A 57,671-nucleotide genomic window follows, 5' to 3' on the forward strand; every position below is an offset into this window, starting at 1 on the left:
ACGTCCTGGAAAGAACTCGATAATATCGTTGACCCGATCAATATCATCGCTCGTAAAATTGGCGATCTGCCGAAAGGTATAGATACCTATTGCGTGTAGTTTTTTCTCCAGAAACGGACCAACGCCTACAATAACTTTAAGGTCATCGGCTTCGGCCAACGTGGCAAGTCCAATACGGGAAAAATTAAGTTCCTGCGCCCGATTTCGAATCCGATTCAGCACAATCGTTTCTTCATCGTCGGTGCTGGTTACGGGTGCAGGAGCCCGATAACAGTCATCAACTTCGCGGGTTGTGCTGGCCAGATCGCCTTCGAGTTGCCGAATTGTACTTTGCCGGGAAACGTAACCAATAATAAAACCCAGCACACCAGCCACCAGTAGCATAATCCACTGCTGCATCTGTGCTTCAGGTAAGTTGAGGGGATTAAGTTCAAACATTTTCTGGAGTATTTATAAGTTGAATGGCTCCGATTCGCTGGTTAATTGGCTTTCGTTAACCAGCGAACCGAAGACAAAATCAATGAAGTACAACTACCGTAACCCGTCGGTTTGCCTTACGGCCCGACATTGTGCTATTGTCGGCTTTAGGCTCTGTTTCACCTTTAGCTTTTACCTCAATTTGCGATGACGGAATACCAGCCTTACGTAGTCTTGCTTTTACGTCGTTCGCCCGATCACGAGAGAGCCGCATATTCACATCGTCAGGACCTGAATTGTCTGTATGGCCTGTAAGCTGCAATTTTTTGTCTTTATGCTCCGAAAGATACTTGATCGCTTCCTCGAAAAACTTAACCGTTTCGCTAGTCTTAATGTAATTGGCCTCGCTAAGTGGGAAATACAAATCGATAGGCTCAAAAACCGATTTAAATTTCTGTCCTTCAGCTAACTCTTTCTCGGTGGTTGCCCCCGTTAACGTAACAACTGCGGGCTGAGTTGTTGATGCGGCAGTTGTTTCAGCAACCGGAGCCGTTGGTGCAGCTTCAACTACGCCAGCAAACGCAAAATCAAGACCTCCATACAGTGAATCCCCTTTGGCCGTAAACGGCAGGTTGCGCTCTACTCCTTTTGTGGTAATCGACGCAGCCGAAATTCCCTGTTGAATCAGATACTGTTTCATTCCTTCGGCACGCGCAAGGCCCAGATTGGCAAATGAAGTCGTATTCTTTTCTTCTGCTGAATAATAGCCGATTACCTCAACCGTACGGCCGGGATTGGCTTTCAGGTATTCTGTTAGTTTGTTAAGCGAACCACCCAACGTATTCATATTGGCATTGGCTCCCGACTTTGCAAAACTAAATTGACCCGGAAAATCGAGTCGGAACAGGTTACCATCGGCAATTGTATAACCATCGGCACCGGGGGGCGTAGTTTCTACTGGTTCCGACGTAACAGCCGACGTAGTTACAGATGGCTGAGCATCATTGATACACAACTGTTTAATTTTGCAGACGTGCCACCAGGTCGAGCCGAGCATCCAGAGGATGAGCAGGATAATCCAGGGAGTTTTGTTGGTCATAACTAGTAGGCTGATGTGTAGTATTACCTATCCGTATAAGACGGATAAATGAGAAAAGGTTGCTCAAAAATAATCGTAACAATTCTAAATGCAAGATTGTCAGGCTTGTTGCTCCAAACAATCTATTTTATCGTTAAAAACGCCGTAAAAAGTACTTCCCGATCAATTTCAAGGACAACCTGATGTAAATTGCCGATTCGTACAAACTGTATTCTGAAAAACGAGCGAAGGCTCTACATTACTCTGCATCGGCAGACGTAGCAACTTATTTAGGCTCATTCCTTATGATCATTGACCTCCGTAGCGATACGGTTACGCAACCAACTCCTGCCATGCGCGAAGCCATGTTTTCGGCCCAGCTTGGCGACGATGTTTTTGGGGACGACCCGACTGTTAATAAACTCGAAAGCAAAGCGGCCACTCTCTTTGGTATGGAAGCCGCCCTGTTCTGCGCATCGGGCACCATGACCAACCAATTGGCTATTCGTACCCATACCCGCCCCGGCGACGATGTTATCTGCGATCAGCTATCACATGTTTATTTGTATGAAGGTGGTGGCATTTCGGCGAATGCGCTGGCCTCTGTAAGTCTGGTTCAGGGCGAACGGGGCAAGCTCACTCCCGAACTCATTCGCGACTACATTTATAGCCCTGCTGATCCGCACAAACCGTTATCAAGGCTGGTTGTTCTCGAAAATACGATGAACAAAGGCGGTGGTTGCTACTATACCGTACCTGAAATTGCGGCAATCCGACGGGTATGTACCGAACATGGTCTATTATTGCATCTGGATGGTGCCCGCCTGTTCAACGCACTGATCGAAACGGGTGAACCCACCGAAGCATACGGACAGTTGTTCGACTCTATCAGCATCTGCCTGTCTAAAGGATTGGGTTGTCCCGTTGGTTCATTGCTGATCGGCAACACCAGTTTTATCAAGCAGGCACGTAGATTCCGCAAACTTATGGGTGGTGGTTGGCGACAGGCGGGTTTTCTGGCAGCAGCTGGCATTTATGCCCTTGATCACCACGTAGATCGGCTAAAACAGGATCATGCCCGTGCTCGTAGAATAGGCGCTTTTCTCGAACGGATTCCAGAGGTGCAGGAAATTTACCCGATCGATACTAATATCGTCATTTTCAGACTTCCTGAAACCATCTTAGCGACCGACTATGTTGATAAATTAGCCGCAAAGGGTATCTTAAGCGTTACGTTCGGCAAGCATTTAGTTCGTTTTGTGACTCATCACGATTTCACAGATGCGCATCTTATAGAAATGGAAACTCTTCTGAACCGGTAGGATTAAACAGATTGACAGTTTAACCAGATTTTACTTCTCGCTTCTTTGAAGCGTTTTGTCAATCTGTTTAATCCCGCCGGTTCAGACAATGACATTATGCATATACAAACCAGAACATTACAGAAATCCGATTATCATGATTTGAAAGAAACCATGATAGAGGTGTATAGCGGCATCGGGGGCGATTACTGGTCCAAGAGCTCGATCAACAAACTCCTAACGATCTTTCCAGACGGGCAGTTGTGTGTTGAGGTCGACGGGAAAGTAGTGGCTATTGCACTGGCAATTCGGGTCAAGTACGACAAGTTTGGCGATAACCACACGTACTTCGAGATTACTGGAGGTTACACCTTTAAAACCCATAGCGACGAAGGCGACTATCTATACGGTATTGAAGTTTTTGTTCATCCTGACTACCGAGATTTACGGCTAGGCCGTCGGCTTTACGATGCCCGCAAGGAGCTTTGCGAACAGTTGAATCTAAAGGGTATGCTGGCTGGCGGGCGTATCCCGAATTACAACAAATTTGCTGATGAACTAAGCCCCCGCGAATACATCGCCAAGGTGAAGCAAAAGGAAATTTATGACCCCACACTCACGTTTCAGCTATCGAATGATTTTCACGTTCGGAAGGTACTACGTGGTTATTTACCCGGCGATTCGGAATCAAAAGAATATGCTACGTTGCTGGAGTGGATCAATATTTACTACGCCGACGAGAAAGACAAAAAGCCGCACACGGACTCTATTATCCGGCTTGGCGTGATTCAATGGCAGATGCGGTTATTTAAAAATCTGGCCGCATTTCTTGATCAGGTTGAGTTTTTTGTAAACGCCGTTAGCGATTACCGGTCCGATTTTATGGTATTGCCCGAGTTTTTCAATACGCCCCTGATGGCCGATTTCAACGATCTGCCGGAACCCGTAGCGATCCGTAAACTCGCTGATTTCACGGTACCTGTCCGCGAAAAACTCTGCGAACTTGCTATTTCTTACAATGTAAATATTGTGGGAGGCAGCATGCCGCTTGTTGATGAAGATGGCAAATTATATAACGTAGCGTATCTCTGCCGACGCGATGGCTCTTGGGAAGAATACCGGAAGATTCATATTACCCCCAACGAAGTAAAACACTACGGTATGGTGGGCGGAAACGAAATCAGAGCGTTCGATACCGATTGCGGAAAAATTGGCATGGTAATTTGTTACGACGTTGAATTTCCCGAACTGACCCGAATTCTGTCGCAGCAAGGGATTCAGATTCTGTTCGTACCGTTCCTGACCGATACGCAGAATGGCTACTCACGCGTACGCCATTGTGCACAGGCGCGGGCCATCGAGAACGAATGCTACGTAGCGATTTCGGGTTGTGTGGGAAATCTGCCAAAGGTGCATAATATGGATATAAACTATGCCCAATCGGCCGTATTTACACCATCCGATTTTCAGTTTCCAACAAACGCGGTTAAGGCCGAAGCAACGCCAAATACCGAAATGGTACTCATTGCCGACGTTGATTTAAGCCTACTTAAAGAATTACATGAACATGGCTCGGTGCAGGTACTGAAAGATCGTCGGACCGATCTGTACGACGTATCTTTAAAAAAAGCAGCTCGTAAAGCCCTCAAGCAACGCAAAGCTGCCGCTGAAAACGATCCGGAAGAAGTGGCGCCAATCATTGTTATATCAGCTTAGACCGCTTTGTTAAACACCTGACGCCCTGTTACGTAATAATTTTTGCAACGTAGCAGGGCGTCAGGTGTTTAACGTTAATAAGACAGTTTACCGCTACTGGTAAAGATCAATTTACCAAACAGTTTTATCGTCTTTACGTATTCTGTCTGACCAACGGAAATAACATGACCTGCTGAAATCGTTACGCTATCCTCTATACCCGGAATACACTGGCAATTCCAGATAGTAGGGTTATTCCAGCTTCCGCTCTGCACGCTGACAACAGGTTCTGAACTGATATGATAAAGAATACCATCGGGAAGCGATAAAACGTAAAGTTCTCCATCAGGTCCTTCGCCAAACGAAACAGGTTTTGTTTGTGTAGATATCGATTGCTCAATTTGCTGAAAATTGTCCGTGCTATCCCGTTTAAGTGTCCAGTATGTACCCCGTTCATAATCGCCATACACGTACCACCCCTTTAACGTTGGATAGGCGTTTCCCCGATACACAAACCCTCCTGTTATGGAGGCCGATTGCCCATAATTGTACCCCGAATATTCTAGCAACGGCATATGAAACGTAGTGTTCGCTAAACAGGTGGAGTCGTAAGGATGTAAGCCTTCAAAACAGGGCCAGCCATAATTCTGCGGTGTCGACGTAGTAGCCGCCGTAAAATTTAGCTCTTCCCAACCATCCTGCCCTATGTCGCCCATCCAGAAATCGCCCGTTTGTCGGTCGAAACTCCAGCGCCAGGGATTACGTAAACCTAATCCATACAATTCATCAGGTACACCATCAGTTGGGTCGGCATACGGATTTGTTGGCGGAATCGCATAGGGAGAACCAGTATTGACGTCAATTCGTAGAATCTTGCCATACAATGTTTGCAGATTCTGCGCTAGTTTATTCGGATCGCCGATGGAACCGCGTGCCCCCGGACTGGAATCGCCCGTAGTTATATAGAGGTAACCATCGGGTCCGAAGCCTATGCGTCCGGAACGGTGACCACCCAACGGATTCGTGTATGGAATCGTAAAATAAATTAACTCCGAGGCTGGATCGGCCTGATCAGGATTAGTACTCAGGCGCGTAAATCGGGCAAATACCGACGAACGGTCACTCAGACGCGAATAATGGACATAGATATAACCATTGCTAGTGTAATCAGGATGTACTGTAATACCGAAAATACCTTCCCAAGTAGTATTGTATATCTTACCTGTAATATCCAGAAATGGCACTGGCTGAATGACACCGTTACGAATAAGGCGAATCTTGCCGTCGGTTTGCGAAACCAGAAATTCGGTTGAACTCAAAACTGCTACGTCGTTAGGCCGATTAAGCCCTGTAGCTACTACGTTCAGTTGTAGTCGGGGTATCTGCGCGGCAACTGGAACACTCCACCAAATCAGCAACCAACTAAACAGCAGCGTGTTCCTTTGTTGCATCATTAGCCATGCTGCCCCCTTCCAAAGAAAGTAATACGTTAAAAATGTCTGAAATTGCCAACGCGCCAGTAAAGCTGCCAGCATTTTACGCATAGAAAGCCGCTCTGTAAAGTTCCTTCTCATAAGTGTAGTATCAGCCCAAAAATCATTTCAAATTAGTTATGATAAATAGGTTATACAATGAAAAGGTAAGTTCTTTCCTTGACGCGAGTTAGTCAATCAAATCAGACGAAGAAGTTCAAGACTACCAATCATTTATACAACACGCGAGCCATTTCGAGCGGTCGGTCGGTGCTCATGATGTCGGCACCATTGTCAGCAAATGTTTTGTAGAGCTGATCGCCTTTAGCGGCAGCCTGTTTATCGAGGTTACCTAACGTACCGAGAATGCAGGTGATTCCTTTCTGATGCAGAAACTGGTATAGTTCTGCCGCTGGTTCTTTCACGCCTACAAACGCCATTATTCGATTGTCGGGCACGCCAAGCTCACGTAGTCGATCATATTCTGCCTGATTTCGAATTGTTACCGATATCATCAGATTCGGATCGAGTTTATGTACTTTGGCAGCATCCTGCGCATTATACGTAATGATTGCTACGTATCGGTCGGTGCCGGTTTTATGGACCATATCCACCACTTTGGCAAACGATACGTTCCGTTTAACATCGAGCGTAAACGTAACTGGTGCTTTTCCGGACTGCTTTTTACCCCATTGAAGCGTCTGTTCCAGCGTCGGAATTTTATAAGGTGTTACGTTCCCCATGTTATCTTCCAGCCGATACTCCGCCAGCTCTGCGTAATCCTTTTCAATCAGTTTACCGGTTCCGTTTGTGGTCCGGTCGAGTGTAGCGTCGTGCATCATAACCAGCACACTATCCTTTGTGAGGTCGATGTCACATTCAATAATGGCTGGATGGGTTGGGCTACCAATCTGGCTGGCTACGTAGGCAAACGATTCGAGACAGTTTTCCGGATAGTTTTTCAAATCGCCCCCGCCCCGGTGCACCGAAATTTTGGGGGGCTGTCCGGCCTTATAACGAAAGAATTCGGTTTGTTCCCCTTTCGAAAGATTAGTAGTGGTTTTGGGCGAGCAGGCAGTAAAACAAATAAGTACGGCAGCAACCAGTGTTTTTGTGGTCATGTGTAATAAAACGTATGGAACCGTTCGAACGGAATGTCGTGTTGATGAATACACAAATGTACGTCGATGTTGCACTGAATCGACGTAGCACGCTTGTCGTTCACTCCTCATTAACCCATAAAACGACGTAGTATGACTCCTTTTTCGATTCTGGATTTATCACCAATTGTGGCTGGAAATACAGCCACCCAAGCACTTCATAACACACTCGATCTGGCGCAACATGCCGAACAGTTGGGTTACAACCGATATTGGCTGGCCGAACACCACAACATGCCAGGCATTGCCAGCGCAGCTACGTCGGTTGTGATTGGATACGTTGCGGGAGGTACAAAAACCATTCGGGTTGGCTCGGGCGGTATTATGCTACCCAACCATTCACCATTGGTTATTGCCGAGCAGTTCGGTACGCTTGAATCGCTTTATCCCGGACGTATTGATCTTGGACTGGGGCGCGCACCCGGCTCCGACCAACCAACAGCACGGGCATTACGGCGGAATGCGACTGGCCCCGATACGTTTCCGCAGGATGTCGTTGAATTACAGCGTTATTTTCAGCCCGATGAAACGAATCAGTTTGTGCAGGCTGTACCAGGCAATGGGCTTAACGTACCCATCTGGATTTTAGGCTCCAGCCTATTTGGTGCGCAATTGGCGGCCATGCTTGGGTTACCGTATGCTTTTGCCTCGCATTTTGCACCCAAAGCCTTACTGGAAGCTATCGATACGTATCGAACGCAATTTGTACCGTCGGCTACGCTGGATAAACCGTATGTAATGGTAGCCTCCAACGTAATTGTGGCCGATACAGATCGCGAAGCCGAACGTTTGTTCACATCTTTGCAACAACAGTTTCTATACCTCCATCACGGCAAAGCGCGGCAGATGCAACCGCCAGTCGATGATTTGCGGACAATCTGGGGCGAAAATGAACTGGCGGCTGTTCAGTCTGTTTTCCGTTATTCTGCGGTTGGCTCACGCGAAACGGTTCAACGTCAGCTCAGTCGTTTTCTGGAACAGACTCAGGCCGATGAACTGATCGTATCGACGCCTATTTTCGACCACGACGCCCGTAAGTATTCGCTTACCCTTACCGCCCAAATCCGTGATGCGTTGGCAAGTCAGAAAGCCGAAACGGCAGTTTTATAATGAATAATTGATAATGGAAAATGTATAATGTCGAATGAATTCTAATCTCTGTAATTGTCATTCATCAGTATACATTTTCCACTTTTTAAAAATCTACGCGATCGCTAACACGGATACTGTATTCATCTTTTGGGAATAGATCAGTATTGATTTCGCCCGTTATGGCTGTGTTTCTGGGCAGTAAGCGGGTATCATGTCGGTAATGATCAAGCAACGACCAGATATCGATACCAGAGCGGTTATAATGGCCACGACTAAAATCACTTTTGGCTCGTTGTTCAATGGCATTCCAATCCAGCTTAATTGGCTGATTACTACCAATCAACACCAATTTATCGCAATACGCTACGTAGGGAAATACAGACCGGAACGTATTCAGGACGCGACCAGTAGGGCACCACGTAACAGCTAATCCATTTGGTTTGAGTCGATCACGAACCAGCTCGAAATACTCTTTCGAATACACATTACCCGAATAGGCCGAAATAGGACGTAGCGCATCGGCCTCAATAACATCATAACGCGTAGTGCCGTTACGTATAGCGTAGCGTCCATCCCGAAAAATCATCTTCAACCGGGTATCATGTAACACCGCATTTACGGCCGTATCACCTACCCGACCGGCGTAATCAGCCAGCACTTTCTCCTGATTGGATGCAATTTCAAAACAATCGATCTGGTCGGTTTCGGGTCGCCCGGCAATTCCATTAACGGTTCCGGCGGAACCTAAACCAATCACGGCAACCTGCTTTGGGTTCGGGTGCATCATCACCGGTAATGCGCCCAATAACGTATGAACAGCATCGAAATGATACGGCAATCCACTTTGCCCCAACCCATTCACGAACACGATACCCATTTTTCGGTCAGGCGTCATTTTGATAACCGACACCGCCGATTCGTTTTCGTCGAATACAAATGCTTCTGGTTTATCTAATCCGTTCAGGCGTTGCCAGAACTGGTTGTTTTGAGGAATTACAAGAATAGATAAACTTAGCCCTATTAGTAGAAAACCCGTTTTTAGGGCGGAAATATGGCGACGTAGTAACATCGCAATAACGTAGCAAAAGCCTAATCCGACAATGCATTTCAAGAGTAAAGCCGTACCCAGATACGCAAAACCGATCCACGTAACAGCCCATGCACCCAGCGCAGAACCCACAATATTAATGAATTGCAGCCAGCCTATTTTTCGGCCTATTTCCGCATAATTATCCTGAATCAGCGATTGCGATAACGAGAAACTCAACCCCATCATAAACGTTGGAACACCCAACAGAAATAATGGCACGGCTCCGTATGTAAACAAGCTGAATCGCGGACTCAAAACTGGTTCACCACTGGCAAAGTAATTCCAGAGAAAATCTAATGCAGGAACTCGTCCAATGGCATTTACAAATACCCCTATCGACAGGGCAGTGTAACCATACAAAACGAGTTGAGCCAACAGAAACGCCCGTTCGCGACGCGCCACTGACTGATAAGCTGACCGACCAGTGAGCCACGTACCAACCACTGTTCCGATAGCCATTGAGCCGAGATAAATAGCCAGCAGAATCGCAAACGTCAGCGATACCGATTTAATCAGCGTTTCTAAAATCCGAAACCAGATAAGCTCCAGCGATAAAGCCGCAAATCCCGAAATCGCATATTGTACCGACCACGTAGTTAAGGGTAGCGGGCGTGGGGCAGGGGGCGTAGGGTGTGAGTTCTCAATCGATGTATTAGATTCTTTACCCTTAGCCCACTCCCCTTTGCCCTTAGCGGTAATCCATATACCCCACCCGCCCAACGCACAGATGCCATTGAGCGCAGCACCAACAAAAATAGCATTGTCGAAGCCAAGCCGACGTACCAGCAAGAAGCCTGTTACAAAAGCTCCAACTGCTGCCCCAAGCGTATTGATAAAATACAACAGACTGATATACCGAGACTGACGATTCATATCGCCAAAACGAAACACCCGCGACAACACAGGTAACGATACGCCCATCAGGAAAGTCGGCACCAGAACAATAGCAAATACGATGATATAGACCAATATTGGCTGGTCGCTCGGCAATTGATTCGATTGGTAGAGAAAATCGTAGAGAATGGCTTTACTGAACAGAGCGAACAGCATAATTCCCAGTTCGGCCCCAACAAAATACCGAAGATTCTGGGCAGACGTAGAGCGGTCGGCAAGTCGTCCGCCAACTAAATACCCGATGCCTAAACCAGTCATAAACGCCGATACAATCAGACTGATGCTTACCGTATCGGAGCCGGTATAGAATACCAGTAATCGCTGCCAGATTACCTGATAAAGCAGAGCGGCAAAACCGGACAAAAAGAACAGCAATAAAACAACCAGCGGTTGTCTGGACGTAGAGTTGGGCATAGGCAGGTTAAGTAAGAGGAGCACGAAAATAAGAAAGCCGACGTATTGTCGGCTTTCTGAGTATCAAATTACTACGTTTACAATTCGCTTCGGGACGACGACCACCTTTTTGGGTGTTTTTCCGTCGAGCCATTTCTGAACGACTTCATCTGCCAGCACTTCCTGTTCTATTTCAACAGCGGCCTGGTCAATAGCAAAACTGATTGTGGTACGTACTTTTCCGTTTATCTGAATCGGGTATTCAAATGTATCTTCAACCAGATAAGCCGGATTAAAAACCGGGAAGCTTGCCTTCGAAATAGTGCCCGGTTCATTACCCAAAGCTGCCCACAACTCTTCGGTTACGTGTGGCGCATACGGCGACAGAATCAGCGTCAACTCCTGAAGAATCGCCTTTTTGTGACAATTCAAAGTCGACAATTCATTGACACACACCATAAACGCACTCACCGACGTATTGAACGAAAACGCTTCGATATCGCTCTGCGCCTTCTGTATGGTTTTGTGCAGAACTTTCAACTCGGCCGCCGTTGGCTGTTCTTCCTTCACAATCCAGTTGCTGGTTCCGTCGGCATTGTCTTTATAGAACAACCGCCAGAATTTACGGATAAAGCGATAAACTCCGTCGATGCCGTTCGTGTTCCAGGGTTTCGCCTGTTCCAGCGGCCCCAAAAACATTTCGTACATACGTAGCACGTCGGCACCGTATTTCGCTACAATGTCATCAGGATTTACTACGTTGAACTTCGACTTCGACATTTTCTCGACTTCGGCTCCTACTACGTAGCGTCCGTCGGACTCCAGAATAAATTCGGCATTCTCCGTCAGATCAGGGCGGGCCTTTTTGAACGCTTCTACGTCCAGTACGTCGTTATCGACACTATTTACATCAACGTGCAGGGGTGTTACGTCCCGTCCCTGAATCTGATTCAACGATAGGAAAACCGGTGCAACGCCTTCCTGCCCCGTACCTTTCAGACGATACACAAAATTGCTACGTCCCTGAATCATGCCCTGATTAATGAGCTTCTTAAACGGCTCTTCCTGCGGTACGTAACCCCGATCTTTCAGGAATTTATTCCAGAAACGGCTATACAATAAGTGCCCCGTAGCGTGTTCGGTACCACCAATGTACAAGTCCACATTCTGCCAGTAGTTGATAGCTTCTTTGCTGGCGAAGGCATTGTCATTTTGCGGGTCCATATAACGATACCAGTACCACGACGAACCCGCCCAACCGGGCATGGTGCTCAGTTCATACTCATACTCGCCTTTGTATTTCCAGTCTTCGGCACGACCCAGTGGCGGCTCGCCGGTTTCGGTCGGCAGGTATTTGTCGATGGCGGGTAACTCAAGCGGAAGGTCGCTTTCATCAATCAAATATGGTAATCCATTGTTGAAATAAACCGGAACTGGCTCACCCCAATAACGTTGACGACTGAACACGGCATCACGCATCCGGTAATTCACTTTCCCACGACCCAATCCACGCGCTTCCAGCCATTCGATCAATACAGTTGTGGCTTCTTTATAACCAAGGCCGTTGATCATATCAGAGTTGATGTAACGACCTTCTTTAGTATTATCAGCCTGTGTCTCAATATCTTTCTGCGCATCCAGAATCGGAATGATGGGCAGATTGAAATGTGTCGCAAAATTCCAGTCGCGCTGATCGCCCGATGGAACAGCCATTACAGCACCCGTACCATAACCTGCCAATACGTAGTCAGCCAGGAAGATGGGGACTTTCTCGTTGCTGAACGGATTAATGCAATAACTTCCGGTAAATACGCCCGAAACAGCTTTCGTATCAGCCATCCGATCACGCTCAGACCGCAACTTGGCCGCATTTATATACGTATCAACGGCTTCGCGCTGGTCGGGGGTTGTCAGTTGAGAAACCAGCTCATGTTCAGGAGCCAGTACCATGAACGTAACGCCATAAATCGTATCGACGCGAGTAGTGAAAACCTCTATGTAGTGATGAGTGTTGAGTGATGAGTGATGAGCATTTTCTTCATTACTCATCACTGCGAAACGAACGCTCGCGCCAACTGATTTTCCGATCCAGTTCCGTTGCTGTTCTTTCAGCGATTCGGTCCAGTCGATGGTATCAAGTCCAGTCAGCAACCGGTCGGCATAAGCCGTAATCCGCATCATCCACTGACGCATCAATTTTTGCTCAACCGGGTAACCGCCCCGCTCCGATACGCCATCTTTCACTTCGTCATTTGCCAGTACCGTACCCAAAGCCGGACACCAGTTCACAACGGCATCAGCCAGATACGTCAGTCGGTATTTCAACGTAATTTCATACGACTCCTGCTTCGACATGGCATTCCACTCAGCGGCTGTAAATGTCGGCGCGTCTTCGTCGCAAACGGCGTTCACATCGGTGGTGCCGTTGGTCGCAAATTTCTCCGTCAGCGTTTCAATCGGTTCAGCGCGGTCAGTATCACGGTTATACCACGACCGAAACAATTCCATGAAAATCCACTGCGTCCACTTATAAAACGATGGATCGGACGTGCGTACTTCACGGGTCCAGTCGTAACTGAATCCGATATTTTTCAACTGCTCAATATAGCGTTGCCGATTCTGTTCGGTGGTAATGGCCGGGTGCTGCCCCGTCTGGATAGCATACTGCTCGGCCGGAAGCCCGAACGAGTCAAATCCCATCGGGTGCAGTACGTTAAACCCTTTCAGCCGCTTATACCGCGATACGATATCCGACGCAATGTACCCCAGCGGGTGCCCCACGTGTAGCCCCGCTCCCGACGGATACGGAAACATATCGAGAACGTAGTACTTGGGCTTATCAGATTGTTCGTCAGGTTTGTAGGTATGCTGTTCGTCCCAAAACCGTTGCCATTTTTGTTCGGTTTCGCGGTGATTATAGTCGGCCATGAGTAAAGTTTAATGAACAATGTAAAATGGACAATGAACAATGCGTATGATAATGCCCGGCTGCAACGCCTTTCCTTATCCATTTTGCATTATCCATTATTCATTACTAGGACATTCTCCTGTTTTCTTGCAAAAATAGCCGTTTAGCAGGACTTTTGCCCACCGTTACGCAAGCGATACGGTACAAATTCCCCAAATGAATCAGCCGAATCCTCCTCACCGTCTTTCTCAAAGCGGTTTATTGCTATTTACGCCTAAAAACGTCGTCTGGTTCTGGTCCATTTTACTGGGTCTTTTAACGGCTTTACTGACCTCTCTGGCCGTGGGTGATTTCCAGCATCCCCTATCCGATGGTTTTGATACCGACCAATATGAATATGTCGGGTATTATTTCGGTAAGAACCTCAGTTTATGGCCGTTTCCGCAGCTCAATCTGATTAATTCGCAAACGTTCTACCCATACGGCACCAATCAGGTTTTTCTGGACTGGGGTTTCGAGCGGGATTATTGGTACGCCTTCTGTTATAAGCTATTCGACGGCCCCGGTCCGTATCTGCAATTCTACTACGTATATAGTCTGGTCATTACGTCGGTTGGTTCGTTCTTGCTGCTACGTTCCCGGTTTGGTTTACCAAAGTCGGCGCTGGCCGGATTAATTCTTTCTGTTTTCAATTTTTACGCGCTCTGGAAATTTCCGATTCACATGAACGTATGCGTAGCCCACTGGACGGTTCTTTGCATGGTTGCTACGTATCGGCTCCTGCTCGACGTAGTGAATCGCGTATACGTACCACTTTCTTACTGGCTCCTTTGCGGCTGGCTTCACATCCAGATTCTTGGACAGGAGCTTGCCTACGTAGCAGGTTACGCCTTGATGTTTACCGCACTGGTCTGGCCTGTTCTGGCGATAAGTCTGTTCCGCCAGTTCCCAACGGTGAAACACTGGCCAGTATTGCTTTTTCACTACGTAGTCGACGGGGTTCAAAAACAAAAGGCTTGCGTTTTGTTTTTGCTGGCTTTGATTGGCGTAAGTCTTTGGCTTTACCTGCCGCTTACGTTTCAAATCGCTTTTACGGCCTGGAAATTTAACTTCGACGTAGTGCAGGTGATTCCCTCGTGGTCGCATCCGCTACGTCTGTTTTTACCGCATCTTCCCGGTCTCGACAGTTACGCTATTCCCTATCAACGCTGGCTGCGCGATACGTTCGAAAGTTACGGACAGGGCTCGCCGGGACTTTATCTAACACTGTTAAGTATCATTGGATGGTGGCAAATTCGCCGAAAAGCGGGCTTATGGCTCCCTGTCGTATTGATGCTAATCCTGTGCCTGATCTATCATCCGGTGCTGGTTCCATCGCTGAAAATTTTCCCCTGGTTCAGCTTTAATCGGCACGGTGGACGAGCCTCACTAATTTATCCCGTTCTGCTTTGTTTGCTGGCGTTGCCCGTCCGGTGGCCCACCAACCGATTGGCTAAAATTGCGGCTATGTTGCTCCTGCTACTGATGGGCACCGAATGGTATACGAGCTATTCACTACGTTTACAGGTGCCGGTCAACGTAGCGTCGGCAGATGTGATACGTTACTGCGCACTGATACGTCGGCAGCCGGGTGAAGCCGTGTTCGACTGGCCGTTCTGTACCGTTGGTGCTGATGGAACCGGCAGTAAGGAAGGACTTTGCCCGAATTACGACCAATTGAATGCGGTTTTTACGTTCCGGCGGTTTTACGACAAAAGTGGAGTTGGTCAGTATTTTGGTCGTCTTCACAACGATCAGATTCAACCTTTTCTGCGTGATGGCTGGCCTCGTTTGCTCGCTCCCGGACGCAACTTCACCGAAGCCGACTGGCAATTTCTCGACCAGTTTCTGCATAAAAACAAGTTCGCGGGTATCAATCTCTATCCCGATTTAGTACCTGCTCAGCAAGTTGCCGGTTTTTACCAACGCTATGGCAAGCCCATTGCTGAAACTAAATTTCCGTCGGCCGGGCGGGTCGTTTTCATTCCTATTCGTCGAGAAAAAAGGGGGTTATAAGGCACAAATGCAACGGTTTTTCCGTTTACTACGTATAGCTAATCAGGAGATTGAAACCCGAAAATCAATCGTATAAAGTGCCCAATTTTCTGGACGGATTTTTCTTTTCAGTTTCTCCATTTCCCCCTTTTAATACAAACTAATTCGACTGATACGCATGAGGTAACTGTGTACGATTCTTACTTATTTCTCGTCTATTTCGTACTAAACACATGCGTCGTTTCACACCTCTTGCCACGCTTGGTAACGTTGCTCTAGTCGGGCTTTTTATGCTCGGTTGCCAGTCCGATCAGGAAATCACCCCTACTACGTTATCGTCCGATTGTCTGGTTAAAGCCTCCACCAATAATGGTGTTGCCATAGCCGGTTCTTATATCGTTACATATCAGCCAAGTCAAACGCTGCCTTCGGCTTCGGGCGCACGATTGGCAGCCGCCGAAGTTGCCGCCGAGCAACTTCTGACCACGTACCAAATGGCCGATCCGTCAGTTGAGGTGCTGGCATCTGGCCAGCAAACTACGTTTCTAGCCCACTTGTCCGAAAGGGAAGCGCTTAAACTCAAACAAGATCCAGCAGTTGAATTGGTTGAGCCAGACCGAATTATGTCGATGTGTAACTGCGTTGAGGTAGCAACAACTTCCACGCTAACCTGGAACGTAAAACAAACCGGCTACGGGCGGGGCGATTTGCAAACTGGCAAAACTGTCTGGATCATCGATACGGGCATTGATCTTGATCACCCTGATTTGAATGTCGATACCGGACGTAGCAAGTCGTTTATAACTGGCAATACATCGGCCGACGATGAGAACGGTCACGGCACACACGTAGCGGGCATTATTGGTGCCAAGAATAACAGCATCGGCACTACAGGCATTGCTTCTGGTGCTACGTTGGTTTCGCTACGTGTGCTCGATGATGACGGCGACGGACGTTTATCAGGCATTATTCAGGCGGTGAATTATGTGTTCCAGAACGGAAAAGCGGGCGACGTAGTGAACATGAGTTTAGGTGGAGAAGGCGTATCAACATCGCTCGAACGGGCTATTACACAAGCGGCTAATACTGGAATTCTATTTTCCTTGGCGGCTGGCAACGAAGGAAAAGACGTAGCGAATTACTCACCTGCCCGGTTGAATCACAGCAACGTGTTTACAGTTTCGGCCATGAATAACCTAAACCAGTTTGCCTCATTCTCCAATTTCGGCAGTAGCGTTGACGTATGTGCTTACGGCGTGCGGATTACGTCGACTTATAAAGATGGTCGCTACGCTACGTTAAGTGGCACATCAATGGCCGCTCCGCACGTAGCTGGCTTATTGTTCATTCGAGGGAATGATTTTCCGACCCACGGCACCGTTACGGGCGATACTGATGGTACTCCCGACCCGATGGCTGGCGAATAGGTTGAGTTCTTGTTTTGATAGAAAGGTTTTTGGGGTACCCGTTTTTTCGTTTACAACGCATGAACCACCTCGACCGACTTCGCCAGAAATTCGATACGCTATACAGATAGGTCAGTTCCATTATTATTCTAATGCTTGACAGGAGGAGTCATAAATCGTTCTTATTTTTACAAGTGTTTACCTGCTTCTTTATTTTTATTTTGTCGTCGATCTCGGCAAAACGTTCTTTGATGTATTGTAATTGACAACTGAATCATTGAGTAAACGGTCTAAGTTACTACCAGTCAATACGTCGTCGATCGGCGGGTGTTTTCGTATCATTTGAGATAGACGACATATTGACTATTTTTTCATATAAAAAAAGTGTCATCAGGGCTTGCAAAGCCCCTTTTTCAGCCTCAAATTCACGGCTTCTAATCGTACCGTAGTGGAATTGAAATGGAGGAGCTGAACGAAGCCAAACTCAACAAATACGACTTCTAATCGTACCGTAGTGGAATTGAAATGTTTTCAGCTAAAAGATCAGGTTGTCTGGGATAAGGTCTTCTAATCGTACCGTAGTGGAATTGAAATCGATTCGGACGTAATACAGATGATTAACGGCCGATCTTCTAATCGTACCGTAGTGGAATTGAAATCAGATGACACTGATCGACGATAAGTTGATGTTTGCCCTTCTAATCGTACCGTAGTGGAATTGAAATTATCGACTCGTGCAGGATCTGCGCCAGAAAGTGGGCCTTCTAATCGTACCGTAGTGGAATTGAAATGGCTATACGCACCAAATGTTATTATTTGGAGAGCTTACTTCTAATCGTACCGTAGTGGAATTGAAATAAGGATTTGCTAGTGGCAATTTTGGACTATTTTAAACTTCTAATCGTACCGTAGTGGAATTGAAATTTCTGAACGCGTCCGGTTTCCTCCATACGTTCGGCACTTCTAATCGTACCGTAGTGGAATTGAAATATTTATGGCAATGCGTATAGTGTGCAGGGTAACGCTTCTAATCGTACCGTAGTGGAATTGAAATGAAGCCCGGTTCCCTGGTACAACCCAGACAACTCATCTTCTAATCGTACCGTAGTGGAATTGAAATAAACGGACGGCATTATCAACGAAGACGAACTTCCTACTTCTAATCGTACCGTAGTGGAATTGAAATTGGAATCAGGCCGCAATTGAAGCCGCCAACAAGGTCTTCTAATCGTACCGTAGTGGAATTGAAATGAGTACGTCGAGGCAATCCGTGTGCACTACGCCAACCTTCTAATCGTACCGTAGTGGAATTGAAATGTCCTTGGGGAGTTGAGGGATGTTAAGTACTGGCACTTCTAATCGTACCGTAGTGGAATTGAAATACGAGAGTGAACGGTTGCAGGTTACGACGTATTACCTTCTAATCGTACCGTAGTGGAATTGAAATCGAAGCAGTGTATCTGGATGGGTTCAGTCAGGTTACGCTTCTAATCGTACCGTAGTGGAATTGAAATTGCGCCGAATCCAGTACTGCTTTATAGGCTGGTGTCTTCTAATCGTACCGTAGTGGAATTGAAATACCAGTGCATTACTCGAATTGTACCACTCCAGCGTGCTTCTAATCGTACCGTAGTGGAATTGAAATTTTGGCATGGCTTAGTTGATGATTTTTTCGAGTTTGCTTCTAATCGTACCGTAGTGGAATTGAAATGGGATGGCGAAATGGTGAGCCGTCACCTGTAAGGCGCTTCTAATCGTACCGTAGTGGAATTGAAATACTTTTTACCCCGAAACGTAACTTCAACTTTCTTTCTTCTAATCGTACCGTAGTGGAATTGAAATCTAGACGACAATGCAAGAAGTATCAACTAAGTACACTTCTAATCGTACCGTAGTGGAATTGAAATCAAAGGCCATAAACTGCGAAGGGTCGCCAATCTGGCTTCTAATCGTACCGTAGTGGAATTGAAATAGCAAAGCAGGATGAAGAGCGTTACAACGCCCTGCCCTTCTAATCGTACCGTAGTGGAATTGAAATTACATTCTGTATTGGTAAATACGTTAAGCTGAATCCTTCTAATCGTACCGTAGTGGAATTGAAATTCCTGTTATCTGCGTTTCCGCCTGCCTGAGCTGCGCTTCTAATCGTACCGTAGTGGAATTGAAATAAAGAGCCTAACAAAAAGCAGAAACAACTTATCGACTTCTAATCGTACCGTAGTGGAATTGAAATCATCACTGTAAGCAGTGATTTGTATAGCAGGTGGCGCCTTCTAATCGTACCGTAGTGGAATTGAAATTACTGTACCGCTCGTCAGGTTTGGCGGCACTGGGTCTTCTAATCGTACCGTAGTGGAATTGAAATGATGGTCAACGTGCTGGATTTTGGCGCGCTGGGCACTTCTAATCGTACCGTAGTGGAATTGAAATGCGCAAGCCGCACCCCTCACATGCCGACTCGGATCCTTCTAATCGTACCGTAGTGGAATTGAAATTTGAAGAGGTTGGTCCACTGGCTGAAATGCCAATATCTTCTAATCGTACCGTAGTGGAATTGAAATTAGGTATCGCTGCCGTCGGACTTAAACTCACACGTATCTTCTAATCGTACCGTAGTGGAATTGAAATAGGCTGATTACAAACAGCACCCCCGATCCGATCTGACTTCTAATCGTACCGTAGTGGAATTGAAATGGGAAATATTTAGACGGTTCGGGTTTTTGGCTTACCTTCTAATCGTACCGTAGTGGAATTGAAATTTTACCTTTCTTAGCTGTGCGACCAGCGTGTTAAACTTCTAATCGTACCGTAGTGGAATTGAAATTACTCTGCGCCCCCTACCGCAATCCGGTACTGATGCTTCTAATCGTACCGTAGTGGAATTGAAATTAAATCCTCGACGTGCTTTGATTCATAATTGAAAACTTCTAATCGTACCGTAGTGGAATTGAAATTTTGCCTTATCATCCAATTGCGTAACCGCACTTTCCTTCTAATCGTACCGTAGTGGAATTGAAATGGCGAAATACTGCTTGATGAGATCAAGTACAGAAACTTCTAATCGTACCGTAGTGGAATTGAAATAGCATACGACTTACCTCGCCAATGTAAAAGCCATTCTTCTAATCGTACCGTAGTGGAATTGAAATATAATCGAGACGATGAGTCTGTTAGTACGTGAATCCTTCTAATCGTACCGTAGTGGAATTGAAATTTCATCCCTTTGTTTTTGGGTCTGACACCTACTTTCTTCTAATCGTACCGTAGTGGAATTGAAATTACCCAAAGTCGTTAAACTTCGTATTGTCAGCCCCTCTTCTAATCGTACCGTAGTGGAATTGAAATTTGCTGAGGTAGTGCTGACATTTGCGATTTGATACGCCTTCTAATCGTACCGTAGTGGAATTGAAATTCGGTAGCGACGGAAACACCGCGTGGTACCGTTGGTCTTCTAATCGTACCGTAGTGGAATTGAAATACGAGCAACGGGTGAAGTTTTTAATGTCAAGGTAACTTCTAATCGTACCGTAGTGGAATTGAAATTCGATTACCTGCGTAGCACCTACAAAAAAGCGGGTGCTTCTAATCGTACCGTAGTGGAATTGAAATTGATGTGATAGAGTGGCCCATCGGTCACGGTACTATCTTCTAATCGTACCGTAGTGGAATTGAAATTAGCATGTGGCGTTGATTGGCCCGGCACATGCGCTCTTCTAATCGTACCGTAGTGGAATTGAAATGATTCAGGCTCTACGGCTATTGTTACCAAGTATCTTCTAATCGTACCGTAGTGGAATTGAAATATATAGCCTGCGATTTTACCATCCTGAAGGCGGAGCTTCTAATCGTACCGTAGTGGAATTGAAATGCTGGTAACGGTTCCTCAGCCTACGTCGATACGCTCTTCTAATCGTACCGTAGTAGAATTGAAATGTATCAAAAGGCTCCGTGCTTTCGTAGACTTGGTGTCTTATAATCGTACCGTAGTGGAATTGAAATCTATAATACCCAGCATCAAACGGCCTATCTCTGGCATCCTTCTAATCGTACCGTAGTGGAATTGAACTTAGGGGTACACATTGACCCAATAGTTGAGAAGTTACCGCCACGTATTGCATATATTGAGTACCTTTCTGTACCTTTGTGAAAATAATTCTGATCAAGCGGCACTTCGTTGTGCCGTTTTTCATAAGAAAAATAATCTATAAATTCTATAGGCTTTATACCTTATGCAGGAACAGGTAGAATCTCCTGCCGATTCAGTTCGGACAACGTTAACTGCTTCAGCACCAGAACTTGATCTTAACGGTTTGGTAATTAGCCTTCAGGGCGATAATGCTGCCAGACAGGCCGATGCCTTACGAGCTGCATTCCCATCCGCTCAGATTCAGACGGTTCGGCCAATTCTGCGCCGTCGAACCCGAACAGAAATCGCCATTTATGTCTTTGCAGCCCTTGCTCTGATGATTGTCGGGCATTTGCTTCTCAGCTACTTCACGCTTGACCGCTTAACACTACTGGCCAATACGGTTGAAATTACCCCCGAAATTTTCTATTTCATCGGGGCTGGTTTCGTAGCACAGATGATTGATGGTGCACTCGGCATGGCATATGGTGTTACAGCCACTACTTTCCTGACGAGTGTCGGTATAAGCCCTGTTTTTGCAACCGCCAGCGTTCACAGTTCCGAGATTTTTACCTCGGGCGTATCAGGCTATATGCACCTGAAGTTTGGAAACGTAAACAGCCGCTTATTTAAAGTTGTCTTAATTCCGGGTGTTATCGGGGCAGCTCTCGGCGCTTTTGTAATTACCAAATTATCTGATTTAGAAGTCGTATCCGATTATTTAAATCCAATTATTTCTGTCTACACAGCCATTCTGGGCGTATTGATACTACGTAAGGCACTGACAAAAGGAGGTAAGAAAAAGCCCGTCCGGAAGATTGGCTTACTGGCCTGGTTCGGCGGATTTGTTGATGCCATCGGCGGGGGAGGCTGGGGGCCGATTGTTAACTCAACACTTATTGCATCGGGGCGGCATCCGCGCTATACCATCGGTTCGGTAAATCTGGCCGAGTTCTTTGTCTCATTTGCTTCCTCAGTTGTGTTCGCGCTATACGCTGGTCTCGACAATTATGGGCTGGTAATTCTGGGGTTAATTCTTGGCGGAATGATTGCCGCCCCCATTGCTGCCCGATTAGCGCAGAAACTCCCCGTTAAAACCATGATGATTCTGGTCGGAATTGTCATTATCCTCGTAAGTTTGCGGAAGATTATCAAGTTTTTCTGACCGGATTTACAGGATGAACAGGATTAGTGTATCTTAAAAAAGAATCCTGTCCATCCTGTAAATCCGGTCAAAATAAGTCTATGAAAAAACAAACCAAAGCTATTCGCATTCAGACGGCTAAATCACTGAATCGCGAACATTCTGTTCCTCTTTATCTTACGTCGAGTTTTGCTTTTGAAAGTGCTGAACAGGGGAAAGCCCTGTTCGACGAAACGGAAGCCGGAAATATTTACTCACGTTTCTCGAATCCTAACGTATCAGAATTCGTAGAGAAAGTGTGTATGCTTGAAAATGCCGAAGATGGCATTGCAACGGGAACAGGAATGGCTGCGGTTTTTGCCAGTATGGCAGGTTTGTTGAAATCGGGCGACCACATAGTGGCTTGTCGGGCTTTGTTTGGATCAGCCCATCAGATTATTACCCAGATTTTGAGTAAATGGGGAATTACCCACACCTACGTTGATGCTACGGCAACCGAAGCCGAGTGGGAAGCAGCTATACAACCCAACGCCGGAACGCCGGCCGCCCGCATGGTGTATCTGGAAACACCATCGAACCCCGGCCTTGAACTGGTCGATCTCGAAATGCTTGGTCGGTTAAAAGCCAAATACGGATTTATCCTCAACGTCGACAACTGCTTTGCTACGCCGATCCTACAAACTCCGATTGATTACGGTGCTGACTTATCGGTTCATTCAGCTACAAAATACATGGACGGCCAGGGGCGCGTACTGGGTGGCATTGTTGTTGGTCGTGCCGATTTAATTCAGCCGATACGTTTCTTCGCCCGGCATACGGGTCCGTCATTGTCGCCGTTCAATGCATGGGTGCTCTCGAAAAGTTTGGAAACGCTGGATTTGCGCATGGAACGCCATTGCCGCAACGCGCTGCAACTGGCCGAAGCTCTGGATGGTCATGCCGACGTAGCACGGGTACTATATCCATTTCTGCCCTCGCATCCGCAATATGAGTTGGCCACAAAACAAATGGCTGCCGGCGGTGCTATCGTCACGATTGAGCTGGAAGGCGGTTTCGAGCGGGTAAAAGCTTTTTACGATGCCCTGACTATACCAACCCTCTCATCAAACCTTGGCGATTCTCGCACCATAGTAACCAATCCAGATACAACTACACACGCCAAACTGAAACCAGAGGAGAAAGCATCATTGGGCATCACACCCGGACTGATTCGAATTTCGGTAGGATTGGAAGCTGTTGAGGATTTAATCGAAGATTTCACACAAGCAGTAGAAAAGTCGGCCGAAGTGATTAAGGAGAAAGTAGCCTGATCAATAACGCGCTTTGCCAATTGGGTTGCGCATGCAAGACAGCTTATCGAAGCTGACGAACGTAGCAACTATACGGTTAAAGTAGCTCAATCTGGCTATCGATGAGCAAGCTAACGTAGCACTTAGCGAACCACAGTATTCGTTTACCGATTTATCGGAAAGATCGTTTTTATCAATCGAGTTGATGGAGCAACGATGGAAAAACGAACTGATCTACAGCAAAAAATTCTACTGTAGCAAGCTCATCCAAACGGATTCGTTCAATTCTCCTTACCCTTAACAAACGATGATACGTAGCACATTTACACTCATAGTCTGTCTTCTGATTGCCTGTGTGGCAAATGGCCAGACAGCGCAGAAACCCCTTCGCGTGGGCGTAGTAGGACTGGTGCATGATCATGTTGGGGGTATTCTGAACAAAGGGTTCAAACAGGCAAATCAGACAGATATCGAAATTGTAGGCATTGTCGAAGCCAATCGTGACGTAGCCGAACGTCTTTCCAAGCGGTTTGGCTTCCCGATGAGTCTGGTGTATCCGACGCTTACCGAAATGCTCGACAAAGTCAAACCAGAAGCCGTTACAGATTTCGGGCCAATTGCCGATCATAAAAAAACGGTAGAAGGTTGCGCTCCACGTGGTATTCACGTAATGGTCGAAAAACCGCTGGCCACTACGTTTACCGACGTCAAACAAATGGAATCACTGGCGAAAAAGCATAAGATTCAATTGCTGACGAATTACGAAACAACCTGGTACGGTAGTACCCATAAGGCCTACGCGCTTGCCCATTCAGACAAAGCCATCGGCGATTTGCGGAAAATTGTCGTACACGATGGTCATGAAGGACCAAAGGAAATCAACGTAAGTCCGCAGTTTTTCGAATGGCTGACCGACCCGGTTAAAAATGGAGCGGGTGCGTTGTTTGATTTCGGTTGTTATGGCGCCAATCTGTCGACCTGGCTCATGCACAACCAGCGACCTACTTCTGTTTTGGCTGTTACGCAGCAAATAAAGCCCGATATTTACCCGAAAGTTGACGACGAAGCGACCATTATTCTGACCTATCCCAAAGCACAAGCCATCATTCAGGGGTCGTGGAATTGGCCATTTGGCCGGAAAGATATGGAAGTCTACGGGCAAACAGGTTATGTAAAAACCATCGATAGCTCCAAGATGCGTGTTCGACTGACCAAAGAAAAGGAAGAACACGCCCTCGAAGCAACACAGACCGAAGCCCCTGCTTCTGACCCGTTTGCGTATTATGCAAAACTGCTACGTGGCGAAACTAAACCCGACGATTTAACGTCATTAGAAAATAACGTAATCGTCGTAGAAATTCTGGATGCGGCCCGCCAGTCGGCAAAGACGGGTAAGGCTGTATTACTAAAATAAATAGTATGATTGCCGAACCTACCACATACACGCTCGAAAGCCTGACCAATCAGTTAAGTGGCTTAAGTAATGTAGAAGCCTTACGTAAACTGGCCGATCTGTTTCCCGGCGAAATCGTTTTCTCGACCAGCCTGGGCTATGAAGATCAGGTAATTACCGACCTGATTCTGTCGAACAACATTCCTATCAAAATCTTTACGCTTGATACAGGCCGGATGTTTTCCGAGACGTATTCGGTCTGGAAAAAAACCAACGACCGCTACGGGGTAAAAATCGAAACATACTTTCCGAAAGCAGATGCTGTTGAGAAACTATTGACCGACAAAGGCCCATACAGCATGTATGAGTCGATTGAGAATCGGAAAGAATGCTGTTTTATCCGAAAAATCGAACCATTAAATCGGGCACTCGCTGGAAACAAAGTCTGGATAACGGGAATTCGTGCCGAACAATCGGCCAATCGGCAGACGATGACACAGCTTGAGTGGGACGATGCCCACAATCTCTTCAAATTCCACCCGATCATGGACTGGTCTTTTGAACAGGTAAAACAGTACGTTAAAGACAATCACGTACCGTATAACCCGCTTCACGACCGGGGCTTTGTGAGCATCGGCTGTCAGCCTTGCACCCGCGCCATTCAGGAAGGCGAAGATTTTCGCGCTGGCCGGTGGTGGTGGGAAGACAACTCCAAAAAAGAATGTGGATTACATGTAAAATGAGTGAAAGAGCGAAAGACTGAAAGAGCGTTATTTCTACGCTTATCATTCTTTCGCTCATTCGCTCTTTCGCTCCTTAAGATGAAACTCGATTATCTAGATCAGCTCGAATCCGAAGCCATCCATATTATGCGGGAGGTTGCCGGACAATTTGAGCGCCCTGCCCTGTTGTTTTCGGGCGGCAAAGATTCCATTACACTGGTCCACCTGGCACTGAAAGCATTTCGGCCCGGAAAATTTCCGTTTCCACTGGTTCATATCGATACGGGCCATAACTTTCAGGAAGCACTTGATTACCGCGATGATCTGGCCGAACGTATCGGAGAAAAACTCATTGTTCGCTACGTAGAAGATACCATTCGGACTAAGAATCTAAAAGAACCAACGGGACGTAACGCAACCCGTAACGGCCTGCAAACCTTTACGTTACTCGACACGATTGAGGAGTTTGAATTCGACGCCTGTATTGGTGGTGCCCGTCGGGACGAAGAAAAAGCACGGGCAAAAGAGCGTGTTTTTTCAGTACGTGACGAATTCGGTTCCTGGGACCCAAAACGCCAGCGTCCTGAACTCTGGAACCTCTACAACGGTCGGATTCACAAAGGCGAAAACGTACGGATATTCCCCATTTCGAACTGGACTGAACTTGATGTATGGAATTACATACGTCGTGAAAAAATCGAACTGCCCAGCATTTACTTCGCTCATGAGCGTGAATTGTTGGTTCGTGATGGTAAACTAATGGCTACAGCCGGTGGTGTTATTAAACCAGAAGCAGACGATCAGCTCGTTACGCGCCGGGTTCGTTTCCGTACCGTGGGCGATATTTCCTGCACGGCAGCATCTGAATCACAAGCGGATACACTCGATGCCGTTATCGATGAGATTCAGGCAACTCGTATTTCCGAACGTGGCGAAACCCGTATGGACGATCAGCTCTCCGAAGCCGCTATGGAAGACCGCAAAAAAGGCGGCTATTTTTAATGAGTGAAAGAGCGAAAGAGTGAATGAGCGCAGGTAGCTAATCACTCTTTCGCTCTTTCACTCTTTCACTCATTAGAATGGACTTACTACGTTTTATAACCGCCGGTTCGGTCGACGACGGCAAAAGCACGCTCATCGGGCGGCTTCTTTACGATTCCAAATCTATTCTGGCCGATCAGCTCGAAGCCATTGAGCGGGCCAGCAAAAGCCGTGACGACGGCGAAATTGATCTGGCTCTGCTTACCGACGGACTACGTTCCGAACGCGAACAGGGTATTACCATCGACGTAGCATATCGCTATTTTCAGACCCCAAAACGTAAATTCATTATTGTCGATGCGCCGGGGCATATTCAGTATACCCGTAACATGGTCACGGGCGCGTCGAACTGCCAACTGGCTGTGGTTCTGGTCGATGCACGGCACGGCGTAGCGGAGCAGACCCGTCGGCATTCGTTGATTGCATCGTTGCTGGGTATTCCACACATTGTGGTGGCCGTCAATAAAATGGACTTAGTGAATAATTCGCAGGATGTATTTTCAGATATCTGCATTCACTACGCCGAACTGGCGAAGAAACTCAATGTACACCAGGTTACGTACATTCCACTAAGCGCGCTCAACGGTGATAACGTAGTAGATAAATCTACTGCTATGCCTTGGTACGATGGCCCTACGCTGCTGGAGCATCTCGAACAGGTTGCTCTTGACGATGATATAAACGGCCAGACCGAAGCGCATCATCCAGCCCGTTTTCCAGTGCAATACGTTATTCGTCCGCAAACCGCTGAGCTTCACGATTATCGGGGCTATGCAGGCAAAATTACTAGCGGTCAGTTCCGCAAGGGTGATGCGATTACGGTTTTTCCTTCTGGGGAAACGTCAACAATCGACGCTATAGAAATTGCCGAAAAACAGTTAGACGAAGCCATTTCGCCAATGTCAGTAGTACTTCACTTATCAAGTGATGTCGATATCAGCCGGGGAGATTTGATAGTACGTTCCGATAACCAGCCCGTTAGTAGCCAAACCGTAGAGGCTATGCTGTGCTGGATGGATTCGAAAGAATTCAAGGTTGGTAATAAATACATATTGCAGGTTGGTACGTTCCGTACACGTTGTTCGGTACGTGAAATTGCTTACCAACTAAATGTCAATACGTATGAAGAAACCCAAGATGTTGATGGGCTGAAACTGAACGATCTGGCCAAAGTGGTACTACGTACTGCACAGCCCATCAGCTTCGATCCATATCAGAAAAATCGCGCTACGGGCGGAGCTATCCTGATCGATGAAACGTCGAACGTAACAGTTGGTGCGCTGATGCTTGTCGGCGAAGCAGCTTAAAATTGTCGATACTCAGGCAAGATAAATAAATAGCAAAAGTCAAAGGTTGTAGCGCTCTTGTAAGAAGGAAAGCACTGCAACCTTTGACTTTTTTAGCTACTTGCTACGCAGCACGGATTTATTCACTACCTTCTTTCTTACTGGCCCGATTTGCCTGTTTGATAGTCCGTTCAATAATATCCCATTGTTCAGACTTAACGTTTTCCAGATGATTAAACTCGCCAGCCATCAGCACTTCTCCCCCATCAATGGTAATAGTTTCGCCGGTGATAAAACCCGAATAATCAGACAGTAGAAAGGCTGCCAGATTCGCCAGTTCGCCATGCTCGCCTACCCGCTTGAGCGGTATGCGGCTAACGGGGTCCATAAGTTTTATTAGTGGTTCTGGAAATAACCGCTCCCAGGCTCCTTTCGTTGGAAATGGCCCAGGTGCAATGGCATTGAGCCGAATACCATATTTACCCCATTCAGCGGCCAGTGATTTCGTCATAATTAACGCTCCACCTTTGGCCACCGCCGACGGCACTACGTAGCCTGAACCCGTAGTGGCATACGTAGTGGAAATATTCAGCACCGTACCTGGAATCTTGTTCTCAATCCAATATTTACCAACAGCCAGCGTGAAATAATACGTACCACGTAGCACAATGTCGACAATCGTATCGAACGCTTTGTACGATAATCGTTCGGTGGGGCTGATAAAGTTGCCAGCCGAATTATTCAGCAAGCCGTCTATTTTCCCAAATTTTTCGATGGTTTGGGCAATCACCTGCTCAATTTCCAGCGAGTTACGAACATCGCAGGCAACCGCTAGTACCTCCCCTTTTGTTTCGTCCATCAATTCCTTCGCAGTAGCATCTAGTACGGCCTGTCTTCGACTGCAAATAGTAACATTAGCTCCCAATTCGAGCAGGTATCGGCTTATAGACTTACCTAGTCCAGTCCCTCCTCCTGTTACAATAATGGTTTTACCCTGCATGGCTCCTTCGCGAAGCATTCCTGTTGCGTTCATAGTGAAAGAATGAATGAGCGAAAGAATGAATGAACGGTCCGCCGTAGCGGTGAAAGAGCGATTAGTCTGTAGCTATTTTCGCTCTTTCACCGCTACGGCGGACCGTTCATTCACGCTTTCGCTCTTTTGTTGAATTCAGGATTACGTTTCTCAAGCATCGCCTGTATCGCTTCGGAGAAATCGTCGGATTGGAGTTGGCTTGAGTTCCAGACCGCTACGTATTGCAAGCCATCTTCGATAGATTTGTTCAGGCTGTAATTTAGCACTTGTTTGGCTCCCTGCACCGCCGATGCGGGATTGTCGGCAATCTGACGGGCCAACGTATCGGCAGCGGCAAAGAGAGCTTCCGGCGTATCATAGACATGGTTTACCAACCCGCTACGTTCGGCGAATGCTGCATCGTAATCGGCACCGGTAAATGCCATTTCCCGCGTGAAACCCTGACCAATAAGTTGGGGCAGAAACTGAAGTCCACCAATATCTGGTGTAATAGCAAGTTTAGCTTCGCGCAAACTGAACCGGGCCTCTCGTGAACACAACCGAATATCGGCAGCAGCAATCATGTTTACGCCCCCACCAATGCACCAGCCATGAATAGCGGCAATGATCGGTTTGGGCGATTCATGCATTTTCTGAAAACCGGATTGCATGTGCCGGATTTGGGCCATTAATTCCACACGTTTCTGTGCCTGTACTGTACCAGTGGTCATGCTGCTCAGGCGAGGCATCATCTGTGCTACGTTGAGTCCGTAACTAAAATGATCGCCACTACCTCGGAAAATAACACAACGCACATCGGCCATCCGGTTAATCTCGTCCATGGCTTTGGGCAGTTCATCCCAAAATTCGGGACCCATGGCATTTCCTTTGCCCGGCCCCAGCAACGTAACGGTCAATACGTTCTGATGTGTAGCAAATTCCAGCGACTGATAAGACTGATCCATAAATGGTATGCTTGCATACGGTTTAGCGTAAAGGTAGCAGAATAACCGGATACGAAGCAACCATTCTAGTTAACCAACTGTATTACCCCACCATACGAATTGTGTAAGGGCCATTGACTTTGATTTTGCCTTCCAGCTTTATATTTTTCACCATCACCGTCTGATCTAGCGTTAAGGTGTGGCCTGCGTTTACTTTTACGTATTCATTCGCAAACGGTACCCGACCAACGGTCCAAACGTTTCGATCCTGCCAGTTACCTGATGCAACTGTCTCAACCGTATCGGAGAACAACGAAACCGTCGGAAATTCGCGGAAGAGTAACGTATTGGTTGTACTGCGATTGGCGCCAAACCAGTCGTTCAATACGTCGGTATACACCCGGCGAAAGTCGATCTGCATGGGCACATCTTTGTTGGCTCCCGACCCTACCAGCGTAGCCAAATCTGGATTCTGGCCGATTGTACGATGTTTTACACTACTCCCAAACACAAACATTGGCGCAGCAATACCATGGTCAGTCCCTTTCGAGTTGTTGGAATTGGCGCGACGACCAAACTCGGAGAACGTCATTCCAACCACCCTATCTTCTTTTCCCATCAGTTTCAAATCCTGTTGAAAAACAGCGATAGCATCCGAAAGTTTACCCAACAAAGAAGCATGAGCACCAATACGTACATCAGTACTATCTACCTGTGTTGAGTGCGTATCGAAACCGCTCAGCGACACGAAGTAAATTTTCGTTTTGAGGCCGCCATCGATAAGCCGGGCTACAATTTTAAGCTGATCGGCCAGTGAGTTTTTAGCCGTAGCATCCGGATACGTAGCCAGATTTTTCCCTGCATCGGCAGCCAGTTTTATTTCAGACGCATAGCCTACCGAAAGTGCCTGTTGCCGCCTAATATACGAAATCAGCTCGCCCGCTTCACAACAGGGCAAATCGCCGGGCGACGTCTGCCCGCCCGATCCAACCAATTGATAAAAGCTGTCGGGGTTACTCAGGGCAATTCCCATTGATTGCTGACTACCCAACAAAGCCGTAGAAGTCAAATACCCAATCTGAATAGCAAGTGGGTCTTCCATCTGCGGGTTCGGATAACCCGCCGGATAACCCGGAAATCGATTTTCCAGATACCGACCAGCCCAACCAGATTCCGACGTCTGGTTCGCATCTACGCCCGTCATCCAGATGTCTGTAGCCCGGTAGTGCGACTGGTCGGGATTGGGGTAAGATACGGAATGAATAAGCGATACTTTTCCCTCGTTATATAGATTTCGCAATCCCGTCATTGCCGGATGAAGCCCCGTTGCCGGGTTGCCTTCCAATGCCAGAACTGAAGCTTGTGGAATAGCGATATTGCTACGTAAGCCAGTATACAATGAGTACTGATCAAGCGGAATTACTGTGTTAAGGCCATCATTTCCGCCATTGAGGTAAATAATTACCAATACGCGATCACTGGCGGCAGCAGCCGTTCCTAACAGCGATTGCACCAGCGCCGACTGACGCGACATGGCCTTAAGCCCAAAACCCTCCAGCATTACCGGCAATACAGTGGCCGACGCAGCCGCTAAAAAATCTCTACGTTTCATACGAAAAAGTGGATACCAGTTTCAGTCGTTAGTCAATTGTGAAAACTGTCTAAAATCCGTGACTATCGACAAGTTGACTACTGACTAACAAAGGTGATACTCGGCCATGCGGAGCATGTATTTCAGTAAATTCTGCAATCGATACTGAACCGCATTTTTATAATTCGTATTGGTAGGAGTTGTGCGGTAACGATTCCATTCAAATTCCCAGGATGAACACTGAAGGCCACTCATCATAATGGTATTGATCAGAAAATCTTTTTGCGTCTGAAACAGATCTGTAGCATAGAGATTTTTACTGAACGCAGCCAGCACTTCCGTACAGGAAACAGAAGCTGTAGCGGAAACATCTGAAAATGCATTCGTTGCTGATAAACTCTGCTGCACGGTGGTAATCCAGGCCACTACGTCGATACCCATTTTATAACCGGGTTCCACCTGTAGCCATCGCCAGATATACGCATCGGTATAATCACTACGTAGTGCAATGGTCGTTGTATTCATCCAGATACGGGAGTATCCAGTTTGATAATAAGGCTCATAGCCAAATACCGACGGCTGATCGATCAACGCCATTTGCAGATCGCGCATACGCCAGAACATGAAATCGAAATATACTTTAAAGGCAGCATATTTGGTATTCATGTCTGGAACAGGCTGATTGAAAAAGCGCATGGCTCCTATTGCCAGCTCAGCCGGCGATTTAATAATCGCACCAATATTCGATTCATCAAAGAAAATCTGACTCGTCAGTAATTTCACAATCACTGGCTGAATTGCGTAATTATTACCGGAACTGGCAAAAAAATCGGCCAGCGGAATAATGACGTTGTCTTCTATGGTCTGATCAACGTTCGGGTTAACGTACCATCGATACAGCTTTCGACAGATAAAACGGGGAGTCTGGGGGTGATTCAACAGCATGGTCACCAGATCGGTCAACTCCTCATCACCTGCTGTAGTCGAGTTACGTCCTACTACTACGGAATTGCCATAGTTACTCGAAAACTGCTTATTGGTTTTGTCATGTTTAGACAGCGTAAACGTAGTGCCAAATGACGTTGAACCATTGACCCAATAACCGGTGTATTTCCACCCCGTTAACACACGAGCAGCGGCCTTCACATCATCTTCCGTATAGTTCTTGTTACCCGCAAAATCGACGGCTCCCACAGTAAATAATTCCTGCAATTCGCGGGCGTAGTTCTCGTTGGGTTTGCCTACTTCGTTCTCATTCCCATTGAGGTAACGTAGCATGGCCGGGTTTTTGCTGATCTGGGTAACCAGCGTCCGAAAATTCCCCAGTGCACCATTACGTAGCAATAGAAGATACTGATTTACAAAACGATAGTCATCGACCACTTCCCGCGTTGTAACAAAATGGTTTTGCCAGAACAGCGTAAGTTTATCGAGTAGGCTTGGCGGTGCCGTTTGCGACGTCATCAATCCCATCCACCAATAGCGCAGATAATGTCCGAAATCAAAATTTCGGTCGCCGTTAAATGGTTTGTCCAGATACGTTTGTCCGGCTGTTGATTTTGTACTATCTAAATCAATAGGCGGAGGAGGAGAATAATTGGCGTTGTTGATGAGTTGCTGGACGACCGAAGCTGCTGTTTGCCCCGTAAAATTGGTAATTTCGGCCTGAGTGGGGCCAAACGTAGCACGGCGCAACAGGTGTGCAGCTGTTTTGGCCGTTAAAGGTTGAGTATACTGATCCAGGTATGGCATCAATCAGTATGTTACGTTAAAGAAAACAATTAGCTGTGTTTCAATTTTGGAATGGAGGTACCGTTTAATCAATAAAATTAAGCTAAAAATCGTAACTAAACCAGCATTAACAACTTTTTAATTAAAAATAAGTTTACGATTTTTAATAATCATAAATATAAATAAAAAAAACAGCAAAATATGATCATTAAGTACAAATACTCATTAAAAATTTGACTATATCTTAAAAGAACTGACCTCCGTTCTTCATCGTTGCTAGATGTTGTAAACAATCCTTAAAACGGGTAATTTCATTAAAGCAGCAGAAGTTTATGGACTTAAAAATTAAAGATAAAATTGCGTTTATTAGTGGCTCTACCGCCGGAATTGGCTATGCTATTGCGAAACGACTTCTGGAAGAAGGTGCTCAGGTGATAATCAATGGGCGCACCGAGCAAAGTGTTAATCAAGCCGTTGCTGATTTAGCAGCCTTAAATTCCGAGTATAAGGTTTCGGGTATTCCTGCAGACTTTTCTAAAAGTGCAGAAGTCGATAACCTGCTGGCTCAATTGCCCGACATCGACATTCTGATTAATAATGCGGGCATTTTTGAGCCAAAACCCTTTGTCGAAATTCCTGACAACGACTGGTTTCGGCTTTTCGAAGTCAACGTAATGAGCGGCATTCGGTTATCGCGGCACGTTTTTCCTAAAATGCTGGCAAAGAACTGGGGACGTATCATCTTTATTTCTAGTGAGTCGGCCGTGTTTATTCCCGAAGAAATGATTCACTACGGCATGACAAAAACCGCACAGCTTGCCGTTAGCCGTGGATTGGCCCAACTAACCAAAGGAACCGACGTAACGGTCAACTCCATTTTGCCCGGCCCTACCAAATCAAAAGGAGTTGGTACATTTCTGGAAGATTTATCAAAAGCAGGTAATACGTCGGTCAATGAAGTCGAGAAGGATTTCTTTACAAATATGCGTCCTACTTCGCTGCTCCAGCGCTTTGCCTCGGTTGAGGAGGTAGCCGATACGGTAGCATATTACGTTAGTTCGCTGGCTTCGGCAACCAACGGTGCTTCGATTCGGGTTGAAGGCGGGCTTATCAAGTCAATCCTCTAACGTAATAATGCGTTTCCTAAACCCAACCTTTTTAGTACGTATGGCCGTTTAACAGATATGGTATTCGGCCATACGCAGCACGTATTTCATCAAGTTCTGCATACGTACCATCACGGCATAGCGGGCACCCGTATTGGTTGTATCTGAGCGGTAGGCATTCCACTCAAAATTCCACGACGTTCGGGGCAACTCCTGCATCATGATGGTATCGATCAGAAAATCGACCTGCGAAGCGAAAAGCTCAACAGCAAACAGGTTTTGGATAAACGTATTGACGATATCTGTACAGGTGATGGCAGGCGTAACCGCTACGTCTGAAAAATCACCCGTTGGCGAATCGTCACGTTGCAATTGTGTAGCCCAGGCCACTACGTCGATGCCCATCAGGTAACCCGGCTTGATGTTGAGCCAACGTAGCACATAAGCATCGGTATATTGATAGCGGTAACCGATAGTGGTTGTATTGATCCATATTTTGGAGTAACCAGTCTGGTAATAAGGTTCATAACCGAATACCGATGGCTGATCCATGATAGGCTGGAGCATATCCTGCATCTGATAATACAGAAAATCGGTATAGTTTTTAAAGGCCGTATAGTCCGTTACCAATGCCGGAACCGGCTGATTAAAAATCCGCATCGAACCCACTGCCAGATCGACGGGGGCTTTCACCATCGAACCAATATTCGATTCATTAAAGAAAATCTGGCTGGTCAACAACTTGACAATCACTGGCTGGATGGCAAAGTTATTGGTCGGGCTGGCGAAGAAATTGGCCAGCGGAATAATTACGTTATCTTCAATGGTCTGATCAACGTTCGGGTTAACATACCACCGATACAGCTTTCGGCAGATAAATAGCGGACATTGGGGATGACTCAACAACATAGTTACTAAGTCGGCCAACTCATCATCGCCAGCGGTAGCTATTGAACGTCCTGTTATGGTAGCACCATTGTAATGACTCGAAAATGTTTTGTTGGTGGTATCGTGCTTGTCGAGCGCAAATACCGTCGTAAAATTAGTTGAACCGTGTACCTCAAAATTGGTGTACTGCCAACCCGTCAGCACGCGCGCAGCCTCTTTTACATCATCTTCCGTATAATTTTTGTTCCCCGCGAAGTCCGTAACACCCACAGTAAACAGTTCCTGCAACTCACGGGCGTAATTCTCGTTGGGTTTACCAACTTCATTTTCATTACCGTTGAGGTAACGTAGCATGGCCGGATCTTTCGTAATCTGGGTAACCAGCGTCCGAAAATTCCCCAGTGCGCCATTACGTAGCAGCAGCAGATATTGATACAAAAATCGATAATCACCTACGCCTTCGCGGGTGGTAACGAAGTGGTTTTGCCAGAATAAAGTGAGTTTGTCGAGCAGACTGACCGGGGTGGTTTGCGATGCCATGATTCCCAGCCACCATAAGCGGAGGTAGTGCCCTAGCTCGAAATTCCGTCCGTGGTCGAACGGCTTGTCCATATAGGTTTGCCCGCCCGTAGGCTGGTTACTGTCCAAATCGATTGGCGGAGGTGGCGAATAACTGGCGTTGCTAATGAGTTGCTGAACAGCCACAGTAGCCGTTAGCCCGGTAAAACTGGTGATTTCAGCCTGGGTTGGCCCGAACGTAGCACGACGTAGCAGATGCGCTGCGGTTTGGGCCGTCAGTACAGAAGTATACGGATCTAAGTAAGCCATTATCAGGTTGTTTCGGTCAAAATTAAAGAGAAAAGAGCCCTTGCCGGTCAATTTGCGGACTTTTAATAGCAAATTAACCGATAGAAACCCTGAACTTCGGCTGCAAAAAATGCGCCGTTTATTCAACAAAAACACCTATGCACTTCGATACGCTTGCCCTTCGAGCCACACATCAGCCCGATTCCGCTACGGGTGCTGTGGTTCCTCCAATTCACCTGTCAACCACATTTGCACGTAACGAGAACAATGAGTTATCGGCCGGATACCTTTACACTCGAACCAACAACCCAAATCGGGAAGCGCTCGAAAAAGCTGTAGCCGCGCTCGAAGGAGGTGCCGTTGGTATGGCCTTTAGTTCGGGGCAAGCTGCAACCATGACGTTGTTACAGGCGCTACGTCCCGGCGACCACGTAGTACTTTCGACTGATGCTTACTTTGGCACCCCTGCCCTGTTGGAACAGGTTTTTCATCCGTGGGGACTTACCTACACGCGTGTAGATTTGAGCGATCTGGAAGCGGTTCGCTCGTCTATTCATGAAAATACGCGCCTGATCTGGTGCGAAACACCTTCTAACCCCCGGTTAACGATTCAGGATTTGCAGGCAATCAGCGAGTTGGCACATGAATCTGGAGCTTTGTGTGTATGCGACAATACATGGGCAACTCCTGTATTACAACGCCCGCTCGAACATGGTTGCGACGTAGTAATGCACTCGACCACAAAATACCTAAGTGGCCATAGCGATGTGTTAGGCGGAGCGTTGATTTTTAAGAAAGAGGACGAATTTAGCCAGCGGGTTCGGCTAATTCAGGGGCTGTCAGGAGCGGTGCCGTCTCCTTTCGATTGCTGGCTGGTAAGTCGGGGTATCAAAACACTGGCCGTTCGTGTTCGGGCACAAAGTGCTACGGCACAGCAGCTTGCCGAATTCCTAGTCAATCATCCGGCAGTAGAACAGGTACATTATCCTGGCTTAAACAATCATCCAGAACGTGAGCTTATTGACCGGCAAATGATCGGGCCGGGTGCGATGCTTTCTGTTCGAGTGAAAGGCGGTGCTGTGAACGCGTTACGATTTATTGGAAAATTAACCCTTTTCACCCGTGCAACGAGCTTGGGGGGGGTTGAAAGCCTGATTGAGCACCGGGCTAGTGCCGAAGGTCCAAATTCAACTTCTCCCCCGAATCTGCTACGTATTTCGGTAGGTCTTGAATATGCCGACGATTTATTAGCCGACCTTCAGCAAGCATTGGATTCGCTTTTAACGTAGCAAATTGATTTTGAGCCTATTACTTAAACCGCTTTGGCAAAATACGGGGCATTGGTTTCAGAAATGGCAGCACTTGCTGTCGGCGGTGAGGAGAAAAGTCACGTAACGAACTGTAAGTCAGCGACGTATCAGGCACTTTGATCGGCATATTATCTAACGTAGCACGCAGTACGTTATTAGGGTCGGAAGGGTGCCGATAAAAGGCGTTGTTGGGTCGGGCATTCGGCATCACATCTGGCGGAAAAACAGAGGGTAACGAATCCCGACGAATAATCGAATACGGTGCCTGAGCATAAGCACAACCTGACAGAAGCAAAAAAAATAACGTAGCACATTTCATAAGCTCCCAATCGTTTGAAAGACAATCTACTTAATAGACTCTGTTTTTACCAGAAACGTTGCAAATAACACCCGAATCCTGCATCGAACTAAAGCGAAAAGGTCGGGGTTTTGTTAGCGTATTGAATAGACCTACTAAGATGAAAATTGCGCTTATTTCTACCTCATCGCGCCCAAATAGCAATTCACTACGTTTCGTGAATTACCTCCGGCACATACTGACCGAAGATGATCAGCATGAGGTTTCAGTTGTTTCTTTTGAACAGTACGATATACCGTTTGTGGGTCAGGGAACCCTTCATGCCGATAAACTTACTCCATTTCAGCAGGAGCTTATCAGCACCTGGAACGCTGCCGATCTGGTTATTTTTGCCTCACCCGAATACAACTGGACAGCACCACCGCAAGCCACAAACACGATTCATCAGCTTGGCGGACCTGCCTTTAAATACCTGTTCAACAATAAGGTATTCGCTATGGTAGGCATTTCGAACGGTCGTGGTGGCCGTCAGCCAGCACTGGATATGACAACGGTAACAAACAAGATTATTAGCTTCACTAACAGCTATTCGATTGTATCGCCCAAGTTGTATGAGTCGCACGAAACCGCTATCAATCTGGACGAAAATGGGCATTTTATTGGCCACGAAGTATATGCACGTACCGCCCGTGCCTTTGTCGATTACACCCTGAACGTAGCACAACGCTGGCAAGTTGCTACGTTGGTAGAGAAGTAATGTACAATGCATAATGGAGAATCTATAATGAGGAATGTACCCTAAAATCATTATAGATTCTCCATTATGCATTGTACATTAAAATCACTTCAGTTTCGCCATCTGCTCCACATTCCGGCGGGTATCGATTTTGCTGGCCTGTGCCATCTCCATCGACTTTTGAGCTGCTTTCTGTGCATCAGCGGTTTTCCCTGCCCGACGATACGCTTCGGCCTGTTCGTAATACAAATCGGCCTGTTCTTTAGGTGCGGGCTTCAGAGCCAATCCTTTATTGACCCATTTTACCACCGTTGGTACGTCTGATACGTCGGGACTACTGCGGTTGAAAAGTCGCGATATGTAGATATATTCAGGAGCCGTCAACTGATTCGTATTCACCTGATTATCCATACGTTCAGTAGCTTTTGCTGTTTGCTTTGCCCGGAAGTAGGCATTCACCTCGGGCAGTAACGTTCGGTTGGCGGCTATTTTCGGGTCGATACCGATTTTAGTTAAACCTTGCTTGATTTCCAGAACTTTAGGTGCCGGAAACAGTGCTCCCCGACCACTATATAACGACGACATCAGAATATTTTCGGCCACCTGCTGGGTTTCCTGTGCACCATACGATTTCCGATACGTATCAAGATGCCCAAGCATATACTGAAACATCGGATTTTCGTAATCAAGAACCAGTTTTTGCAGAGCCAGCCAGTTTGTCTGATTCGCGAAGTTCGCGGCCGATTGTTGACGCGCATATTCGTTCATGGCAGCCATATTCGCCACCGTATCACGGGTTACGCGGGCAAACATCGCATAATCAATCAGAAAATTAGGCGATCGTTCGCCCTGCTGAAAACGCGACTTCATGGTCTGGCTACGACTCTGTGGATCTAATGCGCTGGTACCGTGCCGAATAACCTCGTCGGTCGAGTTGTTGCTCATGGCAAAGTGAACCATATTCTGCTGCGGGTCGAAATACAGAAATAGCGGCAGCGACGGTACAAAAAGATGGCGGGTTTCGAGGAATGAGCGGGTAGCAGGCTGGTTAATATCCAGTTTCGTACTCACAAACTTGCTATTATAGAACTTCCCAACCCGCGCATCCTGAAGCGTAGGAACAAAGCTCTCACAAACATGGCAAGTCGGCGAAAAAACCTCAATAAATACTGGTTTTCCGGCCCGTTTTGCTTCCTGAAATACGGCACTGATGGGAATCTGCCGAAAATTAATTCCTCCCTTTTGAGCAAGAGCGATGTTTGCTACGAAAAGCAGCAGAAAAATCTTTTTCATGAATAAGAAAATCGTTCGTAAACAGGAACTAGCAAATTAACGGCCAGTATGTAGTGAATAATGTAAAATGGAGAATGAATAATGTAGAATGCAAGCAGAATGGCGTTAAGTCTCTAGTTATCAGAGATAAAATTGTCAATCATTATACATTTTACATTATTCATTTCACTACGCCACTACTGCTGTTTTTCCTGCTGCTTAATTTCCTCTTCGAGCCGCTTACTGAGTACCCGACATGTGTTCTCGATGTCATCAGCCATACGCTGGTCGCCCGTAGCATTTACGGCTGTATCGGCAATACCACTCATCATTTCAATCAGGAAACGCTTCATATCGACCACTTCCATATCCTTGGTCCATAAGTCAATTTTGAGCGTACTGTTGTGAAAATGATCCCAAAGCGCAATGGCGATGGCACGCGTATCGCTTAATCCTTCGTTAGGATTGTCTGTAGCTTCCCAATAGATTTTTTCGGGAATATTCTGGTTGTCTAACTCAACCGAAAAATGGATCTCTGACTTTTTCATTCGTAAAAAAAGGGCCAATTGGCCCTTAAAATTACGCATAATCTGGCGTTGTGTTGTGGAATTTGTCAGGAAGTCGCTCGTTTGTCTAGTCGGCCTGGTCAAGTTGAGCGCCAAAAAGTACCAGTTTTGCGGGTCGTCTACTTAATTTTAACGGCTCAGAACGCGCAAGTGAATTTGCCTGAATAACCCGAATTTCGCGCTGCTCAGGCTGTGATATATAGACAAATTTGCGGGAAACCGTCATATCTGGTTTAACGGTGGCCGCAGCATCAATAGCCTCCGCAACCTTAGCACTACCCAGTAATTGATCGGTTTTTCCGTCGTAAGCCTGCAACGTACCGTCGGTAAGCAACGCAAACACCCGCTGTCCTTCTTTATCAAACTTAAAAAGAGAAACCTTATCGTCTGCCACTACTGGCATTATCTGGTTTTTCACTACGTCGATTCGATAGACACCGATTTTGGCATTATAGCCATAAAATGTTCCTGTTCCTTCGCAGTAATATACCGCCGAAAGCCAGTTCTGACCAAAGCTTTCCGGGTTTTTGATTGTCCGTTGGCTTCCATCTTTCGCAACCACCAGAATTCCTTCCGGGTGACCAAACAGAGCTAATTCGCCATTTCCGGCATCCCCATGAATACCTTTGGTTGCCAATACGGACGTTTTGAGTACGTTGCCATTTTCGTCTACAATTTTAACCCGTTCGGGCAACGTACTACTAACGGTTCCATCTTTCTGCGTAACGGCAAACGTATTATTACTGAATGCCACAACGGCACCGTGATGCGCTACGTCTACTTTCACCATTTTTGGCTTAGCTCCCGGCGCACTGAGGTCATACTCGGTTGTTAACGCCAACGTAGCATCTCCATCGTTAAAAATAGCAACCCGATCTCCACCCGAATTCCAGAAAAAGACGTGGGTTGGTTTGGGGGCTTCAGAAACCAACGACGACCATTTAGGCTGTCCCAGCACGTGTACATGATCGTTATGGGCTTCGATATTGGAATCGAAAAATTGAACGTAGTTGTTGGCGTAGTTCACCAACGTAGCGTAGCGTCCACTGCGTGTTGCGTATAGACTTGAACCCGAAAAGCGAGCCTGAAACTCCTGACTTTTTCGATCTACAGGATTGATCAGCGATACGGTTGTCCCGTCGGCATCCGTCACGAGCAGTCGGCTATAAATAGCTTCTTTTTCATCAGGAATAACGTCCGTTTGTTGTTTACAGGCATTTGCTGTAATAAGCAGCAAGACAAAAGAAATGAATAGTTTTGGCGAAGTAGCGTTCATGCAAAATCATCTTTAAATGCAACAATGTTGCAAATAAAGCACTCCAGATTCTTAAATGCAACATTGTTGCATTTAAGAATCTAATACCTGCCTACAACACCCATTTCACTTTCTGTTATAGCTACTGACCTCCTACCATACGCCACGTACCATAGATTTATTGAGCGGACAACCATTCTGGTTTTACAAAAATGGCGTACTAAACGCCTATCCTTTTTTACACGAAGATATTGACAGCGAAATCGTAATTATGGGCGGAGGCATCACAGGTGCTTTGCTTGCCTGGTCGCTAACCGAAGCTGGTTTTCCGGTTGTGGTGCTCGAAAAGCGGCACATTGGCTTGGGTAGTACGTCGGGGAGCACTGCCCTGCTATAGTACGAAATCGATACTATGCTTACCGAGCTGATTGATTTGATCGGCGAACAACAAGCGGTTCGGAGCTATAAACTTTGTATCGAGGCCATCTATAAAGTTCAGGCTATTATCCAGTCACTTGCCATTGATACCCACTTTTCGCTACGTAAAAGCGTGTATTACGCATCAAAAAAAGACGATATAGAACCGCTGAAAAGGGAGTTTGAGCAGCGAAAAAAACACAGTATTCAGGTCGATTGGTGTGATAAATCGGATTTACGGGAGCATTTTCCGCACGATGGTGCACAGGTTGATGCGTATCGGCTAGCTCATGCACTGTTTCTGTTTCAACACTGTATTCAGAAGGGAGCGCGGGTTTTCGATACGGTTGAAGTTACGGATATTCAGCATAACCAATATAACGTTACGTTACTATTGGAAAACGGGTATAACGGTTATAAAGTAAGAACTAAAAAATTAGTGGTTGCCTGCGGCTATGAATCACAAAATTACCTCTCAAAACGGGTAGTCGATTTTAACTCAACGTATGCGCTGGTCAGCAAGCCGATTCCGCAAAATACACTCTGGTATCAGAATGCGCTGCTCTGGGAAAGTGCCCGCCCTTATCTTTACCTACGTACTACCGACGATAAACGGGTACTAATTGGCGGCAAAGACGAACCTTTTCGGAACGCGGTAAAACGGGATAAGCTGCTACGTAGCAAAAGTCGTCAGCTCGAACAGTTTGTCTGTAAACTATTTCCCGAACTACCATTTACGATTGACTATGAATGGTGTGGTACGTTCGCCGAAACCAAAGATGGACTACCTTATATAGGCAGTGTTGCCGAGCATCCGAATACGTACTTTGCGCTTGGTTTTGGCGGAAACGGTATTTTGTTCAGTATGATTGCCGCCGACATTATTACCGATTTACTACGTGGCCGACAGAATACCGATACGTCGATTTTTGGATTTAATCGATAGCATCCTGTCAACGGTTATGCTGCAACGGAAAAGTAAAGAGTGAATACGAAGCCGTTCTGATTAGTTATTGCATAAGTTCCGCGTAGTTGAGCAACCTGAATCTGAATCAATCGCATCCCAAACGATTGGCGGGTTTTGGCCCCTAACTCGCTGGCTGATCGTGACTGGATACCCGGTCCATTATCGGCCACTTCCAGATGAATTCGATTATTCTTCCGCTTACAGACAACTCGAAAAATGGGTTCTTTATGATTGTGGAAAGCGTATTTACAAGCATTTGTTGCCAGTTCATTTAACAGTAAGCCTACGGAGAGAGCCTGATCGGCGGATAACAAAACAGGTTCCAGCTCATACACAGGCTGTATATACCCAAAGCCAAACGATTGTAATACGTTCTCAATCAGGTCTGGTATATAATCAGACAAATCGACCTGCGCCAACGTATCATTATCGTACAACCTTCGGTGCAGAATTGCCATCGTTTCGATACGTAGCTGGCTCACTTCAACCGCCTTTCTAGCGTTTTCATCTGTCAGCCGATTTGCCTGTAAATTGAGTAGGCTGGATACTACCTGTAAATTATTTTTACCCGATGATTCTGCTCTTTTACCAACTCTTCGTTACGTATACTGATACGTTGATTTTTCCGATAAAGTCGAAAAAAGACAAAACTCATCCCAACGGTAAACATCAACAAGGCAACCATGGTCGCCATAAATCGTTGCTGAAAGCGTAAGTTCTCCGCACGTAGCGTCAGTTCTTTTTGCTGCGATTTCAGAAGCGTTTCCCGCTTTTCGGTTTCATACTCAACGCCAAGCCTCGTAACGGCACCATCGCGATCGGCAATGTAATTACTACGCTCAAGCTCATGCAATTTCATACTATGGTCAAAAGTTCGTCGCCAGTCACCACGTTTCAGGTAGTAATCACGGGAAATAGACTCAAGCCGAATAAGATATTGATAGGAGTTTGCGTAGGTACCTTTACTTAAAAACTGCCTAGCCTCCTGAAGCCAGTACTGAGCCTGGCTGTTATTGCCCATGTCAACATACATCGCAGCCAGTTCCATCATCACTCTACCTCTATGTGCCAGTTCTTCGCCAGTTGCCAGTTCGAGAGCCTTTTTCAGATGTGAACTACCAGCAACGTCCTTTTTTTCATACCAAAGTTTTTGGCCAAGATACATGTGATGATTGAGCACATCCAGAGGCTTCTTACTTTTTTCGAAAAACGATTCGTTCAACTTCCAATAGTAGTTGAACGAATCAGGATTAGATTTTGGCAGATTCGGGCGTTTCCCTCCCTCCGACCAATCTCTGGCATAATTACCACTAATCGCTCCATAAGCCATTGCAATCGACGGCTTTGACTTAATCCGTCTGGCTACCTCCAACGCCAGTTTTGCGTATTTGGTCGACTTAAAATAGTCACCCTGCCGAAACGCCGAACCGGTTAACCAACGATATAAACGGGCCAAGTTTTCCGAATCGCCACGTGGTTCAATGATCGCCAATGATTTAATAAACCACCGTTGTGATGTCAGAAAATTGCCCGCTCCATCAAATGCTTTCCCGTAGAGATAGTAGGCTTCGGCTAATAACAGCGAATCTTTGGCGGCAATGGCTTTTCTATAAACAGTGTCGGCCCACAGTATTTTATGCTGCTGCGGAGGCAGTACAACCGGCTTTTGCGCCCAGACTATACGTAGCGCCATATTCCCCAGCACAAACACCAGTATAAACCGGCAAAACGGTCTTGTCCCCCAATTCATACTGAGAAAAATTCCTTATTTATTGAACTAAAGTACAGGCAATTCGACCGACTTGCAAGTAAAAAATACTGGTTGCGGCAAGTCCGTGATTCGTAAAGAAAAAGGTGGGTTTGGTGAAGAAATTGCGTTTTTCACACTTGTCGAAAACCTGCTTTATAAGAAAAAATATTTTTATGTCTAACGTAGTGACAATTCAGATTTGGGCAAAACTGTAGCGTATCAGAAATAGCTAGTTTCCGCCTTGGCTGAAGAAAAAACGGTACCTTCGTGCCGGAAGAATTCTGAATTTATGTATACGTTATATGCCATTCCGAACTGCGATACCGTAAAAAAAGCCCGTACCTGGCTAGCCGAACACGGCATCGATTATCAGTTTCACGATTACAAAAAACAAGGTATTGACCGTCAAACCATTGAACACTGGCTTACACAAAAGTCATGGGAGGAGCTAGTTAACAAGGCAGGCCAAACCTGGAAAAAATTACCTGACTCCGAAAAACCAACCGATAAGGAAGGAGCTATTGCTCTGATGCTCGACAAAACCTCAGTGATCCGCCGACCATTGATAGAATCCGATGATAAAATTGTGGCTTTAGGGTTCAAATCGGAGGAGTACGCTGAAACGTTTTTGGCCTAAACCAAGGTTCTATCGGTAAACGCCCCGCCATGATAAAGAAAACACTGGACTCACCGGAAGCGATAAAGTTTCTGGTCGATTCGTTTTACGAGAAAGTACAGGCCGACCCGTTTATTGGCCCTGTTTTTACCGACGTAGCACAGGTCGATTGGGCAGCGCATTTACCAAAAATGTATGCATTCTGGGAAAGCATTATTCTCGGCAATAACCGTTATGATGGGCACCCTTTCCGCCCACATCTGATTGTTAACCAGCAACATACCCTCACCACGGCTCACTTTGAACGCTGGCTGCACTTATTTTATAAAACGTTGGCAGAGAACTTCACGGGCGAAACAGCCGAACAGGTTCGACAACGAGCAACACAAATTGCCCTCGTATGGAGCCGAAAGCTGGAATACCTCAATGAATCATAAACAGAAACGCGGACGTATTGCCCGCGTTTCTGTTTATGATTAGAACTATGTTTTACTGTTTTGAAAATACCCGTTTCAGCAAATCTGAAACCCGTGCAGCCGGATTCTCCCGAATTTTCTGTTCTTCCTGAGCTACCAGAATAAACAGGCCATCAACGGCTTTGCCTGTTGCATATTCGGTCAGGTTCGGATTGGCTTTCTTCTGAATAAACGGTATTTTATTGTAGGTATTAACCAGATCGGCGTAATACTTCGTTGCGTTGTTTTTCTTCAACGTACTGTCGATAATCGGGGTAAACTCCATCACAAGTTGCTGACCGGACGTCCGGCGCAGGTATTGGGTTGCGGCATCGTTCTGACCGCCCAAAATACCAACGGCATCCTGAATTGTCATCGACGTAATGGCTTTTACAAATACGGGAGCCGCTTTTTTAGCCGCATCCTCAGCCGCCCGATTGAGCGATAACTCAAACTGATCAACCTGCTTACTGAATCCAATCTGCCGAAGTTTATTCGCTACGTTCTGCGCTTCGGGCGGAAAGGCAATTTTCAATAACGGATTTTTAAAGTAACCGTCAAGTTTTGATGCCTGCGTAGAGCCGTTGGTAACCCCAACACGTAGCGCTTCTTTCAGCCCCGAAGCAATATCACTACTCGACAAGCCCCCCGACGTACCGGCCGACGGTTGCGTAACAGCGTCCAGAATTTTCCCAAAAATGCTTCCTCCCGATGATTTCTGGCGAGTGGAATCCTGAGCAAAACCAGTTTGGTTAAGCATGAAAGCTAACAGAGCGGCAGTAATGATTTGTTTTTTCATCTTTGAATTAATCAGGTTGCCATTTCATAACGCTCAATGGCCTAAATCGTTTTTTCGTACTTTTGACAGCAATGAACGGCGAATGTATAATGGTTTACAAAAAAATATTTTCAATAATCTGATTATCAGACAAATATTTTTCCAGAAACCCACAAATCTACGTAACAGGTCGTTACTCAGGCGCTATTCTTCATTATTCTTTTACGAATGACCAACATGATACGTGCCGAGGTCATTACCATCGGCGATGAAATTCTCTTCGGCCAGATCACCGATACCAATACCCAATGGATTGGTACTGAACTAACGAACATCGGCATCCGTCCGATACGTAAATCCTCCGTAGGCGATCAGGTAAACGCCATTCTGGACGTATTACATGAAGCACACCAACGGGCTGATGTTATCATTATTACAGGTGGGTTAGGTCCGACTAAAGACGATATTACCAAGAAAACGCTTTGTACGTACTTCGGCGTTGGCATGGTACGTAACGAAGATGCTCTGGCTTTGGTCACCAGCTTTTTTGAGAAACGGGGCCGCGCCATGACCGACCTCAACCGCGCTCAGGCCGATTTACCCGCCAATGCCGTTTACATGCAGAACGATTGGGGAACCGCGCCGGGAATGTGGTTTGAGTATGAAGGTCGCGTATATGTGTCGCTACCGGGCGTACCGTTCGAGATGAAGCATCTGATGGCAAATCGGATTCTGCCTAAACTGTCAAAGCACTTCCAGACGCCAGTTATCAAACATAAAATGATACGTACTGTTGGCATCGGTGAATCGTTTCTGGCCGAACGTATTGAAGCCTGGGAAGATGCATTACCTGCTCACATTCGGTTAGCGTATCTGCCGAGTTTTGGTGGGGTAAAATTACGTCTGACGGCCACGGGTTCCGACGAAAATCAGCTTAACAAAGAACTAGCCGAACAGGTAAGTAAGGTGTTGCCTCTGATTGAAAAAAACGTGTTTGGTTACGATAACGATGAACTTGAAGTTGTGGTTGGTCAGTTATTGAAGGAGAAAAATCAGACACTTAGTATTGCCGAAAGCTGCACAGGTGGCTACGTTTCGTCGCAGATTACCAAAGTACCCGGTTCGTCGGCTTATTTCTGGGGAAGTATTGTCAGTTATAGCAATGCGGTGAAAGTAACGCAATTAGGTGTTCAGCCAGAAACGCTGGAGCAACACGGGGCCGTGAGTGAAGAAACGATTCGGCAGATGGCCGAAGGCATTCGTAAAGTACTGGGCACTAACGTAGGAATAGCTACCAGTGGTATTGCAGGCCCCGACGGTGGTACGCCCGAAAAGCCAGTTGGCACTATCTGGATTGCCTGTTCAACTGAAAAACGGACCGTAGCACGTTTGCTCCGACTCGGCCAATATCGCGACCAGAATATTCAATTAACCGCAACATACGTTCTAAATATGTTGCGGGAAGAGTTATTAACAAATGAGTAAAGAACGCTGGGTAAGGTTAAATGACGGAGAACGTCTAACAACCATTATCCATTGTCAATTATTCATTATTCATAAAAAAACACATGGCTCTGATTGACATGGTGATGCCCAAAATGGGCGAAAGTATAATGGAATGTACGGTGATCAACTGGTTAAAAAAACCGGGAGATCGAATTGAGGTCGATGAATCTGTACTGGAAGTAGCTACAGATAAAGTTGATACAGAAGTACCAGCTCCACAAACGGGCATTCTGAAAGAAATTCTGGTAAACGACGGCGACGTAGTAACCATTGGTGCAGCCATTGCCCGCATCGAGGTAGAAGCGGCAACCGGATCAGGTACGCCCCCCTCCGACCTCTCTCCATCCGACGAAACAGCAAACCAAACGCCTAAGGGTATTGGCGACGTAGCAAACGTAGAAGCAGAATCGTCTAAAATCGACGTACCGGAAGCAGACGTATCAGCAGCCGTTCAGGAGCTGGAAACCAATATTGCAGCTATGAGTAGTCGGTCGCCCAGCGAAAAGCCGACCAACGTATCACCGGCCGATACACCAGCGTTTGGCAATCGGTTCTATTCACCATTAGTGCTCAATATAGCCAAAGAAGAGAACGTTTCGCGCGATGAGCTTGAGCGAATACCCGGCTCTGGAGCAGACAATCGCGTAACAAAAAAAGACATTCTGGCCTACGTTCTTGATCGGGCTGAAGACCGTGGTTTTGGCATTAAAACACAGGAGAAAAAACCTGCCGACACTAAAGCTGCTACGTTCCCTACAGCGCAGAACCCAACGGCTGCTACGTCGATAAATGGCCAAACGGATATTATCCAGATGGACCGGATGCGCAAGATGATTGCGCAGCGGATGGTCGAATCAAAGCAGATTTCACCCCACGTCAGTTCGTTTGTTGAAGCCGACATGACTCCGGTTGTAGAGTGGCGTATCAGTATCAAAGATCGCTTTAAACAACAAACGGGCGAAAATCTGACCTTCACACCGATTCTTATTGAAGCGGTTGTGAAAGCCATCAAGGATTTTCCAATGATTAACGTATCACTCGAAGGCGATAAAATCCTGGTTAAAAAAGCGGTTAATATCGGCATGGCGGTTGCACTCCCAAGCGGCAACCTTATTGTGCCCGTTATTCATAATGCAGATCAGTATAATTTGGTTGGTCTTGCAAAAAAGGTGAATGATCTGACCCGTCGTGCCCGCGAGAACAAACTCACTGCCGACGATCTGGCTGGCGGTACCTACACCATTTCGAACATTGGTACGTTCGGCAATCTTATGGGAACCCCTATCATTGTGCAGCCACAGGTAGCGATTATGGCATTCGGAGCCATTGTCAAGAAACCCGCCGTTATTGAAACTCCTCAGGGCGATTTTATCGGCATTCGTCAGCTAATGTTTCTTTCACACTCCTACGACCACCGCATTGTCGATGGTTCACTGGGCGGACAATTTGTTCGGCGCGTTGCCGATTATCTGGAACAATTTAAACCTGGATTTAGCTGATTTTAGGATCAAAGTTGATTTTGATTGAGTTGGCAAGTTTTTCACATCCTGTTTATGCTTGTCGCTTATAGAAACTGAAAGCCCCATCCGACTATCTAAAATAGTCGGATGGGGCTATTTTTATACTTATACTGGTCGTGCATTGATTGCTAACTAAACCTATAAATCTAGCGCGTTCGTTGTCGGGAACGGCCTGCAGGCTGAAATCGCTACCTTCTGATCTATTTGTTTGTTAGCACAGTAGATTTCATCTTGTCAAACGCCCTAATTATGATACAGCTTAATGAATGCTTCGTCGTCTCCGGGAGGATCGTTTATTAATGAAGTCAAATTGGATGAGCCACAAAGAATTTCAGAAAACTGGTCATCATTTTTTACTGTTTAATTGGTAGATTGAATTTGGTTCGCCATTTTTGCCAGACCCTTACGCAGTTTATCTTTCTTAACCCGCCCAAAGACAAGTCAGTTAGTGCTGGCTTATTTATTTTTATATTCATTCTACTTAATAGATAGAATATAAAGGCTTTATTTTACATAAGTCTCAATCAACGCACAATAATGTCTTTTCCCCATTCTGTTTAACTCACACAACTGCGGGTTTGAATCTGTTGCAGAACCTGAGTATTCACTTTTTTCATGCCTATATGACCTATTTATTACTTGCTCGACTACGTAGCTTTGAATCTAAACGCAGGCTACTTTTTGTTCTTTTCTGTCTGCTGGCCCTTTCTGGACAGGCGCAAACTATCCTCACCGGTACAGTTAAAGACGCTACGTCGGCTGAAACTTTGGCTGGCGCTACGGTACAAGTTAAAGGCACAAACACTGGCACTACCACCGATACGCGTGGGCAGTACCAAATCAGCCTGCCTCAAAACGTAGCTTCCCCCATTTTGGTCTTTTCATTCATTGGCTATCAGCCACTTGAGCTGGCAGTTGGCAATCGTTCCATAGTGGATGTGCAGTTAGTCGCCACCAATAATGCCCTCAGCGAAGTGGTGGTGGTAGGGTACGGGGTTCAGAATCGGCGCGACATCACTACGTCCATTGGGTCTGTACGTGCGCGCGATATTGCTAATCAACCGGTTGTGAGTTTCGACAATGCTATTGCCGCTAAAATTGCTGGTGTGCAGGTGGTGCAAACATCAGGTGCGCCTGGTGCTGCTCTTCAAGTACGGGTACGGGGAACCGGTTCTATAAGCGCAGGTCTGGACCCGCTCTACGTGATCGATGGAATACCTCTTTCGCGAGATTCCAAGTTTGCCACTGGCAGCACAAATACGCAATTCCCCGACAATCCGGTTAACGTACTGAGCACAATCAATACTGATGATATTGAGAGTATTGAGGTGCTGAAAGACGCTTCTGCCGCAGCTATTTACGGATCGCGGGGGTCGAACGGCGTAGTATTACTGACCACGAAACGAGGAAAAGAAGGAAAGACAACCATCAGCTACGACGGATTCGTGGGAGTTCAGCAGGTGAGTAAGAAATTAGACCTGCTCAATGCATACGAATATGCCACATTGAATGCTGAAGCTAAAAATAACGCTTACCTCGAACGAAATCCGACTGGTAAAATCACCGACTCCAACGATATTCGAAATCGCGGTGTAGGAGCTCCCAGCACGTTGATTCCTCCACAGGTAACACCTTATCTGACAGGTCAGGCCGGTTTAACCAATACCGACTGGCAGGACGAAATCTTTCAGGCCGCTCCTATTCATAACCACACGTTGTCAATTAGTGGAGGCAGTGCCAATGCGCGCTACTACGTATCGGGTAATTACCTCAACCAGCGGGGAACTGTTATTAATTCGGGTTACAAGCGCTACAGCACACGTGCCAACCTTGATGTGAAAACGGGGCGTCTATCGGTAGGTTTCAATCTGAATCCTACTTATTCGTATCACGACCTCATCAAAGCCGAAGGCCCCTATCTGGCTGACGGGGTCATTGGACTTGCGGTTCAGATTCCACCCCTTTTTCCTGTTTACAATGCCGATGGCTCCTATAATTTCGATGCTAACGGGTGGGGATATGGAGCGACATCGATCCTTAACCCGGTAGCTGTAGCTAAAGAAGTAAAAGATAAACTAAGCCAGCTCCGGCTCCTGGGAAATGCCTACGCGCAATATGACATCACAAAAGGTCTTTCGTACCGGATCAGCGTGGGAGGAGATCTGAACAGCTTTCAACGAGATTATTACCGGCCATCTACGGTCGAAATTCGTGACCGAAAGGGGCCGTCTATCCCAACAGGATTTTCGCGAACGCAGAACTACATCAATTGGCTAATCGAACATACGTTGAACTATAGCCAGAGTTTCGGCCAGCACAATTTGTCGGTACTGGCTGGTTTCTCGGCACAGAAAGATCGGCGTACTGCCAGTGAACTAACGGCAACCAACTTCCCTAACGACCTCGTACAGACGCTCAATGCCGGGCAGGTTACGGCGGGCGGTACCGATATTCAGGAATGGTCGCTGTTATCGTACATTGGCCGGGCTCAGTACGACTATAACGGCAGGTATCTGCTGTCGGCAGCTATCCGGGCCGATGGTTCCTCACGCTTCGGCGCAGCCAATCGCTGGGGTTACTTCCCCAGCGTATCGGCAGGTTGGAATATATCTCAGGAGGATTTTTTGAAAAGTGTATCATGGCTCAGCGATGTAAAAATCCGGGCCAGCTACGGACTGACAGGTAACTTTCAAATACCTAACTATGGGTCTGTAAGCCTGCTTAATTATCAGAACTATGTGCTTGGCCCTGAAAGCATCGTTAGCGGACTGGCGCCTGGCAACTCGGCCAACGATAAATTGAAATGGGAAAAAACAGCCATGCTCGATATCGGTTTCGATGCAGCTTTTCTACGTAATCGTCTGACGCTGACTTTTGATTATTATAATGCCAACACCTCCGATTTGCTGCTGAATGTACCCGTACCCCGTACATCGGGCTTTAGCACGGAGCTCCAGAATATTGGAAAAGTAAATAACGAAGGATTTGAATTCACGCTTGGTACGCAGCAAACCTTCGGGCGGTTTGGGTGGACGGCCAACGCCAACATCGCCACAAATAGAAATACGGTCAGAGCATTAGGCGCATCCGGCGACCCAATTATTGTGTCGGGCGGGGTAGCAGGAGCGCAGTTTATTACCCGTATTGGCGAACCCATTGGCCAGTACTGGACTATGAAGTATGATGGCGTGTTCAAAAATCAGGCGGAAGTAGATGCTTACCCCCATACAAGTACTACCAAACCCGGTGACTTCCGTTTTGTAGATACTAATGGCGATGGTAAAATTGATTTCAGCAGTGACCGTACCGTAACGGGCAGTTATTTCCCGAAATATACTTTTGGCTTTACGACCCGTTTCACCTTTGCAGGTTTTGACCTCGGGGCAACGGTGCAGGGGGTACAGGGCAACCAGATTATGAACCTGATCCGGCGATATATTTATAACTCGGAGGGCAATGGAAATCAGTTTCGGGGTGCTTTGAACCGCTGGCAATCCCCAGAAAACGTTGGTAATGGTCTGGTGAATCGCGCCAACCGGCTATCCACTGGCTCGAACGGAGAGATTTCGACCTGGCATATTGAAAGCGGTTCCTACGTTCGTATCCGTACAATTACGCTGGGCTACACACTTCCAGCCACCCTGTTGCAACGGCTCGGTTTGAGTCGGGCACGTGTCTATGCTACTACGCAGAATCCGTTTACGTTTACGAAATATACTGGCTACAATCCTGACGTTAGTGCCCGCCCTGACAACGCACTTTCGCAAGGCGAAGATTACGGAACCTACCCATTGGCCCGCACTACGTCAATTGGTGTTAACCTCAGCTTCTAAATTTAAAGAGCGAAAGAATGAAAGAGTGAAAGAGTGATTTAGTCGCTCCTACCTTCACCTCTCGTTCTGCTCATTCATAAATTTCTATTTGACATGACACAATTACTCTCTCACTTTTTCCTATCCAGACGACTCACTGTTGCGGCAGTGACACTCTTTCACTCTTTCACTCTTTCGTTATTTATCTGTTCCTGCCAGTCTGATTTTCTGAACCTGACGCCACAGTCGCAGCCGAACGCGGAAAACTTTTATAAAACTGCCAACGATTTTAACAACGCCGTTAATGGCGCCTACGACGTATTGCAATCCAGCAACCAGTATGGAGGTGATTTCAATACGTTGCTCGAAGCCCGTAGCGACAATGTGCTCGACAACGACCCATCCTCAAACGCCGGACTACGTTATAACATCGACCGTTTCATTGAGCCAACCACTAACACCCTTCTACGGGATACGTGGGGCAGTCTGTATACGGGTGTTAATCGCACCAACCTTATTTTAGATAAGATTGAAACAGTCAATTTCGATGCAACTCTGAAATCCCGTTATAAAGGCGAAGCCCAATTTATAAGGGCGTTGTCGTATTTCAACTTAGTGCGACTGTGGGGCAAGGTGCCACTGGTGCTGAAAGCGGGAAACACAACTGAGTCTCGTTCATATATACGTAACGAAATAGCTGACATTTATGTCGCCATCGAAAAAGACCTGACCGACGCAGCCTCCAATCTACCCGCAAGCTATACCGGTGCCGATATAGGCCGTGCTACGTCAGGGGCAGCCAAAGCACTGTTGGGCAAGGTACTGGTAACTGAAAAGAAGTTTAGCCAGGCCATAACCCCGCTACGTGAGGTTATCAGTAGTAATACGTACCGGCTCCTGCCGAACGTAGCAGATGTATTTCTGGTAACCAACAAAAACAACGCCGAAATCGTATTTGCCGTTAAGTTTAAAAAAGGCGTGGGTGGTGCGCTTCCTGAAGGCCACGGATTATGGTACGGTACCAACATCGGCGACAATATTGAACCTTCCCTACGGGCAGCTTACCCAACTGGCGATAAGCGTCAACCTCTGACGGTTCAGGTGCCGGTACCGAGCAATGTGAACGTAGTGCCTCGCAAGTGGTACGAAGAAGTATCTGCCACCAACGACGTAGGTAACGATTTTCCAGTCATTCGTTATGCCGACGTACTATTACTATACGCCGAAGCCTTGGGAGAATCGGCCATCCAGTTCAGCGGTGAAGCGTTATCATCACTGAATCAGGTGCGCAATCGGGCAGGTGCTCCGCTCTACACAGAAGCGCAGGTGAACACGCAGGCTGCTTTTCGCAACGCGGTAATTGCCGAACGACGGTTGGAACTGGCTCTGGAAAATGACCGCTGGTTCGATCTGGTACGTACCGGTACGGCCATCGATGCGCTAAAACGGACAAACATCACGGTTCCAGCCAATCGGCTGCTTTACCCAATTCCTCAGGCAGAAATCGATACGTATAATAACCCAACGACATTTCCACAAAATCCGGGGTATTGATCCACAAACTGGTTGCAAAGATGGGTAATGAGCTTTGCAACCAGTTTAAAATCCTATCACATTTTGAAATGAGGTCCACTCGAAAAGCGTTCCACTCAACGATTGAGGATCTGACGTTCATAAGGGACGCTCGGTAATGGACCACTGCTCTGTGGCGGGCTTAATTACCACCCAGCCTTAATCGACTGCTAGTGCCGAATAGCAACCGTCCGTTGTTACTGTAAATTATCCGCTGCGCCTGCCCCTGGTAACTGGCCGGTAAGCTCACAGCATGATTGAGCGTTACCACATCAATTAGCAAGGGCACTCGCCCACACGACCATACGCCCGCATCATTCCAACTGCCTGCTTTTACACTGTACATGCTCTGGCAACTCCCTGTCGGATTTACTACGCTCAGCGATAGCAACGTAGAGACTGACCCACCTGTCGGATCGCTGGCCACCACCGTTACACTGTAGACCGTACTGGATGAAGCCCATACCGTACCAGCGATACTATTGGGAGGTAGAAAGCTTAGCCCCATCGGCAAACCGACTACCGACAAGCTTAGGTTATCTGGAGTTTCGGCATCGGAGAACGTATTGGCCGGGATGGTAAAGGTAAAGTACTGCCCCACCGTAGCAGACTGGGGAGGAATGGCATTGGCCAGCGTAGGCGCACAGTTTTGGTAAGCGACTGTAGTGCTGGTGCTACTCACACAGCCGCTGGCCGAAGTCACCAGGACTGAATAGGTACCGGGTGTATTCACCACCAGCGTGTTGGTGGGTCCGGTTGTACCCACTACGCCACTGCCACTGACAAAGGTGTAGGCCCCCCCCCCACCCGCCGTCAGGGTTACGCTGGTCTGAGCACAACTCAGTGTGCCGCTATGGCCTAGGCTAGCCACTGGCAAAGGATTCACCAGTAGAACCGTTTGGCTGGATGTACGCTGGCCATTAGCCGTCACGGTCAGAGTGTAGGTCTGGATGCCCGAACCAGTAGCCGTAAGCGACAGGCTAAAGACGCTGTTACTGGCCGTGCCTGTCAGGGGTGTTGTCAGGCCATTGCTGAGGGTATAGCTATAACTGCCGTTACTCGTACCTACCGTGGCCGTGAAGGTAGTTAGACTGCCTACGCAGACTGCACCAGGACTGGCCACCAGACCTACTATTGTATTCACCGTCAGAACGTAGGGGCCACTCGCTCCCGAACAACTGGTGGCATCGGTGGCTCTGGCTGTAAGCGTAAAGCTGCCCGCTTGGGTAGGGGTGCCCGACAGTACGCCCGTAGAGTTTAGACTCAGTCCTGGGGGCAAGTTGCCACTAGCTAAACTGTAGCTGAAAGGGGCGGCACCGGCTGAAGCGACGAAATTTTGACTGAAACTTACTCCCACTGTAGCCGTGTTCAAATCGGGAATGGATAGAAAAAGCCCCCCGGTGGTCTGGAACTCGTAGGCCCCCAAGTCAATGCGACTGCCAAACACACGCGCATTACCCGACAGATCACTGGTAGTAGTGTTTGCCGCATCGTCACCCGCATTCAGGGCGGAACTACACCCGTTGAGCCGCGCATCACTCCCACTCACAAAGGGCGAAACGGTCGCAGTGAGATTACCCGTTCCTGCATTGTAGCCCGTCACCGACGACTCAAACAAGCTGTAGCTGGTACTTATGATCGCCCCCGGTCCGTTGGTAAAGGTGCTGGCTCCGCCGTTGCCCCACACTATGCAGTTAGTCAGCACGGGGCGGCTATTGCCTTGATACCCTACGCTACCCATTGCCCCGCCCGAGTTGGTAGCTGAATTACTCAGAAAGGAACAGTTAGTCAGAATGGGGCTGCTGGTGCCGCCTACACTGCCGTCATTGTAGATGGCCCCGCCCAGATTGGCCGAGCTGTTGTTCACAAAGACGCAGTTGATCAGGGTGGGGCTGCTGGCGCCACTCGTATAGCCAGCATTGTAGATGGCTCCACCCAGATTGGCGGCATTATTATTCTGAAAGATACAGTTGCGAATCAGGGGGCTACAGGTACCACCTGACCCATTGCCCTTGTTGAGTATGGCTCCACCTGCGTCGTCAGGAGAAGAACTGCCGTTGGCGTTGCCGCCACTGATGACAAAACCGTCGAGCAAGGCCGAGTTGTTTAGCCCTGAGGGATTGCTGATAACGTGATAGCTGTTGTCGGTGGAGTTACCCGCCGTGCCGATATCGCCACTGAGAACGGTGGTAAAGCTGATGGGCTTCCGTTCGCTGAGGCTAGCGGGGTTACCCGTAGGCGCAAAACCTCCGTAGATAGCTACCCCGTTCTTCATCGAGAAGCTGAGCGCGCGGTTGGTGCCAACTGACAGGCCGGGCTTGTAAATACCCTGAGCTACCCAGACCTGCTGGGCGCCTGCTACGTTGATCTGGCTTTGCAGATCGCCACTGGCATTGGCCCAACTGTTGCCTGAACCTGTGCCGGCTCCTCCCGCCTTCACGTAACGAATCGGTTGGCTAGCCGGTGGATCGGCCTGGTATTCGTAGGCGCCCATGTCGACGATGCCACTATTGAAAAATCGAGGGTTACCAGCCAGATCAGTGGCGATTCCCGACAGGCCAGAGGCCGAGTTGAGCCCGGTGTTGATGGCTAAAGAAGTCTCTTTGAGTTGGGTGGATGAGTTCGAGACAAAGGGTGAGTCGAACGTAGTGAGGTTGTTGCCTTCGTCGGTGAAGTCCGTTAACGATGGTTCCACTAGACTGTATCGGAGTGTAATCGATCCTACATCGCGCTTCAGGGTAGTAGGCCCACCATTGCCAAACAATACAGAGTTGATCACCGACGTAGTGCCGTTTGTATTCATAACTCCACTCCCGGTAGT

Annotated in this window: 39 protein-coding genes, 1 pseudogene and 1 CRISPR repeat array (2 of these 41 running past the window's edge); of the genes and pseudogenes, 21 read left to right on the forward strand and 19 right to left on the reverse strand. The window is 47.1% G+C overall.

Translation table 11 applies throughout. The features are described 5' to 3' along the window. Together ACYVD4_RS09030 and ACYVD4_RS09035 are read right to left on the reverse strand one after the other, a co-directional pair. Positions 1-438, reverse strand: partial view of a hypothetical protein gene (locus ACYVD4_RS09030; RefSeq protein WP_460944612.1) — the 5' portion only. It extends 51 nt beyond the left edge of the window; the window shows 438 of its 489 coding nt (coding positions 1-438); it begins with the start codon at positions 436-438; its stop codon lies off the left edge, out of view. A 79-nt stretch (positions 439-517) separates the two neighbouring features. Continuing rightward, positions 518-1,516, reverse strand: coding sequence for an OmpA family protein (locus ACYVD4_RS09035; protein WP_460944614.1), 999 nt, complete (start codon positions 1,514-1,516; stop codon positions 518-520). Positions 1,517-1,800: 284 nt separating this feature from the next. Here ACYVD4_RS09035 and ACYVD4_RS09040 point away from each other — a divergent pair, with 284 nt between their 5' ends. Continuing rightward, the gene (locus ACYVD4_RS09040; protein ID WP_460944616.1) at positions 1,801-2,817 is read left to right on the forward strand and encodes a threonine aldolase family protein; all 1,017 of its coding nucleotides are present in this window, start codon (positions 1,801-1,803) and stop codon (positions 2,815-2,817) included. Between the two features lie 96 nt (positions 2,818-2,913). Further along, entirely contained in the window at positions 2,914-4,512 is a 1,599-nt protein-coding gene (locus ACYVD4_RS09045; protein WP_460944618.1) for a GNAT family N-acetyltransferase, read from the forward strand. Positions 4,513-4,586: 74 nt separating this feature from the next. Here the strand turns inward: ACYVD4_RS09045 and ACYVD4_RS09050 are convergent, their stop codons facing one another. Together ACYVD4_RS09050 and ACYVD4_RS09055 are read right to left on the reverse strand one after the other, a co-directional pair. Further along, positions 4,587-6,065 carry a PQQ-dependent sugar dehydrogenase gene (locus ACYVD4_RS09050; RefSeq protein ID WP_460944620.1) on the reverse strand — a complete coding sequence of 493 codons (1,479 nt, stop codon included), beginning with the start codon at positions 6,063-6,065 and terminating at the stop codon, positions 4,587-4,589. A 128-nt stretch (positions 6,066-6,193) separates the two neighbouring features. Next, entirely contained in the window at positions 6,194-7,084 is an 891-nt protein-coding gene (locus tag ACYVD4_RS09055; protein ID WP_460944622.1) for a glycerophosphodiester phosphodiesterase family protein, read from the reverse strand. A 132-nt stretch (positions 7,085-7,216) separates the two neighbouring features. Here ACYVD4_RS09055 and ACYVD4_RS09060 point away from each other — a divergent pair, with 132 nt between their 5' ends. Then, positions 7,217-8,233, forward strand: coding sequence for an LLM class flavin-dependent oxidoreductase (locus tag ACYVD4_RS09060; protein WP_460944624.1), 1,017 nt, complete (start codon positions 7,217-7,219; stop codon positions 8,231-8,233). An 85-nt stretch (positions 8,234-8,318) separates the two neighbouring features. On the opposite strand, the gene ACYVD4_RS09065 is transcribed toward ACYVD4_RS09060, so the two are convergent. Both ACYVD4_RS09065 and leuS read right to left on the reverse strand, forming a co-directional pair. Then, a complete protein-coding gene (locus ACYVD4_RS09065) occupies positions 8,319-10,613 on the reverse strand; it encodes a fused MFS/spermidine synthase (RefSeq protein WP_460944626.1) in 2,295 nt (764 codons plus the stop codon). A gap of 63 nt (positions 10,614-10,676) precedes the next feature. Beyond that, positions 10,677-13,520: a leucine--tRNA ligase gene (gene leuS, locus ACYVD4_RS09070; protein ID WP_460944628.1), complete on the reverse strand. Its 2,844-nt coding sequence runs from the start codon at positions 13,518-13,520 to the stop codon at positions 10,677-10,679. Positions 13,521-13,716: 196 nt separating this feature from the next. Here leuS and ACYVD4_RS09075 point away from each other — a divergent pair, with 196 nt between their 5' ends. From ACYVD4_RS09075 to ACYVD4_RS09110, 8 genes are all read left to right on the forward strand, one after another. Then, entirely contained in the window at positions 13,717-15,555 is a 1,839-nt protein-coding gene (locus ACYVD4_RS09075) for a hypothetical protein (protein ID WP_460944630.1), read from the forward strand. A 212-nt stretch (positions 15,556-15,767) separates the two neighbouring features. Further along, positions 15,768-16,961, forward strand: coding sequence for a S8 family peptidase (locus ACYVD4_RS09080; protein ID WP_460944632.1), 1,194 nt, complete (start codon positions 15,768-15,770; stop codon positions 16,959-16,961). Between the two features lie 410 nt (positions 16,962-17,371). Continuing rightward, a CRISPR array of direct repeats spans positions 17,372-21,007; the repeat unit is 30 nt; unit sequence CTTCTAATCGTACCGTAGTGGAATTGAAAT. 162 nt (positions 21,008-21,169) lie between these two features. Then, complete coding sequence (locus tag ACYVD4_RS09085; protein WP_460944634.1) at positions 21,170-22,231, forward strand: sulfite exporter TauE/SafE family protein; 1,062 nt, start codon at positions 21,170-21,172, stop codon at positions 22,229-22,231. Between the two features lie 80 nt (positions 22,232-22,311). Then, the gene (locus ACYVD4_RS09090) at positions 22,312-23,520 is read left to right on the forward strand and encodes a trans-sulfuration enzyme family protein (RefSeq protein ID WP_460944636.1); all 1,209 of its coding nucleotides are present in this window, start codon (positions 22,312-22,314) and stop codon (positions 23,518-23,520) included. A gap of 286 nt (positions 23,521-23,806) precedes the next feature. Beyond that, on the forward strand, positions 23,807-24,913 hold the full coding sequence (locus ACYVD4_RS09095) for a Gfo/Idh/MocA family protein (RefSeq protein WP_460944638.1): 1,107 nt from the start codon (positions 23,807-23,809) through the stop codon (positions 24,911-24,913). Positions 24,914-24,918: 5 nt separating this feature from the next. Further along, positions 24,919-25,635 (forward strand): phosphoadenylyl-sulfate reductase, encoded by a 717-nt coding sequence (locus ACYVD4_RS09100; protein ID WP_460944640.1) that lies wholly within the window; start codon positions 24,919-24,921, stop codon positions 25,633-25,635. 78 nt (positions 25,636-25,713) lie between these two features. Continuing rightward, positions 25,714-26,616, forward strand: a complete 903-nt coding sequence (cysD, locus tag ACYVD4_RS09105) for a sulfate adenylyltransferase subunit CysD (RefSeq protein WP_460944642.1) — start codon at positions 25,714-25,716, stop codon at positions 26,614-26,616. Between the two features lie 77 nt (positions 26,617-26,693). Next, positions 26,694-27,962: a sulfate adenylyltransferase subunit 1 gene (locus tag ACYVD4_RS09110; protein ID WP_460944644.1), complete on the forward strand. Its 1,269-nt coding sequence runs from the start codon at positions 26,694-26,696 to the stop codon at positions 27,960-27,962. Between the two features lie 118 nt (positions 27,963-28,080). Here ACYVD4_RS09110 and ACYVD4_RS09115 read toward each other — a convergent pair whose 3' ends face one another. From ACYVD4_RS09115 to ACYVD4_RS09130, 4 genes are all read right to left on the reverse strand, one after another. Beyond that, entirely contained in the window at positions 28,081-28,974 is an 894-nt protein-coding gene (locus ACYVD4_RS09115; protein WP_460944645.1) for an SDR family oxidoreductase, read from the reverse strand. Between the two features lie 110 nt (positions 28,975-29,084). Continuing rightward, positions 29,085-29,918, reverse strand: a complete 834-nt coding sequence (locus tag ACYVD4_RS09120; RefSeq protein WP_460944647.1) for a crotonase/enoyl-CoA hydratase family protein — start codon at positions 29,916-29,918, stop codon at positions 29,085-29,087. A gap of 82 nt (positions 29,919-30,000) precedes the next feature. Then, positions 30,001-31,509 carry a DUF1501 domain-containing protein gene (locus ACYVD4_RS09125; RefSeq protein ID WP_460944649.1) on the reverse strand — a complete coding sequence of 503 codons (1,509 nt, stop codon included), beginning with the start codon at positions 31,507-31,509 and terminating at the stop codon, positions 30,001-30,003. A gap of 84 nt (positions 31,510-31,593) precedes the next feature. Beyond that, positions 31,594-33,240: a DUF1800 domain-containing protein gene (locus ACYVD4_RS09130; RefSeq protein ID WP_460944651.1), complete on the reverse strand. Its 1,647-nt coding sequence runs from the start codon at positions 33,238-33,240 to the stop codon at positions 31,594-31,596. A 311-nt stretch (positions 33,241-33,551) separates the two neighbouring features. Here ACYVD4_RS09130 and ACYVD4_RS09135 point away from each other — a divergent pair, with 311 nt between their 5' ends. Beyond that, complete coding sequence (locus ACYVD4_RS09135; protein WP_460944653.1) at positions 33,552-34,346, forward strand: SDR family NAD(P)-dependent oxidoreductase; 795 nt, start codon at positions 33,552-33,554, stop codon at positions 34,344-34,346. A gap of 48 nt (positions 34,347-34,394) precedes the next feature. Here ACYVD4_RS09135 and ACYVD4_RS09140 read toward each other — a convergent pair whose 3' ends face one another. Next, positions 34,395-36,041, reverse strand: coding sequence for a DUF1800 domain-containing protein (locus tag ACYVD4_RS09140; protein ID WP_460944655.1), 1,647 nt, complete (start codon positions 36,039-36,041; stop codon positions 34,395-34,397). A 137-nt stretch (positions 36,042-36,178) separates the two neighbouring features. Here ACYVD4_RS09140 and ACYVD4_RS09145 point away from each other — a divergent pair, with 137 nt between their 5' ends. Then, the gene (locus ACYVD4_RS09145; protein ID WP_460944657.1) at positions 36,179-37,309 is read left to right on the forward strand and encodes a trans-sulfuration enzyme family protein; all 1,131 of its coding nucleotides are present in this window, start codon (positions 36,179-36,181) and stop codon (positions 37,307-37,309) included. Positions 37,310-37,328: 19 nt separating this feature from the next. Here the strand turns inward: ACYVD4_RS09145 and ACYVD4_RS09150 are convergent, their stop codons facing one another. Beyond that, the gene (locus tag ACYVD4_RS09150) at positions 37,329-37,649 is read right to left on the reverse strand and encodes a hypothetical protein (RefSeq protein ID WP_460944658.1); all 321 of its coding nucleotides are present in this window, start codon (positions 37,647-37,649) and stop codon (positions 37,329-37,331) included. A 139-nt stretch (positions 37,650-37,788) separates the two neighbouring features. Here ACYVD4_RS09150 and ACYVD4_RS09155 point away from each other — a divergent pair, with 139 nt between their 5' ends. Next, the gene (locus ACYVD4_RS09155) at positions 37,789-38,385 is read left to right on the forward strand and encodes an NAD(P)H-dependent oxidoreductase (RefSeq protein ID WP_460944660.1); all 597 of its coding nucleotides are present in this window, start codon (positions 37,789-37,791) and stop codon (positions 38,383-38,385) included. Between the two features lie 84 nt (positions 38,386-38,469). Here ACYVD4_RS09155 and ACYVD4_RS09160 read toward each other — a convergent pair whose 3' ends face one another. The 3 genes from ACYVD4_RS09160 to ACYVD4_RS09170 form a co-directional block, all read right to left on the reverse strand. Continuing rightward, positions 38,470-39,657: a thioredoxin domain-containing protein gene (locus ACYVD4_RS09160; RefSeq protein WP_460944662.1), complete on the reverse strand. Its 1,188-nt coding sequence runs from the start codon at positions 39,655-39,657 to the stop codon at positions 38,470-38,472. Positions 39,658-39,833: 176 nt separating this feature from the next. Continuing rightward, positions 39,834-40,184: a gliding motility protein GldC gene (gene gldC, locus ACYVD4_RS09165; protein WP_460944664.1), complete on the reverse strand. Its 351-nt coding sequence runs from the start codon at positions 40,182-40,184 to the stop codon at positions 39,834-39,836. A gap of 85 nt (positions 40,185-40,269) precedes the next feature. Then, a complete protein-coding gene (locus tag ACYVD4_RS09170; protein ID WP_460944666.1) occupies positions 40,270-41,478 on the reverse strand; it encodes a hypothetical protein in 1,209 nt (402 codons plus the stop codon). A 250-nt stretch (positions 41,479-41,728) separates the two neighbouring features. Here ACYVD4_RS09170 and ACYVD4_RS09175 point away from each other — a divergent pair. Then, a pseudogene (locus ACYVD4_RS09175) lies at positions 41,729-42,820 on the forward strand (NAD(P)/FAD-dependent oxidoreductase). A gap of 14 nt (positions 42,821-42,834) precedes the next feature. On the opposite strand, the gene ACYVD4_RS09180 reads toward ACYVD4_RS09175, so the two are convergent. Both ACYVD4_RS09180 and ACYVD4_RS09185 read right to left on the reverse strand, forming a co-directional pair. Next, positions 42,835-43,356 carry a sensor histidine kinase gene (locus ACYVD4_RS09180; RefSeq protein ID WP_460944769.1) on the reverse strand — a complete coding sequence of 174 codons (522 nt, stop codon included), beginning with the start codon at positions 43,354-43,356 and terminating at the stop codon, positions 42,835-42,837. Between the two features lie 32 nt (positions 43,357-43,388). Beyond that, the gene (locus tag ACYVD4_RS09185; protein WP_460944668.1) at positions 43,389-44,591 is read right to left on the reverse strand and encodes a hypothetical protein; all 1,203 of its coding nucleotides are present in this window, start codon (positions 44,589-44,591) and stop codon (positions 43,389-43,391) included. Between the two features lie 289 nt (positions 44,592-44,880). Here ACYVD4_RS09185 and ACYVD4_RS09190 point away from each other — a divergent pair, with 289 nt between their 5' ends. Continuing rightward, positions 44,881-45,228 (forward strand): ArsC family reductase, encoded by a 348-nt coding sequence (locus ACYVD4_RS09190; protein WP_460944771.1) that lies wholly within the window; start codon positions 44,881-44,883, stop codon positions 45,226-45,228. Positions 45,229-45,257: 29 nt separating this feature from the next. Then, the gene (locus ACYVD4_RS09195; RefSeq protein ID WP_460944670.1) at positions 45,258-45,644 is read left to right on the forward strand and encodes a group III truncated hemoglobin; all 387 of its coding nucleotides are present in this window, start codon (positions 45,258-45,260) and stop codon (positions 45,642-45,644) included. A gap of 52 nt (positions 45,645-45,696) precedes the next feature. Here the strand turns inward: ACYVD4_RS09195 and ACYVD4_RS09200 are convergent, their stop codons facing one another. Continuing rightward, a complete protein-coding gene (locus ACYVD4_RS09200; RefSeq protein WP_460944671.1) occupies positions 45,697-46,461 on the reverse strand; it encodes a DUF4197 domain-containing protein in 765 nt (254 codons plus the stop codon). Between the two features lie 207 nt (positions 46,462-46,668). On the opposite strand from ACYVD4_RS09200, the gene ACYVD4_RS09205 reads away from it, so the two are divergent. From ACYVD4_RS09205 to ACYVD4_RS09220, 4 genes are all read left to right on the forward strand, one after another. After that, positions 46,669-47,925, forward strand: a complete 1,257-nt coding sequence (locus tag ACYVD4_RS09205) for a competence/damage-inducible protein A (RefSeq protein WP_460944673.1) — start codon at positions 46,669-46,671, stop codon at positions 47,923-47,925. 83 nt (positions 47,926-48,008) lie between these two features. Beyond that, the gene (locus tag ACYVD4_RS09210) at positions 48,009-49,445 is read left to right on the forward strand and encodes a dihydrolipoamide acetyltransferase family protein (RefSeq protein ID WP_460944675.1); all 1,437 of its coding nucleotides are present in this window, start codon (positions 48,009-48,011) and stop codon (positions 49,443-49,445) included. 644 nt (positions 49,446-50,089) lie between these two features. Further along, positions 50,090-53,299 carry a SusC/RagA family TonB-linked outer membrane protein gene (locus tag ACYVD4_RS09215; RefSeq protein ID WP_460944677.1) on the forward strand — a complete coding sequence of 1,070 codons (3,210 nt, stop codon included), beginning with the start codon at positions 50,090-50,092 and terminating at the stop codon, positions 53,297-53,299. A gap of 93 nt (positions 53,300-53,392) precedes the next feature. Next, positions 53,393-54,832: a RagB/SusD family nutrient uptake outer membrane protein gene (locus ACYVD4_RS09220; RefSeq protein WP_460944679.1), complete on the forward strand. Its 1,440-nt coding sequence runs from the start codon at positions 53,393-53,395 to the stop codon at positions 54,830-54,832. A gap of 160 nt (positions 54,833-54,992) precedes the next feature. Here the strand turns inward: ACYVD4_RS09220 and ACYVD4_RS09225 are convergent, their stop codons facing one another. Beyond that, positions 54,993-57,671, reverse strand: the 3' portion of a protein-coding gene (locus ACYVD4_RS09225; protein ID WP_460944681.1) for an FG-GAP-like repeat-containing protein. The gene runs 4,461 nt beyond the window's last position; only the last 2,679 of its 7,140 coding nucleotides appear in the window; its start codon lies off the right edge, out of view — the gene reads right to left on this strand; it ends in the stop codon at positions 54,993-54,995.

This window comes from Spirosoma daeguense (assembly GCF_054776875.1).

What these genes read in the sequence shown, in the direction of transcription:
- ACYVD4_RS09050 (WP_460944620.1), bottom strand. Translation starts at nt 6,065, where the DNA reads ATGAGAAGGAACTTTACAGAGCGGCTTTCTATGCGTAAAATGCTGGCA.
- ACYVD4_RS09150 (WP_460944658.1), bottom strand. Translation starts at nt 37,649, where the DNA reads ATGAAATGTGCTACGTTATTTTTTTTGCTTCTGTCAGGTTGTGCTTAT.
- cysD (WP_460944642.1), top strand. Translation starts at nt 25,714, where the DNA reads ATGAAACTCGATTATCTAGATCAGCTCGAATCCGAAGCCATCCATATT.
- ACYVD4_RS09080 (WP_460944632.1), top strand. Translation starts at nt 15,768, where the DNA reads ATGCGTCGTTTCACACCTCTTGCCACGCTTGGTAACGTTGCTCTAGTC.
- ACYVD4_RS09210 (WP_460944675.1), top strand. Translation starts at nt 48,009, where the DNA reads ATGGCTCTGATTGACATGGTGATGCCCAAAATGGGCGAAAGTATAATG.
- ACYVD4_RS09055 (WP_460944622.1), bottom strand. Translation starts at nt 7,084, where the DNA reads ATGACCACAAAAACACTGGTTGCTGCCGTACTTATTTGTTTTACTGCC.
- ACYVD4_RS09220 (WP_460944679.1), top strand. Translation starts at nt 53,393, where the DNA reads ATGACACAATTACTCTCTCACTTTTTCCTATCCAGACGACTCACTGTT.
- ACYVD4_RS09195 (WP_460944670.1), top strand. Translation starts at nt 45,258, where the DNA reads ATGATAAAGAAAACACTGGACTCACCGGAAGCGATAAAGTTTCTGGTC.
- ACYVD4_RS09115 (WP_460944645.1), bottom strand. Translation starts at nt 28,974, where the DNA reads ATGAACGCAACAGGAATGCTTCGCGAAGGAGCCATGCAGGGTAAAACC.
- ACYVD4_RS09200 (WP_460944671.1), bottom strand. Translation starts at nt 46,461, where the DNA reads ATGAAAAAACAAATCATTACTGCCGCTCTGTTAGCTTTCATGCTTAAC.
- ACYVD4_RS09065 (WP_460944626.1), bottom strand. Translation starts at nt 10,613, where the DNA reads ATGCCCAACTCTACGTCCAGACAACCGCTGGTTGTTTTATTGCTGTTC.
- leuS (WP_460944628.1), bottom strand. Translation starts at nt 13,520, where the DNA reads ATGGCCGACTATAATCACCGCGAAACCGAACAAAAATGGCAACGGTTT.
- ACYVD4_RS09110 (WP_460944644.1), top strand. Translation starts at nt 26,694, where the DNA reads ATGGACTTACTACGTTTTATAACCGCCGGTTCGGTCGACGACGGCAAA.
- ACYVD4_RS09145 (WP_460944657.1), top strand. Translation starts at nt 36,179, where the DNA reads ATGCACTTCGATACGCTTGCCCTTCGAGCCACACATCAGCCCGATTCC.
- ACYVD4_RS09125 (WP_460944649.1), bottom strand. Translation starts at nt 31,509, where the DNA reads ATGAAACGTAGAGATTTTTTAGCGGCTGCGTCGGCCACTGTATTGCCG.
- ACYVD4_RS09160 (WP_460944662.1), bottom strand. Translation starts at nt 39,657, where the DNA reads ATGAAAAAGATTTTTCTGCTGCTTTTCGTAGCAAACATCGCTCTTGCT.
- ACYVD4_RS09185 (WP_460944668.1), bottom strand. Translation starts at nt 44,591, where the DNA reads ATGAATTGGGGGACAAGACCGTTTTGCCGGTTTATACTGGTGTTTGTG.
- ACYVD4_RS09040 (WP_460944616.1), top strand. Translation starts at nt 1,801, where the DNA reads ATGATCATTGACCTCCGTAGCGATACGGTTACGCAACCAACTCCTGCC.
- ACYVD4_RS09215 (WP_460944677.1), top strand. Translation starts at nt 50,090, where the DNA reads ATGACCTATTTATTACTTGCTCGACTACGTAGCTTTGAATCTAAACGC.
- ACYVD4_RS09120 (WP_460944647.1), bottom strand. Translation starts at nt 29,918, where the DNA reads ATGGATCAGTCTTATCAGTCGCTGGAATTTGCTACACATCAGAACGTA.
- ACYVD4_RS09130 (WP_460944651.1), bottom strand. Translation starts at nt 33,240, where the DNA reads ATGCCATACCTGGATCAGTATACTCAACCTTTAACGGCCAAAACAGCT.
- gldC (WP_460944664.1), bottom strand. Translation starts at nt 40,184, where the DNA reads ATGAAAAAGTCAGAGATCCATTTTTCGGTTGAGTTAGACAACCAGAAT.
- ACYVD4_RS09155 (WP_460944660.1), top strand. Translation starts at nt 37,789, where the DNA reads ATGAAAATTGCGCTTATTTCTACCTCATCGCGCCCAAATAGCAATTCA.
- ACYVD4_RS09090 (WP_460944636.1), top strand. Translation starts at nt 22,312, where the DNA reads ATGAAAAAACAAACCAAAGCTATTCGCATTCAGACGGCTAAATCACTG.
- ACYVD4_RS09100 (WP_460944640.1), top strand. Translation starts at nt 24,919, where the DNA reads ATGATTGCCGAACCTACCACATACACGCTCGAAAGCCTGACCAATCAG.
- ACYVD4_RS09170 (WP_460944666.1), bottom strand. Translation starts at nt 41,478, where the DNA reads ATGAACGCTACTTCGCCAAAACTATTCATTTCTTTTGTCTTGCTGCTT.
- ACYVD4_RS09140 (WP_460944655.1), bottom strand. Translation starts at nt 36,041, where the DNA reads ATGGCTTACTTAGATCCGTATACTTCTGTACTGACGGCCCAAACCGCA.
- ACYVD4_RS09095 (WP_460944638.1), top strand. Translation starts at nt 23,807, where the DNA reads ATGATACGTAGCACATTTACACTCATAGTCTGTCTTCTGATTGCCTGT.
- ACYVD4_RS09085 (WP_460944634.1), top strand. Translation starts at nt 21,170, where the DNA reads ATGCAGGAACAGGTAGAATCTCCTGCCGATTCAGTTCGGACAACGTTA.
- ACYVD4_RS09060 (WP_460944624.1), top strand. Translation starts at nt 7,217, where the DNA reads ATGACTCCTTTTTCGATTCTGGATTTATCACCAATTGTGGCTGGAAAT.
- ACYVD4_RS09190 (WP_460944771.1), top strand. Translation starts at nt 44,881, where the DNA reads ATGTATACGTTATATGCCATTCCGAACTGCGATACCGTAAAAAAAGCC.
- ACYVD4_RS09045 (WP_460944618.1), top strand. Translation starts at nt 2,914, where the DNA reads ATGCATATACAAACCAGAACATTACAGAAATCCGATTATCATGATTTG.
- ACYVD4_RS09135 (WP_460944653.1), top strand. Translation starts at nt 33,552, where the DNA reads ATGGACTTAAAAATTAAAGATAAAATTGCGTTTATTAGTGGCTCTACC.
- ACYVD4_RS09205 (WP_460944673.1), top strand. Translation starts at nt 46,669, where the DNA reads ATGACCAACATGATACGTGCCGAGGTCATTACCATCGGCGATGAAATT.
- ACYVD4_RS09035 (WP_460944614.1), bottom strand. Translation starts at nt 1,516, where the DNA reads ATGACCAACAAAACTCCCTGGATTATCCTGCTCATCCTCTGGATGCTC.
- ACYVD4_RS09075 (WP_460944630.1), top strand. Translation starts at nt 13,717, where the DNA reads ATGAATCAGCCGAATCCTCCTCACCGTCTTTCTCAAAGCGGTTTATTG.